Source organism: Azospirillum sp. CT11-132, assembly GCF_047302835.1.
Classification (GTDB): domain Bacteria; phylum Pseudomonadota; class Alphaproteobacteria; order Azospirillales; family Azospirillaceae; genus Azospirillum.
In genome coordinates, this window is the sequence record NZ_JBGLZA010000003.1 from 1,805,317 (window position 1) to 1,861,276 (window position 55,960).

At 68.5% G+C, this 55,960-nt stretch carries 50 protein-coding genes (1 of these 50 cut by a window edge); 21 read left to right on the forward strand and 29 right to left on the reverse strand.

The features are described from left to right. Both parA and ACCD06_RS14370 read left to right on the forward strand, forming a co-directional pair. Window positions 1-201, forward strand: partial view of a ParA family partition ATPase gene (parA, locus tag ACCD06_RS14365; RefSeq protein ID WP_109157047.1) — the 3' end only. The gene continues 444 nt to the left of window position 1, outside the view; the window shows 201 of its 645 coding nt (coding positions 445-645); its start codon lies off the left edge, out of view; the stop codon is at window positions 199-201. Window positions 202-554: 353 nt separating this feature from the next. Then, the gene (locus ACCD06_RS14370) at window positions 555-1,499 is read left to right on the forward strand and encodes an IS110 family transposase (protein WP_413339775.1); all 945 of its coding nucleotides are present in this window, start codon (window positions 555-557) and stop codon (window positions 1,497-1,499) included. 164 nt (window positions 1,500-1,663) lie between these two features. Here the strand turns inward: ACCD06_RS14370 and bfr (ACCD06_RS14375) are convergent, their stop codons facing one another. Then, entirely contained in the window at window positions 1,664-2,143 is a 480-nt protein-coding gene (gene bfr / locus ACCD06_RS14375; RefSeq protein WP_109157014.1) for a bacterioferritin, read from the reverse strand. Window positions 2,144-2,157: 14 nt separating this feature from the next. Beyond that, window positions 2,158-2,640: a bacterioferritin gene (gene bfr, locus ACCD06_RS14380; RefSeq protein WP_109150867.1), complete on the reverse strand. Its 483-nt coding sequence runs from the start codon at window positions 2,638-2,640 to the stop codon at window positions 2,158-2,160. 421 nt (window positions 2,641-3,061) lie between these two features. Here bfr (ACCD06_RS14380) and tyrS point away from each other — a divergent pair, with 421 nt between their 5' ends. Continuing rightward, window positions 3,062-4,345: a tyrosine--tRNA ligase gene (gene tyrS / locus ACCD06_RS14385; RefSeq protein ID WP_413341404.1), complete on the forward strand. Its 1,284-nt coding sequence runs from the start codon at window positions 3,062-3,064 to the stop codon at window positions 4,343-4,345. A 52-nt stretch (window positions 4,346-4,397) separates the two neighbouring features. Here tyrS and ACCD06_RS14390 read toward each other — a convergent pair whose 3' ends face one another. Next, the gene (locus ACCD06_RS14390; RefSeq protein ID WP_413341406.1) at window positions 4,398-5,708 is read right to left on the reverse strand and encodes a branched-chain amino acid ABC transporter permease; all 1,311 of its coding nucleotides are present in this window, start codon (window positions 5,706-5,708) and stop codon (window positions 4,398-4,400) included. A gap of 87 nt (window positions 5,709-5,795) precedes the next feature. Continuing rightward, on the reverse strand, window positions 5,796-6,815 hold the full coding sequence (locus tag ACCD06_RS14395) for an aspartate-semialdehyde dehydrogenase (protein WP_136704522.1): 1,020 nt from the start codon (window positions 6,813-6,815) through the stop codon (window positions 5,796-5,798). Window positions 6,816-7,042: 227 nt separating this feature from the next. Between ACCD06_RS14395 and ACCD06_RS14400 the strand changes: the two genes are divergently transcribed. After that, on the forward strand, window positions 7,043-8,653 hold the full coding sequence (locus ACCD06_RS14400) for an ABC transporter substrate-binding protein (RefSeq protein ID WP_413341408.1): 1,611 nt from the start codon (window positions 7,043-7,045) through the stop codon (window positions 8,651-8,653). A 39-nt stretch (window positions 8,654-8,692) separates the two neighbouring features. On the opposite strand, the gene ACCD06_RS14405 is transcribed toward ACCD06_RS14400, so the two are convergent. Further along, window positions 8,693-9,298, reverse strand: a complete 606-nt coding sequence (locus ACCD06_RS14405; RefSeq protein ID WP_413341410.1) for a cysteine hydrolase family protein — start codon at window positions 9,296-9,298, stop codon at window positions 8,693-8,695. An 85-nt stretch (window positions 9,299-9,383) separates the two neighbouring features. Between ACCD06_RS14405 and ACCD06_RS14410 the strand changes: the two genes are divergently transcribed. Beyond that, window positions 9,384-10,289 carry a LysR family transcriptional regulator gene (locus ACCD06_RS14410; RefSeq protein ID WP_413341412.1) on the forward strand — a complete coding sequence of 302 codons (906 nt, stop codon included), beginning with the start codon at window positions 9,384-9,386 and terminating at the stop codon, window positions 10,287-10,289. 24 nt (window positions 10,290-10,313) lie between these two features. On the opposite strand, the gene ACCD06_RS14415 is transcribed toward ACCD06_RS14410, so the two are convergent. The 4 genes from ACCD06_RS14415 to def all read right to left on the reverse strand — a co-directional run bounded on the left by ACCD06_RS14415 (window position 10,314) and on the right by def (window position 15,554). Beyond that, on the reverse strand, window positions 10,314-12,791 hold the full coding sequence (locus tag ACCD06_RS14415) for a PAS domain S-box protein (protein WP_413341414.1): 2,478 nt from the start codon (window positions 12,789-12,791) through the stop codon (window positions 10,314-10,316). 530 nt (window positions 12,792-13,321) lie between these two features. Further along, a complete protein-coding gene (truA, locus tag ACCD06_RS14420; RefSeq protein WP_109157006.1) occupies window positions 13,322-14,059 on the reverse strand; it encodes a tRNA pseudouridine(38-40) synthase TruA in 738 nt (245 codons plus the stop codon). Between the two features lie 5 nt (window positions 14,060-14,064). Further along, entirely contained in the window at window positions 14,065-15,009 is a 945-nt protein-coding gene (gene fmt, locus ACCD06_RS14425; protein ID WP_109157005.1) for a methionyl-tRNA formyltransferase, read from the reverse strand. Between the two features lie 32 nt (window positions 15,010-15,041). Continuing rightward, window positions 15,042-15,554, reverse strand: a complete 513-nt coding sequence (def, locus tag ACCD06_RS14430) for a peptide deformylase (protein WP_109157004.1) — start codon at window positions 15,552-15,554, stop codon at window positions 15,042-15,044. 149 nt (window positions 15,555-15,703) lie between these two features. Between def and cobS the strand changes: the two genes are divergently transcribed. The 3 genes from cobS to ACCD06_RS14445 are packed head-to-tail and all read left to right on the forward strand — an operon-like array spanning window position 15,704 to window position 17,722. Beyond that, window positions 15,704-16,504, forward strand: coding sequence for an adenosylcobinamide-GDP ribazoletransferase (gene cobS, locus ACCD06_RS14435; RefSeq protein WP_413341417.1), 801 nt, complete (start codon window positions 15,704-15,706; stop codon window positions 16,502-16,504). Beyond that, on the forward strand, window positions 16,501-17,145 hold the full coding sequence (locus tag ACCD06_RS14440; protein ID WP_109157002.1) for a histidine phosphatase family protein: 645 nt from the start codon (window positions 16,501-16,503) through the stop codon (window positions 17,143-17,145). Before cobS ends, ACCD06_RS14440 begins: the two co-directional genes overlap by 4 nt. Window positions 17,146-17,197: 52 nt before the next feature. Continuing rightward, entirely contained in the window at window positions 17,198-17,722 is a 525-nt protein-coding gene (locus ACCD06_RS14445; RefSeq protein WP_109157001.1) for a pyridoxamine 5'-phosphate oxidase family protein, read from the forward strand. A gap of 232 nt (window positions 17,723-17,954) precedes the next feature. Here ACCD06_RS14445 and ACCD06_RS14450 read toward each other — a convergent pair whose 3' ends face one another. From ACCD06_RS14450 to ACCD06_RS14475, 6 genes are all read right to left on the reverse strand, one after another. Beyond that, window positions 17,955-18,626 carry a ChrR family anti-sigma-E factor gene (locus ACCD06_RS14450; protein ID WP_247871500.1) on the reverse strand — a complete coding sequence of 224 codons (672 nt, stop codon included), beginning with the start codon at window positions 18,624-18,626 and terminating at the stop codon, window positions 17,955-17,957. A 10-nt stretch (window positions 18,627-18,636) separates the two neighbouring features. Further along, window positions 18,637-19,212 carry a sigma-70 family RNA polymerase sigma factor gene (locus ACCD06_RS14455; RefSeq protein WP_413341420.1) on the reverse strand — a complete coding sequence of 192 codons (576 nt, stop codon included), beginning with the start codon at window positions 19,210-19,212 and terminating at the stop codon, window positions 18,637-18,639. A gap of 250 nt (window positions 19,213-19,462) precedes the next feature. After that, window positions 19,463-21,451: a molybdopterin biosynthesis protein gene (locus ACCD06_RS14460; RefSeq protein ID WP_413341422.1), complete on the reverse strand. Its 1,989-nt coding sequence runs from the start codon at window positions 21,449-21,451 to the stop codon at window positions 19,463-19,465. Between the two features lie 40 nt (window positions 21,452-21,491). Beyond that, window positions 21,492-22,637, reverse strand: a complete 1,146-nt coding sequence (locus ACCD06_RS14465) for a molybdopterin-binding protein (RefSeq protein WP_413341424.1) — start codon at window positions 22,635-22,637, stop codon at window positions 21,492-21,494. Between the two features lie 59 nt (window positions 22,638-22,696). Further along, entirely contained in the window at window positions 22,697-23,587 is an 891-nt protein-coding gene (locus ACCD06_RS14470; protein ID WP_413341426.1) for a diguanylate cyclase domain-containing protein, read from the reverse strand. A gap of 35 nt (window positions 23,588-23,622) precedes the next feature. Further along, entirely contained in the window at window positions 23,623-27,510 is a 3,888-nt protein-coding gene (locus ACCD06_RS14475) for a response regulator (protein WP_413341428.1), read from the reverse strand. Window positions 27,511-27,784: 274 nt separating this feature from the next. On the opposite strand from ACCD06_RS14475, the gene ACCD06_RS14480 reads away from it, so the two are divergent. Next, complete coding sequence (locus tag ACCD06_RS14480) at window positions 27,785-29,179, forward strand: PQQ-dependent sugar dehydrogenase (RefSeq protein ID WP_413341430.1); 1,395 nt, start codon at window positions 27,785-27,787, stop codon at window positions 29,177-29,179. 35 nt (window positions 29,180-29,214) lie between these two features. Here ACCD06_RS14480 and ACCD06_RS14485 read toward each other — a convergent pair whose 3' ends face one another. From ACCD06_RS14485 to ACCD06_RS14500, 4 genes are all read right to left on the reverse strand, one after another. Next, entirely contained in the window at window positions 29,215-29,991 is a 777-nt protein-coding gene (locus ACCD06_RS14485; RefSeq protein ID WP_413341432.1) for an RNA methyltransferase, read from the reverse strand. A 175-nt stretch (window positions 29,992-30,166) separates the two neighbouring features. After that, window positions 30,167-31,288, reverse strand: a complete 1,122-nt coding sequence (gene lpxD / locus ACCD06_RS14490; protein WP_413341434.1) for a UDP-3-O-(3-hydroxymyristoyl)glucosamine N-acyltransferase — start codon at window positions 31,286-31,288, stop codon at window positions 30,167-30,169. 70 nt (window positions 31,289-31,358) lie between these two features. Beyond that, a complete protein-coding gene (locus ACCD06_RS14495) occupies window positions 31,359-31,823 on the reverse strand; it encodes a cupin domain-containing protein (RefSeq protein ID WP_109154454.1) in 465 nt (154 codons plus the stop codon). Window positions 31,824-31,946: 123 nt separating this feature from the next. Continuing rightward, entirely contained in the window at window positions 31,947-32,630 is a 684-nt protein-coding gene (locus tag ACCD06_RS14500; RefSeq protein WP_413341436.1) for an OmpA family protein, read from the reverse strand. A gap of 53 nt (window positions 32,631-32,683) precedes the next feature. Here ACCD06_RS14500 and ACCD06_RS14505 point away from each other — a divergent pair, with 53 nt between their 5' ends. The 3 genes from ACCD06_RS14505 (at window position 32,684) to ACCD06_RS14515 (ending at window position 34,897) form a co-directional block, all read left to right on the forward strand. Further along, on the forward strand, window positions 32,684-33,721 hold the full coding sequence (locus tag ACCD06_RS14505; RefSeq protein WP_109156991.1) for a DctP family TRAP transporter solute-binding subunit: 1,038 nt from the start codon (window positions 32,684-32,686) through the stop codon (window positions 33,719-33,721). Window positions 33,722-33,866: 145 nt separating this feature from the next. After that, on the forward strand, window positions 33,867-34,406 hold the full coding sequence (locus tag ACCD06_RS14510; RefSeq protein ID WP_413341438.1) for a hypothetical protein: 540 nt from the start codon (window positions 33,867-33,869) through the stop codon (window positions 34,404-34,406). Next, entirely contained in the window at window positions 34,403-34,897 is a 495-nt protein-coding gene (locus ACCD06_RS14515) for a hypothetical protein (RefSeq protein ID WP_413341440.1), read from the forward strand. The genes ACCD06_RS14510 and ACCD06_RS14515 overlap by 4 nt, the downstream gene beginning before the upstream one ends. Window positions 34,898-35,111: 214 nt before the next feature. On the opposite strand, the gene acs is transcribed toward ACCD06_RS14515, so the two are convergent. After that, window positions 35,112-37,052, reverse strand: coding sequence for an acetate--CoA ligase (gene acs / locus ACCD06_RS14520; protein ID WP_109156988.1), 1,941 nt, complete (start codon window positions 37,050-37,052; stop codon window positions 35,112-35,114). Window positions 37,053-37,442: 390 nt separating this feature from the next. Between acs and ACCD06_RS14525 the strand changes: the two genes are divergently transcribed. Then, window positions 37,443-37,667, forward strand: a complete 225-nt coding sequence (locus tag ACCD06_RS14525) for a hypothetical protein (protein WP_169055017.1) — start codon at window positions 37,443-37,445, stop codon at window positions 37,665-37,667. A 54-nt stretch (window positions 37,668-37,721) separates the two neighbouring features. On the opposite strand, the gene ACCD06_RS14530 is transcribed toward ACCD06_RS14525, so the two are convergent. From ACCD06_RS14530 to ACCD06_RS14545, 4 genes are all read right to left on the reverse strand, one after another. Continuing rightward, a complete protein-coding gene (locus tag ACCD06_RS14530) occupies window positions 37,722-38,141 on the reverse strand; it encodes an EVE domain-containing protein (RefSeq protein WP_085090178.1) in 420 nt (139 codons plus the stop codon). A gap of 17 nt (window positions 38,142-38,158) precedes the next feature. Further along, window positions 38,159-38,443, reverse strand: coding sequence for a YciI family protein (locus ACCD06_RS14535; RefSeq protein WP_109156986.1), 285 nt, complete (start codon window positions 38,441-38,443; stop codon window positions 38,159-38,161). Between the two features lie 80 nt (window positions 38,444-38,523). After that, entirely contained in the window at window positions 38,524-39,153 is a 630-nt protein-coding gene (locus tag ACCD06_RS14540; RefSeq protein ID WP_109156985.1) for a 3'-5' exonuclease, read from the reverse strand. A 22-nt stretch (window positions 39,154-39,175) separates the two neighbouring features. Further along, on the reverse strand, window positions 39,176-39,778 hold the full coding sequence (locus ACCD06_RS14545) for an NUDIX domain-containing protein (RefSeq protein ID WP_109154464.1): 603 nt from the start codon (window positions 39,776-39,778) through the stop codon (window positions 39,176-39,178). Window positions 39,779-40,038: 260 nt separating this feature from the next. Between ACCD06_RS14545 and ACCD06_RS14550 the strand changes: the two genes are divergently transcribed. The 4 genes from ACCD06_RS14550 to ACCD06_RS14565 all read left to right on the forward strand — a co-directional run bounded on the left by ACCD06_RS14550 (window position 40,039) and on the right by ACCD06_RS14565 (window position 45,046). Then, on the forward strand, window positions 40,039-41,079 hold the full coding sequence (locus ACCD06_RS14550; RefSeq protein WP_413341444.1) for a class I SAM-dependent methyltransferase: 1,041 nt from the start codon (window positions 40,039-40,041) through the stop codon (window positions 41,077-41,079). A gap of 347 nt (window positions 41,080-41,426) precedes the next feature. Beyond that, window positions 41,427-44,114 carry an aconitate hydratase AcnA gene (acnA, locus tag ACCD06_RS14555; protein WP_413341446.1) on the forward strand — a complete coding sequence of 896 codons (2,688 nt, stop codon included), beginning with the start codon at window positions 41,427-41,429 and terminating at the stop codon, window positions 44,112-44,114. A 240-nt stretch (window positions 44,115-44,354) separates the two neighbouring features. Beyond that, complete coding sequence (locus tag ACCD06_RS14560; protein WP_109156982.1) at window positions 44,355-44,567, forward strand: hypothetical protein; 213 nt, start codon at window positions 44,355-44,357, stop codon at window positions 44,565-44,567. Next, window positions 44,564-45,046, forward strand: a complete 483-nt coding sequence (locus ACCD06_RS14565) for a hypothetical protein (RefSeq protein ID WP_109156981.1) — start codon at window positions 44,564-44,566, stop codon at window positions 45,044-45,046. The genes ACCD06_RS14560 and ACCD06_RS14565 overlap by 4 nt, the downstream gene beginning before the upstream one ends. 18 nt (window positions 45,047-45,064) lie before the next feature. Here the strand turns inward: ACCD06_RS14565 and ACCD06_RS14570 are convergent, their stop codons facing one another. Then, window positions 45,065-48,217 (reverse strand): PAS domain-containing protein, encoded by a 3,153-nt coding sequence (locus ACCD06_RS14570; protein ID WP_413341448.1) that lies wholly within the window; start codon window positions 48,215-48,217, stop codon window positions 45,065-45,067. 363 nt (window positions 48,218-48,580) lie between these two features. Between ACCD06_RS14570 and ACCD06_RS14575 the strand changes: the two genes are divergently transcribed. Together ACCD06_RS14575 and ACCD06_RS14580 are read left to right on the forward strand one after the other, a co-directional pair. Continuing rightward, window positions 48,581-49,612: an amidoligase family protein gene (locus ACCD06_RS14575; protein WP_413341450.1), complete on the forward strand. Its 1,032-nt coding sequence runs from the start codon at window positions 48,581-48,583 to the stop codon at window positions 49,610-49,612. Between the two features lie 10 nt (window positions 49,613-49,622). Beyond that, window positions 49,623-50,366, forward strand: coding sequence for a gamma-glutamyl-gamma-aminobutyrate hydrolase family protein (locus ACCD06_RS14580; protein WP_413341452.1), 744 nt, complete (start codon window positions 49,623-49,625; stop codon window positions 50,364-50,366). A gap of 129 nt (window positions 50,367-50,495) precedes the next feature. Here ACCD06_RS14580 and ACCD06_RS14585 read toward each other — a convergent pair whose 3' ends face one another. Beyond that, entirely contained in the window at window positions 50,496-50,915 is a 420-nt protein-coding gene (locus tag ACCD06_RS14585; RefSeq protein ID WP_109493000.1) for a hypothetical protein, read from the reverse strand. 363 nt (window positions 50,916-51,278) lie between these two features. On the opposite strand from ACCD06_RS14585, the gene ACCD06_RS14590 reads away from it, so the two are divergent. After that, a complete protein-coding gene (locus tag ACCD06_RS14590) occupies window positions 51,279-52,925 on the forward strand; it encodes a phospholipase D-like domain-containing protein (RefSeq protein WP_413341454.1) in 1,647 nt (548 codons plus the stop codon). A gap of 36 nt (window positions 52,926-52,961) precedes the next feature. Here ACCD06_RS14590 and ACCD06_RS14595 read toward each other — a convergent pair whose 3' ends face one another. The 3 genes from ACCD06_RS14595 to ACCD06_RS14605 all read right to left on the reverse strand — a co-directional run bounded on the left by ACCD06_RS14595 (window position 52,962) and on the right by ACCD06_RS14605 (window position 55,107). After that, window positions 52,962-53,732 (reverse strand): OmpA family protein, encoded by a 771-nt coding sequence (locus ACCD06_RS14595; RefSeq protein ID WP_413341456.1) that lies wholly within the window; start codon window positions 53,730-53,732, stop codon window positions 52,962-52,964. Next, window positions 53,729-54,319, reverse strand: a complete 591-nt coding sequence (locus tag ACCD06_RS14600) for a DUF4398 domain-containing protein (protein ID WP_413341458.1) — start codon at window positions 54,317-54,319, stop codon at window positions 53,729-53,731. Before ACCD06_RS14600 ends, ACCD06_RS14595 begins: the two co-directional genes overlap by 4 nt. A gap of 137 nt (window positions 54,320-54,456) precedes the next feature. After that, on the reverse strand, window positions 54,457-55,107 hold the full coding sequence (locus tag ACCD06_RS14605; protein WP_109157045.1) for a DedA family protein: 651 nt from the start codon (window positions 55,105-55,107) through the stop codon (window positions 54,457-54,459). Window positions 55,108-55,241: 134 nt separating this feature from the next. On the opposite strand from ACCD06_RS14605, the gene ACCD06_RS14610 reads away from it, so the two are divergent. Beyond that, window positions 55,242-55,913, forward strand: a complete 672-nt coding sequence (locus ACCD06_RS14610) for an NnrU family protein (protein ID WP_413341460.1) — start codon at window positions 55,242-55,244, stop codon at window positions 55,911-55,913. Window positions 55,914-55,960: the final 47 nt, after the last annotated feature.

The window sequence follows — 55,960 nt, forward strand, 5'->3', positions numbered from 1 at the left end:
CGCATCGCCGACGAACTGATCGCCAAGGTGCATGACCTGGTCGCCCCGCCGGCGGTGGAGCTGGCGGCGGCGCAGGTCGGCAATCGCACCGCCTATGCCGGCACGCTGATGACCGGCCTGTCGGTGACGGAGGCCGCGCGCAAGACGCAAGCGGCTGCGGAGATGCAGGCGCTGGCGGAGGAGATTTTGGGGCGGGTTTGAGGGGGCGCGACTATTGAGGGGAGTTAGACCCCCACCTAACCTCCCCCGCTGGGCGGGGGAGGGACTGCCGCTACTCTCCCGCACAAGCACCAGTCTCCTCCCCCGCCCAGCGGGGGAGGATTAAGGTGGGGGTCTAACGTCGCAAAGCTTCGACGCCCCAAACCCCCTTGTGTCGTGGGAAAGTCCTAAATTGATGCCCAGACGGCCCGCCATTGGCGGGCCGTCTGGGCTGACCGACCCCGCAATCACCTTGGCGGACAGGCCGTGACTGAGCTCGGAGGCGGTCAGCCCTTCCTTGAAGTCCGAACGGTTGCTTGGGCTCGAGCCCGCACCACAAGGAAGGAACAGCAAGGATGTCCACCATCGAGATGGCCGCTGGTATTGACTGCGGCAAGCGCTTTTTGGATGTGGCGGTTTCCGCCACCGGTGACACGATCCAAGTCGCCAACACGCCTTCTGGGCATCAGGAACTGGCGGCGTGGTTGGCTCATCGAGGGATCACGGATGTCGGCATCGAGGCCAGCGGCGGCTACGAGCGGCCGGTCCGTGATGCGTTGCGCGCGGCGAGCTTGTCGGTGCGGGTGTTTGATCCGGCACGCGTGCGTTTTTATGCAAAAGCCATGGGGCGGCGGGCCAAGAACGATACCATCGACGCCGCCCTGATCGCGGCCTTCACCGCCTCCGGGGCTGCGTCGACCGCCACGCCGGTGGATCCGACCCGCGAGGAATTGGCCGGCTTGGTAAAGGCGCGTCGTCTGCTCGTCGACAAGCGAGGCGATCTGCGCCGCGCCTTGATCTCCGCTCCGGCAGCAGCCAAAGCGGCGCTGGAAGAGGCCATTGACGCTTTGACCGAGGCGCTGACCACGCTGGAAGCCGCGATCGAGCGCACGCTCGCCACCGTGCCGGTGATGGCTGAAACCGTGGCTGCGCTCCAGACTGCTCCCGGGGTCGGACCGGTGGTGGCGATCGGCCTCGCCGCTTTGCTCCCGGAACTGGGCCACACGACCGGTCGGAAGGTCGCCGCCCTGGTCGGCGTTGCGCCCTTCGATCATGACAGCGGGCAAGCGCATGGCCGCCGTCGTATCGGTGGCGGCCGCCCCGATGTTCGGCGAATCCTCTACATGGCCGCCGCCGTCGCAGCCCTCCATACCACCGGCGTGATCGCCGACCACTATGCCCAACTGACCAAGCGCGGAAAGCCGCCGAAGTTGGCTCTCGTCGCCTGCATGCACAAGCTGATCGTCCGCCTCAACGCTATGCTCGCAAAGGGACGGACCTGGGAGATCAAAACCGCCTGACGATGCCGGCGGTCGGCGCTCGCCGCCGACCCCATGCCAAACCCAATGAACCGGGTGCGCGGACGGGTCAAGGCCGCAGCCGCCCGAAGGGCGGGCGCGCGTCCGCGCGAGCCTTGACGCGGAGCACATCCGGTTCAAGCACGTTTCGTCATTAAGACGGTTGCTCAGTCCTTGAACTCGCCCATCGCCGACTGGATGTAGTTCGGCAGGCCGATGTCGTCGATCAGGCTCAGCTGGGTTTCCAGATAGTCGATGCGCTCTTCCGACTCCTCCAGCAGTTCGGACAGCTCGTCGCGCGACACGTAGTCGGCCTTTTGCTCGCACACGGCGATGGCGTTGGCGATGCGGTCGCGGGCCTCGCGCTCGGCGGCGAGGTCGCTGGCCAGGATTTCCGGCACGTCCTCGCCGATGCGCAGCTTGCCGAGGTCCTGGAGGTTGGGGATCGCCTCGATGAACAGGATGCGTTCGATGATCTCGTCCGCGCTTTTCATCACCTCGATGGAGGCGTGATACTCCCACTTGCCCAGAGCCTTGACGCCCCAGTTCTTCAGCATGCGGGCGTGCAGGAAATACTGGTTGATCTGCGTCAGCTGGTCCTTCAGGACGATCTGCAGCTGGGCGATGACGTCGCTGTTGCCCTTCATGGTCCGTCCCCCTCTCAGCTCGGGAAGCCGCCCATGGCCGACTGCAGGTAATTCTGCACGCCGAGCATGTCGATCAGGCCAAGCTGCTGCTCCAGCCAGTGGGCATGGTCTTCTTCCGTGTCGACCAGCAGTTCCAGCAGGATGCGGCGGGTGTCGTAATCCTTCACCTGCTCGCAATAGGCGATTGCCTCCTTCAGGGCGGCCACCACCTCATATTCGAGGTTCAGGTCGTTCCGCATCATTTCCGGAACGGTCTTGCCGATGTGAATCGGGTCGCGGCTGGCGACGTCGGGCGTGCCTTCCAGGAACAGGATGCGGCGGATCAGCTTGTCGGCATGCTCAAGCTCCTCTTCCCGCTCGTGCGAGATGCGCTCGGCGAGCGCCTTGAGGCCCATGTCCTCCATGCTGCGCGCGTGGGACAGATACTGGTCGGCCGCGCTCAGCTCGCCGGTGAGCAGCTTGTTCAAACGGTCCAGGACCCCTTGATCGCCTTGCATGGTGGGATGCTCCTGAATGGATAATTTGTCGCACCTTGTCACAGACGAAGGACTCGCACAATAAAAATATCCCGCCGAAACAAAGATGTAGTTGATAGTCACTATCAATTGACGCAGGGGCGAACTGCCTAAAATACAGACAAGGCGGCAGGTCTGTCTTGCGAATCAATGTCAATTGCGACTGACGAGGAAACTTGCGAATTCCCAGGCTTCATTTGTGGGATTTGACTTGCGGCAGCGCAGCGATGCTTGAGCCGGAGAACAGGCCGACAGCGGCACCGGTTCCCCCACAGCGATCCGGCGGCGATCCGGCCGCCGCATTGAGGCAGGGGCCGTTCCGTGGTAACAGACCGCGGGAATTCTCCGACCTCTCCCGGCCGGCGGGCCCGCCCTTCATTTCAACGACAGCCGGATTGCGGCCATGACGACGACCACCCCCTCGGCTCCCTCTTCGGAGTTCCTGCGCACCCTTCAGGAGCGCGGGTTCATCCACCAGTGCACCGACCTCGCCACGCTGGACGAGCGTGCGGCGAAGGGACCGATCGTCGCCTATATCGGCTTCGACTGCACCGCCGACAGCTTGCATGTCGGCAGCCTGCTGCCGATCATGATGCTGCGCTGGCTGCAGAAGACCGGCCACAAGCCGATCGTCCTGATGGGCGGCGGCACCACCAAGATCGGCGATCCGTCGGGCAAGGACGAGGCGCGCCAGTTGCTGACCGACGAGGTCATCGGCAACAACATGGCGGGCATCAAGCGCATCTTCGGCCGTTACCTGACCTTCGCCCCTGAAGGAACAATGGGTGGGCCGACCGACGCGGTGATGGCGAACAACGCCGACTGGCTGGACGAGCTGAAATACATCCCGCTCCTGCGCGACATCGGCCGGCATTTCACCATCAACCGGATGATGACCTTCGAATCGGTCAAGCTGCGACTGGAGCGTGAACAGCCGCTGACCTTCCTGGAATTCAACTACATGATCCTCCAGGCCTACGACTTCGTGGAGCTGAAGCGGCGCTACGGCTGCACGCTGCAGATGGGCGGGTCGGACCAGTGGGGCAACATCGTCAACGGCGTCGAACTCGGCCGCCGCACCGACGGGGCGGAGCTGTTCGGCCTGACCACGCCGCTTCTGACCACCTCCTCCGGCGCCAAGATGGGCAAGACGGCGGCGGGTGCGGTGTGGCTGACCGCCGACAAGCTCAGCAGCTATGATTTCTGGCAGTACTGGCGCAACACCGAGGATGCCGACGTCGGCCGCTTCCTGCGCCTCTACACCGAACTGCCGCTGGACGAGGTTGCCCGGCTGGAAAGCCTGCAGGGCGCCGAGATCAACGAGGCCAAGAAGATCCTCGCCAACGAGGTGACCAAGCTCGCCCATGGCGAGGAGGCCGCGCTGGAGGCCGCCGAGACCGCGCGTCGCGCCTTCGAGGAAGGGGCCGCGGCCGAGGGTCTGCCCAGCATCGAGGTCTCCCGTGCCGATCTGGAAGCCGGGCTGCCGGTGGTCGACCTGCTGGTGTCGGCGGGTCTGGCGGCATCGAAGGGCGAGGCCCGGCGCCTCATCAAGGGCGGCGGAGCCAAGCTGAACGACGGGCCGATCGCCGACGAGGCGGCGAAGGCGACGGCGGCGGACCTGAACGCCGACGGCGTGGTCAAGCTCAGCGCCGGCAAGAAGCGGCATGCGCTGGTGAAGGTGGGGTAAGGACGGTCACGGTGCCGGCCGGGGCCTTGAGCCGCCGGCCGCCACCTCCCGCCTAATCGCCCCTGCCCCGCGCCTGCCCCATCAATCCCTGCGGCCGGTAGATCAGGAACAGCGTCAGCAGCCCGAATGCCACGATGTCCTTGTAGGCGAGCGCGAAATAGGCCGACCAGAAGGTCTCCACCAGCCCCAGCAGGGCGCCGCCCAGCATCGCCCCCGGCACCGAGCCGATGCCGCCGACCACCGCCGCGGCCAGCGCCTTGAAGCCGATCAGATAGCCGGTGAAGAAGTTCACCCCGCCGTAATACAGCGCGATCACCGCCCCCGCAGCCGCGGCCAGGCCGCCGCCGATGGCGAAGGTCGCCGCAATCGTCCGGTTGACGTCCACCCCCACCAACTCCGCCGCCGCGATGTCATCGGTGCAGGCGCGATGCGCCCGGCCGAAGGCGGTGCGCTGCATGATTCCCCACAGCGCCGCATAAAGCCCGCCGGTCAGCACCAGGATCGCCAGCTGCGCCGTCAGCGCGGTGACGGTGAAGGCCCCGTCGCTCAACAGGTCGAAGCGCCCGGTCAGCACCGGCGCCGGCCACCAGTCACGCGCGCCGTGCAGCAGCCGCACCCCCTCCTGATAGGCGATGGACAGCCCCACCGCGACGATCAGCGGCGTGTGGCTGCGCACCCCGCGCAGGCGGCGGAAGACCAGCCGGTCCATCGTCCAGCCCTGCACCGCGGTGAAGCCCATCACCAGCACCAGCACGCCCAGCAGGGCCGGCGGCCATGTCGCCCAGCCGGCCATGCCCAGCCCGGCCGCCGCCATCGCCGTCAGCATGGCGCCGAGCATCGTCAGCTCCCCCATCGCCAGATTGATCTGGCCGAGGATGGCGTAGACCAGCGTGTAGCCCAGCGCCAGCAGCCCATAGACGCAGGCGACGGTGGCGGCGTTGATGATTTGCTGGACCAGGAACAGGACGGGCGTCCAGCGCGTCGGCTGCGCCCGCGGAACCTCCACCACCACGCCAACGGCATCGCGCGGCGGCCTGATGCGCAGCCATTGCTGCAGCATGGCGAATCGGATGCCGGTCAGCCAGCCGTTGCGGTCGGTGGCTACCGCGGCCAGGGTGCGCCGCCCCTCCTCCATCGAGGTGCCGGCGAAGCGGCAGGCGATCCAGTGCGCCTGCCCGCCGCTGCGGTAATCGACGCGCAGCACCCGCTTGTCCTCGGCGTATGAGCGGGTGGACAGGTCGGTGACGGGTCCATCGTCGAAGGCCGGGATCAGCTTCCGGCACAGTGCGTCCTGGTCGGCATCGACGCCGCACCCGGTGAGCAGAAGCAGGACGAGGCACAACAGCGGCAGGATGCGAGGCACGGAACCGCCCGGTCAGGTGGGATGGTTCAGCCTACCGACAATTTGGGAGGGTGGGAAGCATCCGCGGTTTGCCCCCCACCCGTCCCCTCACTCCACCATGTAATCACGCACCAGCAGCTCGGCGATCTGCACGGCGTTCAGCGCCGCGCCCTTGCGCAGGTTGTCGGCGACGCACCAGAAGGACAGGCCGTTCTCCACCGTGAAGTCGTCGCGGATGCGGCTGACGAAGACCGGATTGTCGCCGGCGACCTCGACCGGCGTGACATAACCGTCGCTGGTCTGTTGGTCGACCACCGACACGCCGGGGGCGGCGCGCAGGACGATGCGCGCCTCCTCGGCGCTGATCGGCTCCTCCGTCTCGATGTTGATCGACAGGGCATGGCCGATGAAGGTCGGCACGCGGACGCAGGTGGCGGCGACCTTGATCTTGGGATCGAGGATCTTCTTGGTCTCCACCATCATCTTCCACTCTTCCTTGGTGGAGCCATCCTCCATGAAGGCGTCGATCTGGGGGATGACGTTGAAGGCGATCTGCTTGGGGAAGACGCTCTTGGTAATGGGGTCGTTGACGAAGATGGCGCGGGTCTGGGTGAACAGCTCGTCCATCGCCTCCTTGCCGGCGCCCGACACCGACTGGTAGGTCGACACCACGACGCGGCGGATCTTGTAGCGGTCGTGCAGCGGCTTCAGCGCCACCGCCATCTGGATGGTGGAGCAGTTGGGGTTGGCGATGATGCCGCGCTTGCGATAGCCGACCAGCGCCTCCGGGTTCACCTCCGGCACCACCAGCGGCACGTCGGGGTCCATGCGGAAGTGCGAGGTGTTGTCGATCACCATGGCACCGGCGGCGGCGGCGCGCGGCACATGGACGGCCGACACCTTTGCGCCGGGCGAAGACAGCACTATGTCCACGCCATGGAAGTCGAACTTGTTGAGATCCTGGACCTTGAGGATGTCGTCCTCGCCATAGGACACCTCCTGGCCGATCGACTTTTCCGAGGCTAGAGCGATGACCTTGTCGGCCGGGAACTTCCGCTCGGCCAGCGTTTGCAGGATCTCGCGCCCGACATTGCCGGTGGCGCCGATGACCGCGACGGTATAGCCCATGACGGTGGTTTCCTTCTGCCGAATGTCCGCGAATACAAGAATGGTGCCGGGGGGCGATAGGAGCTAGGCGCTTTCCCCACGAATTGCAACCCGTCCCGGCTGGAAACGGCGGCACGGAATTGGGCGGAACGAAAACGGCCAATCTGCCGGATTGACATACCGGGGAAGGCAGCAGGAAGATTCACACTTCAACAGTGCCCGAACGGGCCTCCAGGGAGACTTCACGGATGACCAGCTTCAAGCGCGGCCTTATTGCCCAGACCGTTCTCGGCGCCGCCGCTCTCGCCCTCGTCAGCCTCGCCGGCCCGGCCATCGCCGCCACGCCCAAGGACTCGCTGGTGATGGCGTGGCAGTTCGACGACATCGTCAGCCTCGACCCCGGTGAGATCTTCGAGCTGTCGGGCGCGGAATACAGCGCCCAGGTCTATGACCGCCTGATCCATTTCGACGTCAACGACGTCAGCAAGATCGAGGGCGAGGTTGCCGAAAGCTGGACCGTGTCGCCGGACGGCAAGACCTTCACCTTCAAGATCCGCGACGGCATCAATTTCCATTCCGGCAACCCGCTGACCGCCAACGACGTGGCATGGTCCTTCGCCCGCGCGGTGAAGATGAACAAGGGTCCGGCCTTCATCCTGACCCAGTTCGGCCTGACGCCGGACAATGTCGACCAGATGGTGCGCGCCACCGATCCGAAGACGCTGGTCTTCACCACCGACAAGGCCTATGCCCCCACCTTCGTGCTCTACTGCCTGACCGCCGATGTCGCGTCGGTCATCGATTCCAAGCTGGTGAAGAGCAAGGAGAAGGACGGCGATTTCGGCGCCGGCTGGCTGAAGACCAACTCAGCCGGCTCCGGTCCCTTCATCCTGAAGCAGTGGAAGCCGAGCGAGCTGCTGACCTTCGACGCTAACACGAAATACTGGCGCGGCGCGCCGAAGCTGAAGCGCGTGCTGATCCGCCACATCGCGGAACCGGCGACCCAGCGCCTGCTGCTGGAGAAGGGCGACGTCGACGTCGCGCGCAACCTGAAGCCGGAGCAGTTCGAACCGCTGAAGTCCGGCGACGCCATCCGTCTGGTCCAGGCGCCGAAGGGCACGCTGTGGTATCTCAGCCTGAACCAGAAGGTCCCCGCCCTGGCCAAGCCCGAGGTGCGTGAGGCCTTCAAGTATCTGGTCGATTACGACGGCATGGCCGGCTCCATCATGAACGGCATCGGCGCCGTCCATCAGGCTTTCCTGCCCAAGGGCTTCCTGGGCGCCGTCAACGACAACCCCTACAAGTACGATCCGGCCAAGGCGAAGGAACTGCTGGCGAAGGCCGGCTATCCCGACGGCTTCACCGTCAGCATGGACGTGCGCAACACCAACCCGACCCAGGACATGGCCCAGGCGATCCAGGCCAGCGCCGCCAAGGCCGGCGTGAAGATCGAGATCATTCCCGGCGACGGCAAGCAGGTGCTGACCAAGTTCCGCGCCCGCAACCATGAACTGATGATCCAGCAGTGGGGCGCGGATTACCAGGATCCGAACTCCAACGCCGACACCTTCGCCTCCAACCCCGACAACAGCGACGACGCCAAGTCGAAGCCGCTGGCCTGGCGCAACGCCTGGGACATTCCGGAACTGACCAAGAAGACCGCCGCCGCGGTCGAGGAACGCGACAGCGCCAAGCGCGCCAAGATGTACGAGGAGCTTCAGCGCTCGGTCCTGGCCGACTCGCCCTTCGTCATCATGTTCCAGCAGACGGAGATGGTTGCGGAGCGCAAGAACGTCACCGGCCTCGTCTGGGGGCCGAGCTTCGACACCAACTACTACTGGAAGGCCGACAAGAAGTAAGAATGCGGCGGGGGCGCCGACCGCGCCCCCGTCTCTCGCTCACCCCCAGGCCCGCGCATCCTCAACCACGGTGGCGAGGCTGTCGGACAGGCCGGTCAACACCCCGCGCTGGATGTCGGCCGCCGGCACCACCCCGCCCTTGCCGTCCGGCAGGTCGCGGGTGGCGGTGGCCGACGCCACGACCGTCACCCGCCAGCCATGATCCACCGCCGACCGCGCGGTGCTGCTGACGCAGTTGTGGGTCATGAAGCCGGCGACGATCATCTCCGTCCGCCCGGTATCGCGCGCCACCGTCTGCAGGTCCGTCCCGGCGAAGGCATTGGCGAGTTTCTTGACGATCACCGGCTCGCCGTCGCGCGGGGCGACCGCCGGGACGATCTCCGCCATCGGCCCGGTCGGGTCGAACACCGGCGCGCCCGCCGCAGTGTGATGGACGATGTGGATCACCGGCACGCCGTTGGCGCGGGCAAGGGCCAGCAACTCCGCCGCCTGCTCCACCGCCGCATCGACGCCCGACAGCCGCAGGGCGCCGTCGGTGTATTCGCGCTGCAGATCGATCAGCACAAGCACGGCCTTGTCGAGCGGGCTGGGCGTGCTCGGCGCGCCGACGATCTGGCGCAGGGTCCGGGCGGGAAGGGTCGTCATCGGGAAATGCTCCGCAATCGTTGAGCGTTGATGGAGACCATGCTGCCCCGTTCACCGATGCGCAGCCATCCGCTATCCTTGCACGATGACTGTTCAAAAATTCACAGGCCCGCTCGATTGGGACGATTTGCGCGTCTTCCTGGAACTGGCCCGCGCCGGCAGCCTGTCGGCGGCGGCACGCGGTCTGCGGCTGAGCCACGCCACGGTCGGGCGCCGGCTGGCTGCGTTGGAAGCGACGCTCGGCCGCAGCCTGATGGAGCGCCGCCCCGACGGCTATGTCCTGACGACGGAGGGTGAGAGCGTCCGCGCCCTGGCCGAGGCGATGGACGAGCGGGCGCAGGCGATCCGCCGCCGCGAGGGCGACGACGGCGGCCTCAGCGGCACCGTCCGGCTGACGATGACCCAGGCGCTGGCCGACGTCTTCCTGATCCCCCGCCTGGGGCCGCTGCGTGCGGCAAACCCGGCGCTGAACCTGGAGATCATCGTCGACAACCGCACCCTCAGCCTCGCCCGGCGGGAGGCCGATCTGGCGATCCGGCTGGCCCGGCCGCAGCGCGGCGATCTGGTCGGGCGGCGGCTGGCGACGCTGGGCTATGGGCTCTACGCCGCACCGGACGCGCCCGACACGCTGATCGCCTATGACGAGTCGATGGCCGAACTGCCGGAGGCGCTGTGGCTGGACCGCCATGGCGGCGGCCGGCGCGTCGCCTTCCGCTCCAACAGCGTGCAGGGGCAGCTTGCAGCAGCAGTCGCCGGCTTCGGCACCGCCTTCCTGCCCTGCATGCTGGCGGAAGGCGTGCCGGGGCTGGAGCGCCGCCCGCTGTCCGGCCCACCATTAACCCGCGAGGCCTGGCTGCTGGTCCACCGCGACCGCCGCGAGGTGCCGCGGGTGCGGGCGGTGATCGAGCATCTGGTGACGGTGTTCACCGCGGAGAAAGAGCGGCTGGCGGGGCGCACCGGCTGTCAGCCGCAGCCACCGGGAGCCCCATGACCCCCATCGGTGCACAGACGGGCGTTACTCCACGACGGACAACATCTCCACGACGGCGTTCCGCAGATCGGTGGCCGCGACCGGCTTGTGGAGCAGCGCATGCCCGCCGGCCCGCACCTCGACCAGGCGTTCAGGCGCGGTATCGCCGGTGATGACCGTTGCGGGCACCGGCACATCCAGGCGTTCGCACACCGCCTTGATCGCATTCAGGCCGGTTTCGCCGCTCCGCAGCCGGTAATCGGCGAGGATGGCGTCCGGCCATTTGCCGCTCTCGACAAGCAGGACGGCATCCTGGATGGAACCGGCGGTCAGCACCCGATAGCCCCAGCTCTCCAGCATCGCCTGCAGTCCCTTCCGCACCAGAGGCTCGTCATCGATCACCAGGATCAGGCTGGGATGCCCATTCACTGGATGCCCATTCACAGGGTGCACATTGTTCGGCTTGCCGGAGCCGGACGAAGGCAGAGCCACCACCGGCACCTCGACGCGGAACATCGAGCCGCCCCCCGGCAACGAGCGGAGTTCGATCCGGTGACCGAGCAGCCGGGCGAGGCGTCGTACCACCGCCAATCCCAGCCCCAGGCCCTTGTTGCGGTCGCGCTCCGGATTGCCGACCTGGAAGAACTCCTCGAAGATCTCCTCATGCTTGTCGGGTTGGATGCCGATGCCGGTATCGATCACGTCGATATGCAGGTTGCCGCCCTGCCGCCGGCATCCGATCAGCACACCGCCACGTTCCGTATAGCGCAATGCGTTCTCGATGAGGTTGCGCAGGATGCGCTCCAGCAATGCCGGGTCGCTGCGGATGGTCGCACCGCTGGGGACAACCCGCAGGCGCAGCCCCTTGGCCGCGGCCTGGGGCTGGTATTCGGCGCCAAGCCGCTCCAGGAGCAGCCCGACCGGCATATCCACCGGCGTCGGCACGATCAGTCCGGCATCGAGCCTGGACACGTCGAGCAGGCTGTCGAGCAGCATCCGCAAGCCTCCCATCGCCTCGCCCAGCGGCTTCAGCAGGCGGGAGGCCGGATGTCCGTCGAGCCGCTCCGCCAACGCGCTCTGGAACAGCATCATGGCCTGGACCGGCTGGCGCAGATCATGGCTGGCGGCGGCGAGGAACTTCGACTTGGCGACATTGGCGCGGTCCGCTTCGGCCTTCGACGCGCGCAGGGCATCCTCGGCAGACTTGCGTTCGGTGATGTCGCGGATGATTCCGCTGAAATAGCGCCGCTTGCCGGAGGTCCATTCGGCGATGGCCAGTTCGATCGGGAATGTCGTGCCGTCCTTGCGCCGCCCCATCAGGTCGCGGCCGGTCCCATGGCCCCGCCACTCGGCCGTCGACAGGCAGGCAACGACGTCGACATCGCCCGCGGAGTGGCACGGTTCCGGCATCAGAATTCTGACGGTCCGCCCGATCGCTTCCTCCGCCTGATAGCCGAAGATGCCCTCCGCCGCCGGGTTGAACGACTGGATGATGCCGGCGTCGTCGACGACCACCATGGCGTCCGCCGCGGTCTGGACCATCGCGCGGTGTCGGGCCTCGCTCTCGGCCAAATCCGCTTCGCGCTGCTGGATCAGGCCCGCCGCATTCCGGATCGCTTTGACGACCGCGTCGATCTCCAGAACGCCTCCGGCGTCGGCAGGCGGCAGACGCCCTGCCGCCAATGCTTCCGCAGCCTCGGCCAGTTGCGCCACCGGGCGCATCAGGCGGCGCCCCAATCCAATGGCGGCGGCGATGCCGATCAGGAAGAGGACGAGCCCGCCACCGACGAACAGCAGCAGCGTCTCACGCGCAGGCGCCGCCAACAGCGATTCGGGAACGCTGGTGGCGACCACCCAGCCGGCCGTCGCGGAGCGGCTGTAGGACTGATAGGTGGACACCCCTTCCAGATTGATCGCGCGATGAATCCCCTCCGGCGCGTCGCGCATCCCGGCCCACATATCCGCCGGCAGCGACTGGCCGACGAATCGTTCGGCCTGATGCGAGCGGGCGATGACGGTTCCGTCCTCGTCGACCACCCCAGCCCGCCAGCCGCCGGGAAGGCGCTCGGGAGCGACGATCGTCTGGAGCCGCTCCTGGGTGATGGTCAGGCTCAACAGAAGGCGGACATCCCCGTCACGGATCACCGGCACCACGACGATCAGCAGCGGTGCACGCGTCACACCGCCCATGATCAGGCCGGACACCTGCGGCTTCCGCGTCGCGATCGCCCGCTGGTCGGCGACCAGGCCGGAGTTCGCGGGCAGGGGCGTTCCCCAGGGCACGCGGCTGTTGACGATCTGCTGGTTTGCCAGGTCGCGCAGGACCACGTTGGTGCCGAGGCGGTCCCTCACTGCGGCGGCGCTCCGGTGGAAGGTGGCAAAATCGCCCACCGCCAGACTTTCGGAGGTGGCAAGGACCTCGGCTGCGGCGACGAGCCGCGCCACCTCCCGGTCAATGTCCTCGGCCAGCAGGCGCGCCCTGTCACGGACCAGCCGCTCGGTTTCCCTGACTTGGGCCGTCACGTTCCGAACGAGCAGGAACCCCGAAAAAAGGACGAGGGGCACGGCCACGGCCGTAACCAGCAGGATGAGCCAGGTCCTCAGCCGCCGTGATCGCGGCGGCTGAGGATGGAGCCTACTTGATGGCGGCTGCATCATCCGATCCAGGTCGGCGATCGGACATCGGCGGGGCAAGCGCTTTGCTTGGCGCCACCCCCCAAATCCTTGAGCTTGCGAACTTCAGGTTTGGCAACCGAAAGCAGCAAGACACTGATCCGAGGGTTGCAAAATGACATTCTTGCAGATCTTCCTTCCACATCCGCCTGCAGATGCCGTCACCCCTGGCAAATCATACTCAATCCAAGCCCTCAATTTTCCGGAAAAGCAAAAGCTAATTCTCGGCTATTTTCAGCAAGGACGCCAAGAGGACGCACCTCAAAATCAAAGCGTTTTCAGAAGGATTTCATATATCAGTCCCTGCTCAGTGGGAACAATTTTGCTGCAAATCCTGCGATAGCTTTTTTCAGTATTTCTAGGTCGTAGTTACTATGTCTTTAGTAACGCGCCGCCATGAAATACAGCCCGTCCGGCGGGCAGGTCGGCCCGGCCTTGGCGCGGTCGCGGGCTTCCAGCGCGCGACGCACGTCGGCGGGGGTCCATTTGCCGGCACCGACCAGTTCCAGCGTGCCCACCATGTTGCGGACCTGATGGTGCAGGAAGGAGCGCGCGGCGGCATGGACGCGGATTTCCTCGCCCTGCCGCTCCACATCCAGGCGGTCGAGCGTCTTCACCGGCGACTTCGCCTGACACAGCGCGGCGCGGAAGCTGGTGAAATCATGCTGACCGACCAGCACTTGCGCCGCCGCGTGCATCGCCTCCGCATCCAGCGGGCGGGTGACGTGCCACGCCCGGCCGGCGTCGAGCGCCAGCGGCGCCCGGCGGTTGACGATGCGATAGATATAGGCGCGGCCGGTCGAGGTCAGCCGGGCGTGGAAGTCCTCAGCAACCGCCTCCACCTCCAGCACCGCAATGGGGGCCGGTTTCAGGTGGAAGTTCAGGGCGTCGCGCAGCTTCAGGCCGGTGAAGGGCTTCTCCAGGTCGAAATGGCAGACCTGTCCCAGCGCATGCACACCGGCGTCGGTGCGGCCGGAGCCATGGACGCGCACCACCTCGCCCGACAGGCGCTGCACCGCCTCCTCCAGGCTCTGCTGGACGGAGGGGCCGTTGTCCTGGCGTTGCCAGCCGACGAAGGGGCGGCCGTCATACTCGACAGTCAGTTTCCAGCGCTGCACGGCGGTCAGTCCGCAACAGCTTCGGCGGAGACCGGCTGCCCGACCGCCAGCGCGAAGCCGCGCAGGAAGGCGGCGCCATCCACCGGCGCCTTGCCCGGCCGCTGCACCTTGACCAGCCGCACCGCCCCGTCGGCGCAGGCGACCGTCAGCCGATCGTCCAGCAAGGTGCCGGGCGTGCCGGTGCCGGTCGCGGGTTCTGCCGCCAGCACCTTGATGCGCTCGCCATTCGCGGCATCGAACCAGCAGCCGGGCCACGGCGTCAGCGCCCGGACCTGCCGCTCGACATAAGCGGCGGACTTGGTCCAGTCGAGCCGGCCATCCTCGCGCGTCAACTTGGCGGCGTAGGTGACGCCCTCTTCCGGCTGCGGCACGGCGGCCAGCGTGCCCGCGGCGAGCCCCTTCAGCGCCGGGACGATCATGCGGGCGCCGAGCGCCGCCAGTTCGTCATGCAGGCTGCTGGCGGTGGTGGCGGGGGTGATCGCCACCGCCTCTTTCGACAACATGGCCCCGGTGTCGAGCCCGATGTCCATCTGCATGATGGTGATCCCGGTCTCGGCATCGCCGGCCAGGATGGAGCGCTGGATCGGCGCCGCCCCGCGCCAGCGCGGCAGCAGCGAGCCATGCACGTTGACGCAGCCCAGCCGCGGCGCGTCCAGGATCGGCTGCGGCAGGATCAGGCCATAGGCGGCGACCACCGCCGCATCGGCCTCAAGGGCCGCAAACTCCGCCTGGGCCTCGGCATTGCGCAGGCTCTTGGGCGTGCGGACGGGGATGCCGTGCTCCTCGGCGAAGCGGTGGACGGGTGACTTCTGCACCTGCTGGCCACGGCCGGCCGGGCGCGGCGGCTGGCTGTAGGCGCAGACGACCTGATGCCCCGCCTCGATCAGCGCGGCAAGGCTGGGCACGGCGAAATCCGGCGTGCCCATGAAGACGAGACGGAGCGGGGTCATCGGATCAAATCGCAGTTCTGTTTTTGGGCCGGTCAGGCCGTCGCCTTCTGCATCTTCTGGACCTTCTTCAGCAGAATGTTCCGCTTCAGCATCGACAGGTAATCGACGAACAGAACGCCGTTCAGATGGTCGATCTCATGCTGGATGCAGGTGGCGAGCATGCCGTCGGCCTCGATCTCCTGCTGCTGGTTCTTTTCGTCCAGATAGCGGACGCGGATGCGCTGGGGACGGGTGACCTCGGCATACTGCTCCGGCACCGACAGGCAGCCTTCCTCGCACACCGACTTCTCGTCGGACGACCAGACGATTTCCGGGTTGGCGAGGCGCATCGGGTTCGCCGGTTCGCCCTTCTCGTGGACGTCGACGACGATGACGCGGTCGAGCACGCCGACCTGCGGAGCGGCCAGACCGATGCCGTTGGCGTCGTACATGGTCTCAACCATGTCGTCCATCAGCTTGACGACGCGCGCATCCACTTCGGCGACGGGTTGCGCCTTGCGCTTCAGGATCGGATGCGGGGCGACGAGGATCGGAAGACGGGCCATGGGTGCTCGATGCTGGTAGGGGGAGTTCAAACGGACAAAGTAGGCGGACCGAGTGTTTTGGTCAAGGAACCGGACCTGTACGAACGGTGCGGAACCACCCGCCGAGCAGGGTTGCGCCGGACGCCGGTTGGGCGTAGTCGATGCCGATCATGCGTGACGCGACCACCGCCCCTCCCCCTCCGCCCAGTTGGACCCAGGACGCCGCCCTGGCGCTGGTGTTCCTGACCCGCCTGCCCTTCCCGCCCCTGGGTCCGCTCAACGGCCCGCTGGCCGAGGGCGCGCCGGCGCGGGCGATGGGGTGGTTTCCGCTGGTCGGCGCGCTGGTCGGGCTGGCCGGCGGAGCGGTGTTCGCCGCTGCCGCTGCGCTGCATCTGCCGCCGCTTGCCGGTGCGCTGCTGGCGCTGGCGGCGACGGTGCGGCTGACCGGCGGGCTGCACGAGGATGGTGCAGCCGACGTCGCCGACGGCTTCGGCGGCGGGCGCGACGTGGCGCGCAAGCTGGAGATCATGCGCGACAGCCGGGTCGGCAGCTATGGTGTGCTGGCGCTCATCTTCTCCATCGGCATCCGTGCGGCGGCGCTGGCCGCCCTGCCGGTGCCGGCGGCGGTAGCAGGGCTGGTGGCGGCCGGCGCCCTGTCGCGCTGCGGGCTGGCGGCGATGGCGCGCGTCCTGTCGCCGGCGCGGCGCGACGGGCTGGCGGCGGCACAGGGCCGGCCGGCGATGGCGACGGTGCTGCTGGCGCTCGCGTCCGGTATCGCGATTGCGGCGGCTGCCCTCGGCGGGCTGGCCTTGCCGGCATTGGCGGCCTCGCTTCTGGCGGTGATCGCGGTGGCGATGCTGGGCCGGCGGCAGATCGGCGGGCACACCGGCGACGTCTTCGGCGCCGCGCAGCAGGTGGCGGAGGCCGCGGTGCTGCTGACCCTGTCGGCGTTTATCGGAGCCGTTGCATGAGCGCGGTGAGCCTCACCCCCCTGACCGTCACCCGCTGGTGGCTGATCCGCCATGCGCCGGTCCACAACCCGCACAACGTGATCTGTGGGGCGAGCGACCGCGAGGCCGACACCGGCAACCGTGCCGCCGCGGCGTCCCTCGCGGCCAGCCTCCCCGCCGACGCCCTGTGGCTGACCAGCCCGCTGCGCCGCAGCCGCCAGACCGCCCAGGCGCTGTGGAGCCGCAACCCACGCCTCGCCGACACCGCCGTCGTCGAGCCGGCGCTGGCCGAGCAGGATTTCGGCGAGTGGGAGGGCATCAGCCACGACACTGCGGCCCTTCGCGACGCCGAGGCGGCGGCCCGCTTCTGGCGCAACCCGGCCCGCCACGCCCCACCCGGCGGCGAGAGCTTCGCCACGGTGATGGAGCGCACGGCGGCGGCATTGCGGCGGCTGACCGATCACCATGCCGGACGCGATTTGGTTGCGGTGATTCACGCCGGCAGCATCCGGGGCGCGCTGGCGCTGGCGCTGGATCTCACGCCGGAGGCGGCATTGCGGCTGCGGATCGACCCCTGGTCGCTGACCCGGATCGACCACTACCACGCCGGGACAGGATCCTGGTCTGTCGGGGGAGTGAATCAGCAGGTCGGAACTTTCTGACCGCGGCGGGCGTTCCCCAGTCTCCGTTGGGCTACCGAACGAGAGGCAGACCATGGTCCATAGCACCACCGCCGGCCACAATCCGGACCAGGGCGAAGTGAAGAAGCTCTGGGAAATGATGAAGGGCGTCCAGGTCGCGATGATGACGACGCTGGACGACAACGGCCGGATGAACTCCCGTCCGATGGCGACGCTGTCCCATGCGGGGTTCGAAGACGGAACCTTATGGTTCTTCACCCGCGCCCATTCCGAAAAGGTGGATGAGATCGACCGCCACTGGCGCGTCAATCTCGCCTACGCCAACCCCGACAAGCAGGATTACGTGTCCGTCTCCGGCGTCGCCGAAGTGGTGCGCGACCGTGACAAGATCCGATTCCTGTGGCGCGACATCATGAGCACCTGGTTCCCCAAGGGTCCGGACGACCCCGAGGTGGCGCTGCTGAAGGTGTCGGTCGATCAGGCCGAATACTGGGACAGCCCGTCGAGCACCATGGTCTACGCCTATGGCTATGTGAAGGCGAAGCTGACCGGCCAGTCGCCCAATCCCGGCGACAACGCGAAGATCGCGTTTCAATAAGGCGCGTGCGATGGGCGCTCCGGCGCCCATCAACCCTCAAATCTTATGATTTTCCAGAGGCTCTTATCAGCCGTGATCCCCGCGAAGGCGGGGATCCAGGCGGCTCCGCGTCCAGGCTTCGGCATCGGCTGGATTCCCACCTTCACGGGAATGACGGTCGAGAAGCGGTCACGATGAATCCGGTGCAAAGCGCTTCAAACTTCAGGCGCCTCTCAGCAGCAATCGCAAATTCTCAGAACTTCACGAACCGGTTGAACCACCGCCCCAACGGCCCCGTCAGCCTCAGCCCGCCGATGGTGGTGGCGAGGCACAGGCAGCCTTCCGGGTCCGACACCGGCCGGTGGACCAGCGACGGGTCGCCGATGGCGAGATCGCCGGGCAGAAACGCGCCGAACTCGTCGGAGAAGCCGCCCTCCAGCACCACGGTCAGCTCGATCCCGCCATGGGTGTGCTGCGGTACGCCGACCCCGCCCTTCATGCGGATCAGCCGTGTCGTCCCGTTCGGACCCGACAGCAAATCCATGCAGCGCATGCCCGGCTGAAGGAAACGCCAGCCACCCTCCCCGATCCGCCCGTCGCGGTCGAGCCGCCCGCGCAGATAGCTGCGCAACGGCTCCGGATAGCGCGACTTCTCAGGCGACGGCTTTACCGCCGGGCGGCAGGGCGCCGGCCGCTCGTGGTCCAGGCGGGCCATCAGCGCTTCCAGGCAGCCGTCGGACAGCGGTTCCGGCTCCAGATCGTCCAGCAGGGCGCCGCCGATCGCCTCCATCTCCGCCACCGCGTGGCGGCAAGCCGGGCAGAAGGCCATATGGGTGGCGACGGCCAGCGAGGCGCCTTCACAAAGGGCGCCGCCGGCATAGTCGATCAGCAGGGTGTCGCCGGGGTGGTGGCTCGGCCGGTTCATCGGAAATGCCTCATCCGACATCCTTCAGCGACCGGCGCAGGCGTTCCATCGCCAGACGCAGGCGCGATTTGACGGTGCCGAGCGGGATGCCGTTCTCCGCGGAAATGACGCTGTGCGGCTTGTCTTCGAAATAAGCCATGCGCAGAAGCTCGGCCTGTTCCGGCGGCAGGTCCTTCAGCGCGGCGCGCAGGCGCCCGCTGCTTTCCTTCGCCTCGATCCGGCGGTCGGCGGCCTCGTCGGGTTCGGGCACCAGGGCGGGATCGTCGGGGTCGATCTCCGGCCGCTGTTCGCGGCGCAACACATCGATTCGCTTGTTGCGGGCGATGGTGAACACCCAGGTGCCGGCCGAGGCGTGACTCGGATCGTAGGTTTCGGCACGACGCCAGACCAACAGCATGACCTCCTGAACAAGCTCTTCCGCCGCACCGGAATCGCATCCCAACCGGCGCAGATACGTCTTCAGCCGCGGCGCGAAGTGGCCGAACAGCACCCCGAACGCCTGTTTGTCCCGCTCGCGCCCGACGGCGACGAGCAGGGCTTCCAGGCTGGGGGCCGTGTCGGCCGCGGGGGTGTGCTGGTCCTGCATGGTCCCATTCAAGGGGAACATCGGCCGCCGCACAAGCCAGGGATGGCATCCATTCCCGGAATTCGCGGCAGCGCCCCCCTTTTTCAAGGCCGCTGCGTCAATCCTGCACTTTGCCCTGCACCCCACCGGCAGTCTCGCCGGGCTTTATGTCGCATCGTGACCTTCGGTACGCAACCGCCCGACCGTTGGATCACGAAAAAACCCGACCTGGGGCATTTTGTTCGGATTTGCCGGACGATCTGATCAGACTCTATCGCATGAACCCCATGGCGCGCAGGGCCTCCGCCACCTCCGGCGTCTCCAGCGCCTCGACGAAACGGCGGACGGCCGGGCGGTCGCGGCGGGCGGCGGGAATGACGAAGTCGTAATGCTCCTCCTGCAGCGGCAGGAAGCCCAGCCCATAGAGGTTCGCCGCGGTTTCGATGGCGACGCCCCAGTCGGCGCGGTTCTGCGCCACCGCGACGGCAACGGCATTGTGCGACTTGGCCTGCGTCCAGTAGCCGGTCGGCCGCGCCGGCCCCAGCAGCCGGTCGGTCAGGATGCGGGTGCCGCTGCCGGCATTGCGGTTGATCAGGATGCAGTCGGCCAGACCGGCGACCGCGGCCACCGCCTCCGCCGCCGTCCTGCCCTCGAACCGCGGGTCGCCGCGGCGGAAGACGATGCCCTGCATGCGGCGGTAGCCGGTGACGAGGTCCAGCCCCGGCGCCAGGAAGGGCGTGTTGTAGGCGCCGGTGGCCGGGTCCATCAGATGGACCGGGGCGATGTCGCACTCCCCCCGCCGCGCCGCCGCAAGCCCGCCCATCGAGCCGACATTCAGCGCCTTGACCGTCATTCCCTCGCCGATCAGCCGGCCGAGCACGGCGTTCAGCCCGATGCACTGGCTGCCGACCACGATCAGGTCGGCGGGAGCCAGCGAGCGGCCGAGCAGTTGGACCGACACCGGCGTGCCGGCCTCCACCGCCTCCGCCTGGGCGTCGATGGCCAGGAAGCCGTCGGCATGGCTGAAGGCGGTGACCGCGCCCGATCCCTTGGACAGCGGATAGGCGACCAGCTCGTCCTCGTTGGCGCCCCCACCGGCCCCATGGACCAGCGAGACCATGACATATTCCGTGCGCCCGCGTTCCGACCCCAGCCGCACCGGCAGGGTGGCCGGCACCTCTTCGGCAAGCGCCGGCGGCAGGCCGGCCATGGCGCGGATCACCGGCGCCACGAAGCTGTGGAAGGTGAACATGGCCGAGGTCGGGAAGCCCGGCAGGATCACCACCGGCTTGCCGCCGGTCACCGCGAGGCACAGCGGCTTGCCCGGCTTCAGCGCCACGCCATGGGCGACGATGCCGGGATCGGACAGCTGCGCGACGATGCGGTGGGAGCGGTCTCCCGCCCCCTTAGACGTGCCGCCCGACAGCAGCAGCGCGTCGCACTCCAGCCCCTGGGCGACCAGCCGTTCCAGCGCCGCGTCCTCGTCCGGGGCGATGCCCAGCGGCACCGGCTCGCCGCCCAGTTCGGAAACCGCGGCGGCCAGGATGGCGCCGTTGCTGTCATAGACCGCCCCGGTGCGGATCGGCTGGCCCGGCGCCACGATCTCGTCGCCGGTCGACAGGATGGCGACGCGCGGCCGGCGCACCACCGGCACCTCGGCCAGTCCGATGGCGGCCAGCACGCCGATCTCGCGCGAGGTGAGCGACTGGCCCCGGCGCAGCACCACCTCGCCCCGGCCGATGTCGGAGCCGGCGGCGGCGACGAAGGCGCCGGGGGTCGCCGGGCGGGTCAGCGTGACGAACAGGCCGTCGGGCCGCTCCACCGCCTCGGTCGTCTCCACCATCACCACGGCGTCGGCGCCCCGCGGCAGCATGCCGCCGGTGGCGATCACGGTGGCGGTGCCGGGCTCCACCGTCAGTTCGGGGGCATGGCCGGCCGCCAGCACCTCGTCGTTCAGGCGCAGGGCGACCGGACGATCCTCCGCCGCGCCCACCGTGTCGGCAGCGCGCACGGCGAAGCCGTCGACCACCGAGCGGTCGAAGCCGGGCACGTCCACCTCCGCCACCACGTCGGCGGACAGCACGCGGCCGAGAGCTGCGGACAGCGGCACCCGCTCCTCCCCCCGCGGCGACAGGTCGAGGTGGCGGTGGAAACGGGCACGCGCCTCCTCCCCGCTGACCACCTCCAGGAACTGGTCCTGGCGGGCGGCCTGGGCGACGAAACGGCGGATGTCCTCACGGCTGCGGTCGGAGCTGTGCACGCGGCAAACCCTTACGGAAGAAGATCAGGGCGGAAGAAGATCAGGCGAAACGATACATAATGACTGCAGCGCCGTCCGGCACGCCTTCGCTGTCCGCCCCGATCAGGACGAAGCCGTCGGCCCGCGCCGCCGCCGCCAGTCCCGGCCAGCCGGGCGAGGCCACCGGCTCCACCCTGCCGTCATCGTCCAGCCGCACCCGGTGCAGGTCGAAGCTGCCGATCTCCGACACCAGCTTGCGCGCAGTCACCGCCTCGACCGTCGCATGGGGCAGAACGGCCGGCAAGCCGGCGGCACGCCGCACCGCGCGTCCGGCCAGCAGCTCATAGGCCGCCAGCGCCGCCATCGGCTCGCCCGGCAGCAGCAGGACCGGGACGCCGCCCCCAAGCCCGCCGCCAAGCCCGAGCCCGGCGCTGCCGCCCGGCCGCATGGCAATGCCGTGCAGGTCGAGGCTGCCGGCCTGCGCCAGGGCGGATGGCGCCACGTCGTCGGGACCGGTGCCTGTGCGTCCGGCCGACAGGATCAGGTCGGCGCCCGGCCGGGCGAAGGCCTCGGCCAGGGCGTCGAGGTCGGCCGGCAGTTCCTCGACCGCCACAACCACACCGCCGTCGCGCCCGACCAGCGCCGCCAGCATCGCGCCGAGCTGCTCCGGGGCGCCGGCCTTGGGTCCGCCGGCAATCAGGATGCGCACTTGCGGCGCCGGCAGGACCGCCACCATTCCATGACCGGCCCCATGGCCGGCCCCATGACCGATGGCGGCGAGCAGGCCGAGATCGCCGGCACGCAGGCGCCGTCCGGCCGGCAGCAGCGGACTTCCGGCCACGGTCCAGGCGCCGCGCCGCTCCACCCCGCTGCCGGGCGCCACCGCGTCGATCGCCTCGATGAAGGGGCCGACGGCCTGCGCCGCCTCGAACGGGATCACCGCGTCGCAGCCCGGCGGCAGCGGATCGCCGGCGCTCACCGCCACTGCAGCCGTCAGCGGCACCGGGTTGTAGGAGCCGGCCCCCAGCGTGTCGGCCGCCGCCACGGCAAAGCCATCCACCGCCGCCCGGTCGGCCGGCGGCCAGTCGCCCGTCGCCGCGACCGCATCGGCCAGCCGCAGCCCGGCACACTCCGCCAGGGGCAGAGTCCTTGCAGGCGGCGGGGCAACCCGGGCATCGACCCAATCCCAGGCGTCCGTCAGCGGCACGCGGCGGGCGAAACCGCGACCGCGGACGTCATGGAAAGGCGATGAAGGAGGCGGGGCGGTCACAGCGCCGGCACCGTGCCGTCCTGCACGCGATTCCGGCCGGTGCGCTTGGCGCGGTAGAGCAGCTGGTCGGCCATCTCCGCCAGCTCTTCAGGGCTGCTCTCGGCGGACGGGATCACGGTGGCGACGCCCAGGCTGATGGTGACGAAGGGGGCGACCGGCGACTGCGCATGCGGGATGCGGCGCTCGGCGACGCCGGCCCGGAATCCCTCGGCCACGCGGGTGGCACCGGGGCCGTCCGTCTCCGGCAGCAGGCAGACGAACTCCTCCCCACCATAGCGGGCGACAAGGTCGCTCGGCCGCCTTGCCCGCTCCGCCAGCACCTCGGCCACGATGCGCAGACATTCGTCGCCGGCCTGATGGCCGTACTGATCGTTGTAGGCCTTGAAATGGTCGACATCGAGGATGACGAGCGACAGCGGCAGGTGCGACCGGGCGCAGCGCCGCCATTCGCGCGCCATCGCCTCGTCGAAGCGGCGGCGGTTGGCGATGCCGGTCAACCCGTCGAGGAAGGACAGGCTGCGCAGCAGGTCGGTCTGCCGTTTCAGCAGCAGGTGGTTGCGCACCCGCGCCTTCACGATGGGCGGGCTGATCGGCTTGGTGATGAAGTCGATGGCGCCAACCTCCAGCCCGCGCGTCTCGTCCTCCACCTCGCTCTTGGCGGAGATGAAGATGACGGGGATATCGTGGGTGGTGGGATCGTCCTTGATGCGGCGGCACACCTCGAACCCGTCCATCCCCGGCATCATGATGTCCAGCAGGACGAGGTCGGGCATCCGCGACTGGACCAGATCCAGCGCCTTTTCGCCGTCGGTGGCGAAATAGATGTCGTAATCATCCTTCAGGATGCGACTGAGCACATGGACGTTGGACGGGATGTCGTCAACCACCAGTATCTTAGGGCGGGGATCGGCCATGGGCGCGTTCAGACCGTCGGTAACGAAAGGCCGAGGTCGCGTGCGATCCGCTGCACAATCCCAAGTGCCTTGGTGAAGTCCAGAGCGTCGATGGCGGCGGACAGCCCCTTCATCGTCGAAGGCTCGACCCAGTCCGTCAGCAACGGCGCCAGCATAGCGAACTCTTCCGCCGCTGCGAAGTTGCTGTCCTGCAACAAAGTTGCGAATTGCGGGAGTTGCCCGGCCAGAAGCCGCCGGCTTTCCGCCGACCGGGCGGGCGTGGCCGGTTCTCCCGTCCCTCCGTCCGCCGCCTCTCCGCCGACGCCCTCCGCCGCGAGGCGGCGTGCGCTGTCCAGCACCAGCGCCAGTTCGGCGCGCAACACCGGCACCTCGGCCGCCACCGCCGCGGCGTCCCCGCGCTGGGCCGCGATCTGCACCGCATCGGCGGACTCCGACAGGCGGCGGGCACCGACGTTGCCGGCGACGCTCTTCAATTCATGCGCGATGGATTTCGCCGCCGACAGGTCGCCGCCCTCAAGCGCCCCGGCGATCCGTTCGACGACATCGCCATAGCTCCCGGCGAACTGGCCGATGAAGCGGCGGAACAGGCCGGCGTCGCCGTCCAGCCGGTTGAGCGCGTCGGCAAGGTCGATGCCCGGCAGCTCATCGGGCAGATTGGTCCCTTGGCCGGCCCCTTGTCCGGTCGGGCGGCCGGCCGGCGCGGGCGACGCGGCGGCGATGCCCGATGCGGAAGCGCCGGCAGCCGTCAGCATGGCTTCCCCCCGGGGCGGGATCGGCCCGGCACCGCAGGGCGTGGAGGGCCGGACCGCCACCAGCGGCGGGCCGATCCAGCGGGCCAGCGTGGCGAACAGCTGCGGCAGGTCGAGCGGCTTCGGCACATGGGCGTCCATTCCATTGTCGAGGCAGCGCTGCCGATCGGCCGGCAGGGCGCTCGCGGTCATGGCGATGATCGGCAGTTGCCGTCCGCCCGGCAGCGCACGAATCGCCGCCGTGGCCGCGAAGCCGTCCATGTCCGGCATCTGCACGTCCAGCAGCACGGCGTCGAAGGGCTGCTCCGCGCTCCGCACGGACTCCACCGCCTGCCGTCCGGTGCCGGCCGTGGTGACGCTCGCCCCGGCGCGTTCGAGGATCTCCCGCGCCACCTGCCGGCTGATGGCGTTGTCGTCGGCCAGCAGCAGGCGGCGGCCATGCAGCGCCCGGCTGGCATCCCAGACCGGCCCCCACAGGCCGCCGCCCGGCGATCCGGCACTCTGTTCCCCGGCAGGCGCCGGGACCGGGACCGGCAGGCGGAGACCGGCGTCGGACTGGCCACTTTGGGCATAGGCGACCGTGACGGCGTCGAGCAGGGTGGAGGCGGTGACCGGCTTCACCAGGAAACCGGAGATTCCGGCCTCCTCGAACCGGCTGCCCAGCCGCTCGCGGCCATAGCCGCTGATGACGATGATCATCGGCGTGCCGGACTCGGCGTCGGCGCGGATGCGGCGCGCCGCCTCGATGCCGTCCATCCCCGGCATCTTCCAGTCCATCAGCACCACGTCATAGGCATGGCCGGCGGCGGCGGCGCGCTCCAGTTCGGCGATGGCGGACTGCCCGTCGCAGCAGGCGCTGACGGTCCAGCCGAAGGCGGTGGCGATCTCGCCCAGCACTTCGCGCGCGGTGGGGTTGTCGTCGACCACCAGCACCGCCAGGTCGCGCGGCACCGGCCGCAACGGCAGGACGGGCCGTCCCGCCGCGCCGCGCTGGAGGCCGAATTCCGCCTGGAAGCGGAAGACGCTGCCCTTGCCGGGTTCGCTCTCCACATCCATGGCGCCGTTCATCAGCCGGACCAGCCGCGCGCAGATCGCCAGCCCCAGACCGGTGCCGCCGAAGCGCCGCGTGGTGGAGCTGTCGCCCTGGCTGAAGGCCTGGAACAGCCGCTCGCGCTGCTCCGGCGCGATGCCGATGCCGGTGTCGCGCACGGCGAAGTCCAGCACGGCGCGCGCGTCGCTCAGCGACCGCACCCGGACCGACACCACCACCTCGCCGGCCTCGGTAAACTTGATGGCGTTGCCGGTCAGGTTGATCAGGATTTGCTGAAGGCGCAGCGGATCGCCGATCAGATCCAGCGGCACGTCCGGCGCCACGGAGAACAGGACGTCGATGTCCTTCTCCTGCGCGGCCGACCCGACGATCACCGCCAGCGTCTGCAAGAGGTCGTCCAGGCGGAAATCGACCCGCTCAAGCTCCAGCTTGCCGGCCTCCACCTTGGAGAAGTCGAGGATGTCGTTCAGGATGCCCAGCAGCGATTGCGCCGAAACCCGCACCTTCTGCACATAGTCCGCCTGCCGGGCGGTCAGCTCCGTCTGCTGCAGCAGGTGGATCAGCCCGAGGATCGCGTTCATCGGCGTGCGGATCTCGTGGCTCATGTTGGCCAGGAACTCGCTCTTGGCGCGGCTCGCCGCCTCCGCCGCCAGACGGGCGCGCTGCATCGCCGCCTCCGCCCGCTTGCGCTCGGCGATCTCGTGGAAGACCACCACGGCACCTTCCACCTTGCCGTCGGCCAGCATGGGCGAGGCGGTGTATTCGACCAGGAACGGCGTGCCGGCCTTGGTCCAATAGGTGTCCTCCAGTCCGCGGCGGCTCTCCCCGCTCAGCAGCACCTCGGTCACCGGGCATTCCAGCGCCGGGAAATGGCTGCCGTCGGCGCGGCGGGAATGGATCAGCGCATGTAGATTGCCGCCCAGCAGCTCCTCGTTGGCATAGCCGGTCAGCGCGGAGGTGGCAGGATTGGCGAAGGTGATCAGCCCGTCGCGGTCGACGCCGCAGATGCTGTCGGACGCCGAATGCAGGATCAGGTTCAGCCGGCGGTTGGCGCTGGCGAAGGCCTCGTTGGCGGTCTCCAGCTCGCGCTTCTTGGCGTCCAGCTCGGCGTTGGTATCGGCCAGTTCCCGGCGGCCGGCGACCTCGCGCTCCAGGCTGCGCAGCGCGGCATAGGCCAGCCCGGCGCAGGCCAGCACCGCCAGCCCGACCAGGATGCTGCCGCGGACCGTCCGCTCCCGCCAGGGCGCCAGCTCCGTCCGCTCCGACAAGGCGACGAAGACGACCAACGGCAGGGTCGGCACCCGCTGGTAGGACAGGATGCGCCGGCCCGCCGGCCCGTCCACCTCGAAGACCTCGGTCGCGGCCTCCGCCGCGTGGCGCAGCACCGTCGGCCCTTCCGGCCCATCCAGCGGTTCGGTGGAGGGGAAACGCAGCACCGGCTTGCCGTCTGTGCGGTAGAGTGCGATCGCCGATCCGTGGCCGAGATCCAGCCCCTCGAACAGCATCCGATAGTAATCGATCTCGATGTTGGCGTGGATGACGCCCAGGAATCGGCCGTCCTGCAGGATGGACCGGCTGACGGTGAAGGACTGGGCACCGGTCAGGCGGCCGGTGATCCGCTCACCGACATGGAAATCGGCACCGTTCCGGTGGGCCTGGAAATAGGTGCGGTTGGACGCGTTGCCGGTCGGCGCCGGGAACTGGCGGCTGGACAGGATGTTGTCGCCGGTCGGGCCATGCACCCACAGCGCCGCGATCTCCGGCAGGTTCTCCACCATGTCGCGGATGGTGATCCAGGCCTCGCGGTTGGTGTCCAGGCCGGCCATGCCGTGGTGATGGATCAGATCCTGCGTACGGCCGATGGCGAGGTCGGCGGTTGCGACCGTTCGCCGCACATGCTCCTGCAGCAGGCGGGCGGTGGATTGGGCCTGCTCCCGGCTGTGGCGCAGGGTCTCTTCCCGGTCGGCCCAGACGACATAGCCCCAGAAGCCGGCGCCCATCAGCGCGATCAGGGCGAAGGCGGCGGCCAGCAGCAGGCGGGTCCGCGTGGGCGATAGCGTCAGAACCGCAGCGTCGATCCCGTGTCTGTCCATCATTGCCGAATCATCGCCGCCCGCCGGCCCTTCCGCCTAGATCGGTCGGAGTATGGTCTTGCGCCGGCTGCGACCGCAAGCAACTTGATGGGTGCAACGATGGCGTTGGCGACACCCGGCGCTTGCGGGGGACCCCTCCGGTACAGCCTCCCTTGCACCGCCTGCCTTTGCGTGCGGTCTGCGGCATCGTCCCCATAGTTACGTCCGACATTTGTCTCATCCCCCGTCCGATCCTTCGTTATCCGATCCTCCGTTTCGCCGTGAAAGCGCCCGTCCGATGGCCGACCGTCCTGCCCCGTCGCTCAAGCCTCTTCTGGTCGGCCTGCTCGCGCTGGCCGCCGGTTCCGCCCTCGCCCAGTCCATGCTGCCGGCCACCGCCCTGGCCCAGGCGGCGATGACCGGCCCGGTGCGCTCCGACCCGATGCAGACGGTCGGCGCCGAGGTGCATGTGCGGATCGAAACGCTGCCGAAGCCCTACGCAACCCCCGCCGTCGCCAACCAGGCGGTGCAGGTGCCGCGTCCCGAGGACCAGCCGCTGCGCGCCCCGCGCGGTTTCACCGTCACCCTGTTCCGCGACCATGTGGAGAATGCCCGCAACCTGCTGGTCCTGCCCAACGGCGACGTGCTGGTGGCGCAGCAGCGGCCGGGCAGCCTGACGCTGCTGCGCGATGCCGACGGCGACGGCCGGGCGGAGATGGCCCAGGTCTGGGCCGATGGCTTCGACCATCCCTTCGGCCTCGCCTTTCATGACGGTGCGGTGCTGGTCGGCGATCTTGCGGGGGTGTGGCGCCTGCCCTGGACCGCCGGGACCGTCCAGGCGGGGGAACGGCGGCGGCTGACGGCCGAGGGCGCCTTCGGCCGGCGCAGCGGCCACAACACGCGCTCCATCGCGGTGGCCCCCGACGGACGGCATTTCTATGTCGGCATCGGATCGGAATCGAACATCGGGGTGGAGGCGGAACCGCGCGCCACCATCCAGGAATTCCGCATGGACGGCAGCGGCCAGCGCACCTACGCCGCGGGCCTGCGCAACCCGGTCGGCCTCGCCTTCAAGCCCGGCACCGGCGACCTCTATGCCGTGGTGAACGAGCGCGACGGGCTGGGCGACCAGCTGGTGCCCGATTTCCTGACGATGGTGAAGCCGGGCGGCTTCTATGGCTGGCCCTATTCCTACATCGGCGACAACCCGCAGCCGGACCTCGCCGAACGGCGGCCCGATCTGGTGAAGGCGGCGCTGGTGCCGGGTCTGCTGTTCCAGGCGCATTCGGCGCCGATCGGGCTGGTCTTCGGCGATGCCACCCATTTCCCGGAGCGCTACCGCATGGGCGCCTTCGTCTCGCTGCACGGGTCCTGGAACCGGTCCCGCCCCACCGGCTATGCCGTCGCCTTCGTGCCCTTCGACACCGCGCCCTTCGACAAGAGCAAGCCGACCGGCACCTATGAGACCTTCGTCACCGGCTTCCGCGTGACCAGCCCCGCCGGCACCGCCACCGGAAGCGCCGCCGAGGGCGACGAGACACCGAAGGTCTGGGGCCGGCCGAGCGGTTTGGCGGTGACCGCCGACGGCGCCCTGCTGATCGCCGAGGACGCCTCCGGCACGGTCTGGCGCGTCGCCTACGCCGCGGCGGACAAGGAAACGGAGAAGGAGCCGGCGGCGGGCCCCAAGCGCTAACTGTTGGGCGCTGACCGCTCAGCAGCCCCCGTCCCTCAGCTCTCGTCTTTCCGCCGGCTGCCCTGGACCAGGGCGGCGACGACGCCGTGGAAGGTGCGCACTTCCTGCTCGGTCATCTCCATCCGCTCGAAGGCGTTGCGGAGCGTGCGGACCATCGAGGGGCGCTTCTCCTCGCTGGTGAAGAAGCCGGTGCGGTCCAGCGCCGCCTCCAGCCGTTCGAAGAAGTTCACCCGCTCCGCCATCGTCGCCGGGCGGGTCTGGCCGGTGTGCAGGAAGCGGTCGGGCGTGCGGTCGCCGGCCTGGAACCACTCGTAGCCGATCAGCAGCACCGCCTGCGCCAGATTGAGCGAGGAGAAGGCCGGGTTCAGCGGAACGGTCACCAGCGTCTGGGCGAAGGTCAGGTCGTCGTTGACCAGCCCGGTGCGCTCCGGCCCGAACATCACGCCGACCTTCTGCCCGGCGGCATAGCGTTCCCGCATCTCGCCCGCCGCGACGCGCGGGGTGACGAAACGCTGGATCATGTCGCGGGTGCGCACCGTGGTGGCGAAGACCGATTCCAGATCGGCGACCGCCTCGGCCGTCGTCTCGAAGATCTTCGCGTTGTCGATGACGAGATCGGCGCCAGAGGCCGCGGCACTGGCCTTCGGGTTCGGCCAGCCATCGCGCGGCTTGACGAGGCGGAGGTCGGTTAGCCCGCAATTCAGCATCGCGCGCGCGCAGGCGCCGATGTTCTCGCCGAGCTGCGGCTGCACCAGGATGACGGCCGGGCCGCCAAGGATGGACTCACGGGTGGGGTTCTGGCCGGAGGTCATGGGAACGATTGTGGTTCGAGTGGCAATCACTTGCCCCCACCCCGACCCTCCCCCGCTCTCGGCGGACCGAAGGTCCGTCCGATGCGGAGGAGGGGGACAGGAGCTTTGTCGGGGTTCGGCGGCAGTCCCCTCCCCCGCCCAGCGGGGGAGGGTTAGGGTGGGGGTCTAACTCCCCCTATTCCTGCTGCTCCGCCTCGACCTTCACCGGGCCGCCGTCGATGGCGGTCAGGCGCTTCTTCAGGTCGGAGACGTCGGCATACAGGCGCTTCAGGCGGGCGAGGCCCTTGTATTGTTCGAAGGCGCGGGCGCGCGGCACGGCCGGATAGCCCATCCACACCGACTTCGGCGGAATGTCCATGCCGACGCCGGAATTGGCGGCCACCACCGCGTCGCTGCCGATCTTCACATGGTCGGCGACGCCGACCTTGCCGGCCAGCACCACGCGGTCGCCGATCACCGTGCTGCCGGCGATGCCGACATGGCCGCACAGCATGCAGTTGGTGCCGACCTGGACGTTGTGGCCGATCTGGACGAGGTTGTCGATCTTGGTGCCGTTGCCGATGCGGGTGGCCGTCACCGTGCCGCGGTCGATGGTGGCGCCGGCGCCGATTTCGACATCGTCGCCGAGGATCACCGTGCCGATGGAGTTCACCCGGCGGATCAGCACGTTGGTGCCGACGACGCGGCCGGTGGTCTTGGCCGATTCGACGCTGCCCGGCTCCGGCGTGACGAAGCTGAAGCCGTCATTGCCGACCGCGGCATTGGGATGGATGATGCAGCGGGCGCCCATCTCCACCCGTTCGCCGATGCGGGCGCCGGGATGCAGCAGGCAGCCCTCGCCGATCACCGCGTCGGCGCCGACGGTGACGTGCGGCAGGATGATGACCCCGGCACCGATGCGGGCGCGCGGACCGACATAGGCGAAGGGGGCGATCGAGGCATCGGGCGCCACCACGGCGTCGGGCGCCACATAGGCCTGCGGCGACACGCCCGGTTCGGCATGGACCGGCTTTTCGAAGATGTCGAGCATCCCGGCCATGGCATAGCGCGGACGCTTCACCACGATGCGGCCCTTGATCGTGTCCGGAACCTCGACCCCTTCGGCGACCACGGCGGCGACCGCCTTGCTGCCGGGCAGCAGGGCCATCAGGTCCTTGTCCATCGCCAGCGCCAGATCCTCCGGCCCCTCCGCTTCCGACGGGTGGACGGCGCGGCGGATGGTGAGGGAGCCGTCGCCTTCGACCACGGCGCCCAGCGCTGCGGCGATCTCGGTGAGGGTACGGGGAGCCTGGGTCATGGAACGCACCGGTGTCAGGGTCTTGCACGGGGGCGGACCCTAACACGGGCGTCCGGCGGATGGCGAGGTGTCAGAACGCGGCCCCGGCCTGCGCATCGGTGGTCCGACCGCCCTTGGCGCCGGGCCGCAGCCAGCCTTTCACCCGCTCCTTCACCCGACGCATCAGCGGCTGGCGCGCCTGCACCGCATAGTATTTGCGCACCGTCTCCAGGATTTCCCAGGTGCCGGTGAAGCCCATCGGCAGCACCAGCGCGTCGCCGGCCTTGTATTCCCGCGGGACCCCGCCCTCCGGCGTGATGATGACCCGGCCCGACAGCAGGACGCAGAACTCGTGGTACGGCCAGTCCTTCATGGCGACGAGGCCCGGCGTGCACTGCCACACCCCCGACCGGAAGCGGCTATAGTCGCCTTCGAAGATGTTGCGGTGAATCTCCAGCGGCTGGCCGGACAGGATGGCGCCGAAGACCGCCGGCTTGCCGACCTCGTCGTCGGCGATGCGGCGGCTGTCGATGGGGATGGGGGTGTGGTCGGGCATCGGCTCTCCCGGTTGGAGGGTGGAGGGTCGGTGCGCACAGGGCCACGGCCCGTCGGCGCCCCTGCGCAACACCTCACACCGCCAAAGGTTCCTTCAGGTGCGAAAAAACGGGGGTAAGAAAAATCAGCCGCCCAGATTGACGATCTCCACCCGCCGGTTGGCCGCCGCTTTCGGCTGATCGGGCAGCAGCAGTTCCCGCGCGCCCATGCCCGATGCCTCCAGCCGGTCGCGGCGGATGTGGTGCTTGGACACCAGATATTCGACCACCGCCGCCGCCCGCTTCTTGGACAGGGCAAGGTTCGCCGCGTCGCTGCCGACGGCGTCGGTGTGGCCGACGATGCGGAAGCGGGTGTTGCCGGCCGCCGCCATCACCGTTGCCACCTTGTCGAGGATCGCCCGTGATTCCGGCCGGATGACGGCGGAGTTGAAATCGAACTCCACCCGGAAGGCGGCGCGCAGTTCCGGCGCCGGCATCGCCGCCGGCCCGGGCAGAGGCGGCACCGTCACCGGCGCCGGCCGCCCGGTCGGAGGTGAAGCCGGGGGAGTGGCCGGCGGCGGGGCGGCGGGACGCTGCATCGCCACCGGCGGGCAATTGGGGCCGGTGGTGCCGAGCAGCGCCGCCTGAATCTCGCACTCGCTGGGATTCGGCCCCATCGGCATCGCCGGGTTCGGCAACCCCTGGGCGACCGCCCCGACCGGCAGGACCAGCCAGACGCAAGCTCCGAACAGCAGGCCGAGCCGCATGGCCGCATTGTTCGGACCGCGGACGGTCGTGTCAAATTGCTCGTGGAACAGTCCTGCGTGCATCTGTACGATCCCGGTCCGTATCTTTCGTATAGGGCGCTTGGGAGGAAACAAGCATGAAATCGCTGAAGGCTCTGCTCGCCGGCATCGCGCTGGCCGCGCTGACGGTTCCGGCCTTGGTTGCCGGTGCGGCGAACGCTGCCGACTACAAGGCGGAGTACAAGCTTTCCACCGTTCTGGGCAAGCCCTTCCCCTGGGGTGTCGGCGGCGACCGCTGGGCCGAACTGGTCAAGGAGAAGACCGGCGGCCGCATCAACATCAAGATGTATCCCGGCACTTCGCTGGTGAACGGCGACCAGACCAAGGAATTCACCGCGCTCCGCCAGGGCACCATCGACATGGCGGTCGGCTCCACCATCAACTGGTCGCCGCAGGTGAAGGAGCTGAACCTCTTCTCCCTGCCCTTCCTGATGCCGGACCACAAGGCGCTGGACGCCCTGACCCAGGGCGAGGTGGGCAAGACGCTGTTCGACCTGCTCGCCACCAAGGACGTGGTGCCGCTGGCCTGGGGCGAGAACGGCTTCCGCGAGATCTCCAACTCCAAGCACCCGATCCGCAAGCCGGCCGACCTGAAGGGGATGAAGATCCGCGTCGTCGGCTCTCCGCTCTATCTCGACACCTTCACCGCGCTGGGCGCCAACCCGACTCAGATGAGCTGGGCCGACGCGCAGCCGGCGCTGTCCACCGGCGCCGTCGATGGGCAGGAGAACCCGCTGGCCATCTTCGTCGCCGCCAAGCTCGCCACGCTGGGGCAGAAGAACCTGACCCTGTGGGGCTATGTCGCCGACCCGCTGATCTTCGTCGTCAACAAGGACGTCTGGGCCAGCTGGTCGAAGGAAGACCAGGAGGCGGTGCGCGCCGCCGCCGTGCAGGCCGCGGCGGAAGAGGTGGCACTCTCCCGCAAGGGCATCACCGCCGAGGACGACAGCCTGCTGAAGGAGATCACCGCCCAGGGCGTCGAGGTGGTGCGCCTGACGCCGGAGGAGCAGAAGGCCTTCCAGACCGCCACCCAGCCGGTCTTCGACAAATGGACCAAGCAGATCGGCCCCGATCTGGTGAAGGCAGCTCAATCCGCCATCGCCGCGCGGAAGTGATCCTCACCTTCGCTGGTGTACGGAATGACGGCGCCCTTCGGGGCGCCGTTTTTCGTGGCCGCGAAGCACTTGCTTGTGATGCGTGTCCGCACGGATTGCGCTACAACTCACTCAACTTGCCGGAAGGTTTGCGGAGCGGGCGCCTATGACGTCGGAGATGCTGCTGGCGCTGTTCTGCATCGGCGCCACTCTGTTGTTCCTGGGCATCCGCCATGCCTTGATCCTGCGGGCCGACCGGCAGATCCGCCGCTGCGGCGCCACCCTGGCCGCCGAACGCGATTCCCTGGAAGGCCAGGCCAACGAGCTTGAAGCCATGCAGGCAGAGATCGGGGCGATGAAGGCGAAGCTGGTCGAGCTGTCGACCGAAAAACTGATCCTCAACCGCCGCGGCGGCAAGCGCGCCGCCACCGAGCGCCGCTTCATCCACGAGATCGGCCGGCCGGAAGCGGGACGCAACCGCTTCGTCTTCCGCCTGGCGATGGCGCCCGGCTTCACCGCACGCCCCGATGCCAAGGCGGTGGTCCATCCCGCCATCTGGCGCTTCGAGAACGAGGCGCAGGTCTGGGCCGGCGATTTCGCCGCCGCCCAGATGCTGACCCGCAACATCTTCCATGACGGGGTGGGCGTGACCGTTTCCAGCGAGGGTGTGGACGAAGAGGCTGCGGCCGGAGCTGTCGCGCCATGACCATCGTCTGGCTGCTGGGGGCGGTCACCAGTCTTGGCGTCGGCATGCTGGGGGAACGGATCCTCGGCATCCGCGCCCGCCGCCAATCGGAGAAACTTGCCGCCCTGAAGGAACGGCTGGACGTCTACGCCAATTACGCCAAGCTCGCCGCCGTCCGCCGGGTGGAGGCGGAGGAAACGCTGGCCGGCCTGCGCCGCGAGGTGGCGGAGGTCGAGGGCGAGATCCTGTCCCTGCAGTCCGCCGTGACCGACGATGCCGCCCTGGCGCCGATGGAGTTCCACTGCGTCGACCGCGTCGCCCGCTCCGGCGGTCCGCTGTGGTATGTCGCGGTGGAAGCGCTCGACGCCACCGCCCCTTGGACGGGCGTGCGAACCTATGCCGTCGCCGCCGAGAGCGCGGAGGACGCACGGAAACGGATCGCCGAACGCCATCCCTCCCCCACCTCCTTCGCCATCTCCCCCGCCGCCCCGCTGTTGCTGCCGGAGGGCTGAGGGGGTTCGCGGTTTGGGGAGTCGTCGGCTGGCGATTGCCCCCTCCCCAACCCTCCCCCGCTAACGCGGGAGAGGGAGTTAAGTGCGAGAGCGGCGGAGTTCCCTCTCCCACCGAAGGTGGGGGAGGGTTAGTGACGGGGCAAAAAGCCAACAACTCCAATAGAAAAAGGGGCGCCCCACCAGAGCGCCCCCCTTCCCATCAACCTACCGCCGATCAACCGTTGTTCATGCGGTTGTCGATCAGGTCGGTCACGACACCCGGATCGGCGAGCGTCGAGGTGTCACCCAGGCTGTCATGCTCGTTCGCGGCGATCTTGCGCAGGATGCGGCGCATGATCTTGCCGGAGCGGGTCTTCGGCAGGCCAGGGGCCCACTGGATCAGGTCGGGCGAGGCGATCGGGCCGATCTCCTTGCGGACCCAGGCGACCAGTTCCTTGCGCAGCTCTTCCGTCGGGGTCTCGCCGGCGTTCAGGGTGACGTAGGCGTAGATGCCCTGGCCCTTCAGGTCGTGCGGATAGCCGACGACCGCGGCCTCGGCGACCTTCGGGTGGGCGACCAGGGCGCTTTCGACCTCGGCGGTGCCCATGCGGTGGCCGGAGACGTTGATGACGTCGTCGACGCGGCCAGTGATCCAGTAATAGCCGTCGGCGTCGCGGCGGCAGCCGTCACCGGTGAAGTACTTGCCCGGGAAGGTCGAGAAGTAGGTCTGGACGAAGCGCTCGTGGTCGCCGTAGACCGTGCGCATCATGCCCGGCCAGGCATCGGCGATGCAGAGGTTGCCCTCGGTCTCGCCTTCCAGGATCTGGCCTTCGTTGTCGACGACGACCGGCTGGACGCCGAAGAACGGCTTGGTCGCCGAACCCGGCTTCTGGCCGATGGCGCCGACCAGCGGGGTGATCAGGATGCCGCCGGTCTCCGTCTGCCACCAGGTGTCGACGATCGGGCAGCGGGCATCGCCGACCACATTGTAATACCACAGCCACGCTTCCGGATTGATCGGCTCGCCGACCGAACCCAGGACGCGGAGCGAGGCGCGCGAGGTCTTCTTCACCGGGCCTTCGCCTTCGCGCATCAGCGAGCGGATGGCGGTCGGCGCGGTGTAGAAGATGTTGACCTTGTGCTTGTCGATGACCTGCCAGAAGCGCGAGACGTCCGGATAGGTCGGCACGCCTTCGAACATCAGCGTGGTCGCGCCGTTGGCGAGCGGGCCATAGACGATGTAGCTGTGGCCGGTGACCCAACCCACGTCGGCCGTGCACCAGTAAACCTCGCCGTCCTTATAGTCGAAGACATACTGGTGGGTCATCGACGCATAGACGAGATAGCCGCCGGTGGTGTGGAGCACGCCCTTCGGCTTGCCGGTCGACCCGGAGGTGTAGAGGATGAACAGCGGATCCTCGGCGCTCATCTCCTCCGGCGGGCAGTCGGCGGAGACGCTGTCCATCTCCTCGTGGTACCAGAGGTCGCGGCCCTCGGTCCAGGCGACGTCGCCGCCGGTGTGCTTGACGACCAGCACATGCTTGACCATCGGCGCGCCGGCCACCGCCTTGTCGGCGTTGGCCTTCAGCGGCACCTTGCGGCCGCCGCGCAGGCCCTCGTCGGAGGTGATGACGAAGTGGCTATCGCAGTCGACGATGCGGTCCTTCAGGCTGTCGGGCGAGAAGCCGCCGAAGACGATGGAGTGGATGGCGCCGATGCGGGTGCAGGCCAGCATCGCATAGGCGGCCTCCGGGATCATCGGCAGGTAGATGGTGACGCGGTCGCCCTTCTTGACGCCGTTCTTCTTCAGAACGTTGGCGAGGCGCGAGACCTTCTCGTGCAGCTCCTTATAGGTGATGGCCTTGGAAACGCCGGGGTCATCGCCTTCGAACAGGATCGCGGTCTGGTCGCCGCGGGTCGCCAGATGACGGTCGATGCAGTTGGCGGAAACGTTCAGCGTGCCGTCGTGGAACCAGCGGATGTGGACGTCGTCGTTGAAGTTGACATCCTTCACCTTGCTGTAGGGCTTGATCCAGTCGAGCCGCTTGCCCTGCTCGCCCCAGAATGCCTCGGGGTCCTTGACCGACTGCTCGTACATGCGGGCATAGGCTTCCGCATTCACGTGGGCGGTCGCCGCGATCTCGGGCTTCACCGGAAAGAAGCTGTTGTCGGTCATGAGTGCGATTCCCCCGTGGTGCTTCCGAATTGGCCGGAAGATGTTGCAGGGCGGCGGGCCGCCGCCCGGAATTGAGCGGCATTATCCACACAAGTTGCGGGACGAACAAGCAAATCGGCCCCCGCAGGCCCCCCGACCAAAGGAGGATTGTGTCGCTGATTTTGCAGCGCGAGACTGTTTCTTCCTCAAGCATACCAAGGCACGCAGGTTTCGGCGCCGTTCGGGTCCGAAACATGGGCGACCGCGTGCCGCGACCATCCGCCGCGCCGCGGTGCAGCATGCGCCGTGTCGGCCCTGTAACGAACAGTCCCTTGCTTAACCCGACCTTAACCGACTGACAGCTATAGAGTTGCTGCATCACGGTAACGATCATCGGCGGCAAGGATCGCAATGGCCAGCACCACCAACGCGGACGATCTTCCCGAAGCGGGCGACACCGCCGGCCGCCTGACCGGTCTGGCCGACCGCACCAGCCTGACGGCCATCGACGCCACGCTGCGCGCCCTGGGCGCGCCCCTCACCGCCACCTCAGCCGCCGGCATGGCCGACATCGCCCGGCGCATGCTGCAGGCGACCAACGACTTCCGCGCGGCGATGCAGGACGCGGCGGAGTAGGTCTTTTTAAGTACGTGACGGGTGGGGGCAAGTATTACCTCACCCCATCCCCCCTCAAGCCGGCACTCCGACCCCCGCCAGATCGCACACGCGGGCCCATTCCTCCTCGCTGACCGGGCAGACCGACAGGCGGGACTGGCGGACCAGGGCCATCGACTGCAGCAACGGGTCGGCCTTGATCTGCTTCAACGTGACGGGCGTCTTCACCGGCATCACCGGGGCGACGTCGACCATGCCGAAGCGGCCGGACTCGTCGCTGGGGTCCGGGTAATAGGTGCGGACGATCTCGACGATGCCGACGATCTCCAGCCCTTCGTTGGAGTGATAGAAGAAGGCGCGGTCGCCCACCTCCATCGCCTTCAGATTGTTGGACGCCTGGTAATTGCGCACCCCGTCCCAATGGGTCCGGCCATCGGCGACCATGCGGTCCCAGGAATATTTGAACGGCTCGGATTTCACCAGCCAGTAGGCCATCGCCGGCGCTCTCCCGCTCAGGCCTTGGGGTAGACGCGGCGCCAGGGCCGGATCGTCACGCTGTCGAACAGGCCGGCCTTGGCATAGGGGTCGCTGGCGGCGAAGGCTTGCGCGGCGGCGGCATCGGCGCACTCGACGATCAGCAGGCTGCCGACCATGCCGCTCTGGTCGTCCGACAGCAGCGGGCCGGCGACGAAGATGCGGTCGGCGTTGGCCTCCAGATAGGCCAGATGCTCGGCACGGTTGGCGGCGCGGATATCGGCGGCACCCGCCTTGTCGACGCAATGGAACATGAACAGCATGCGGCTCGCTCCTTCATACGGTGGAGCGGGAGCCTAGCGCAGGGAACGGCAGCGGGAAAGCGCCGGCTGATGCCGACCGTTCACACCACCACGCGCGGACGCCGGGGCGGCGCCTTGCCGCCTTTGCAGGGGGAATAGCCGCCGGGGGCGATGCGGCCCGGATTGATCCCCGTGCGGGAAATCTCACCGAAGCCGCGCAGCCCCATCTCCGCCGCGGCAGCCAGCGCGATGCGACCGCAGGCCTCGGCGTCGCTGCCGGCATGGTGGTGGTCCAGCGCGATCCCCAGGAAGTCGGCCAGATGGTTCAGCCGGTGCGCCGTCAGCGTCGGCCAGGCACGCCGCGCCATCACGACGGTGCAGAGATAGTCGCAGGCCGGCCAGTCCAGACCATAGTCGGTCAGGGTGTGGCGCAGCACGCTGATGTCGAAGGCGGCATTGTGGGCCAGGATCAGCCGGCCCTGCACCCGTTCGCGCAAGGTCGCCCACACCTCCGGGAATTCCGGGGCGTCAGCGACGTCCTCCTCCCGGATGCCGTGGATGGCGCTGTTGAAGGAGTTGAAGCGCATCTCGCGCGGGCGGATCAGATGCTCCTCCGTCCTGGTCACACGGCCGTCCTCGATCCAGGCGACGCCGATGGAGCAGGCGCTGGTGCGGGTCTCGTTGGCGGTTTCGAAATCGATGGCGACGGCGTGGCCGGAAATGACGGTCATTGAGATCCGATAAGCAAGCAGGTCACAGGCGCAGAATGCTTGCGAGATCCTCGGGCAGCCCGTCTTCCGCCGCCAGGACCCGCAGTTTCAGCAGGCTGGCGACCGCCATGGCGTCGGTGATGGCGCCGTCCAGCACCATGTCGATCACCTCGGCGAAAGGCAGGCGGCGCACCGCCAGAACCTCGGTCTCGTCGGGAGCGGACTCGCCCTGCTCCAGGCCCCAGGCGACGAAAGTATAAGCCACCTCGTCGGTGATGCAGTTGGACAGGTGCAGCTTCATCAACGGCATCCAGCGCCGCGCCGTCAGGCCGGTCTCCTCGCGCAGTTCGCGCGCCGCGGATTCCTGCGGCTCCAACCCCTTGCGCCCGCCGCCCTCGGGGATTTCCCAGCTGTATTGCTTCAACGGGAAGCGGTACTGGCCGACCAGCGTCACCGTCCCGTCGTCGTGGATCGGCACGACGCCGGTGGCGATGCTGCGGGGATGGACGACGCCGTAGATTCCCGGGGCGCCCTTCGGGGTCAGAACCTTGTGTTCGACCACCTCCATCCAGGCGTTTTCGTATTTCGTCGTGCTGGTCAGCACGGTCCAGGGATTGCCGGTGGACTCACCGGATTCGATCGGCACGCGAAGCCCCCTCCGTCGGTTGCGGCCGGAGTATAGTGAGACAGCCCCTCTGCCGCAATGCCCGCACACAGCAGGCCTACAGACAAAAACCGGTAAAATTTTCCAACAATTGAGGAAAACGAAGTCGAAATCGTTAAATAATGGTTTCTTGACAGACAAATGCGTCGCACCTACTTCTAAATCACAGCGTCGAATGCCTATGTCACACCCCACAAGGGTTGGATTGATGTTCCGCCCAACGACCTGGAAAGGGCAGATGCGTGGTTCCGCAGATCAGTCCGCAGGATTTGGAGCGGTGGCGTAACCCCGACTGGCGCATCCGTTTGGCCGCCTGGTGGGAGGGTTATGACCTATCCCGGCTGCCCCGCGTTTCGCACCGGGCTGACCTGTGTAACTTGGCGGAGCGGCGCCATCCCGGACCAGTGGAGGCGGTCGGCAGCGCCACCCTGCCTGCGGCATCGTCCGGCCCGGCGGCGGCCGACGGCAATCCGGAGCTGGACCGGCTGGCGCTGATGCAGCTCGACCGTCACGGCGAACCCGTCTGGTCGCCAGCGCGCAGCGAGGGGGCGCAGCTTCTGTGGGGCCAGGACATGACCGGGCCGGAAGAGGCGGCGTGGATGGTCGACTCCGTCCGCTCCTTCGGGCTCAACCCTGCCAAGAGCGTGCTGGACCTGTCGGCCGGCCTCGGCGGCACCGCCCGCGCGCTGGTTGAGAGTTGCGACACCTGGGTTACCGGGCTGGAGCCGTCGCCGCTGCTGGCGAAGCTGGCGATGGACCGGTCGAAGGCTCTGGGCCTGTCGAAGAAGGCGCCGGTCGCCCAGTACGACCCGGAGCATTTCAACCAGGCCGGCAGCTTCGACCTCGTGATGGCCGACCGCATCGTCCACCGGCTGCGCGACAAGGAGCTGTTCCTGGACCGCGTCGGCGACTGCGTGAAGCCCAAGGGCGGCATCGCCCTGTTCGATTACGTGATCGACGGCACTCCCGGTTCCTGGGACGCCTGGAACAGCTGGCGGGAGGAGGAGCCGATGGAGGTCTATCCCTGGACCGCCACCCGCATGGCCGACGAGCTGACCCAGCGCAACCTCGACCTCCGCATTTCGGAGGACCTGACCCAGCTGCACCGCCGCCACATCATCGACCGGGTGCGGACGCTGGCCGACACGCTGGCGAACGCCGTACCCCCGCCGGCACCGGTGCTGGCGGCGCTGAAGCGGGAGCTTGCGCTGTGGTGGGCTCGGCTGCGCGTGCTGGGCAGCGGCCTGCGCTTCGTCCGCTATGTGGCGATGAAGCCGGCGTGATGCGCTCAATGTTCATATGAGTAAAGAACGAGTCCGCAGAGACGTCATAGGATGATGGATGGGGACAGCCCCGTCGCCGCCCGTCAGGGAGCTGACGGCATGGCATCCGTCAACCACGCCCATGCTGGCGCTTTCTTGGAGTCATGCGTTTGATCTGCCGGGGCTTCACCCTACATCTTGCCTGCATGATGTAGGGGCGCCCGCGCGGCTGCCCCAGTCTTTCGGACGATCTTTAGGGTCATTTGACCGATCGTCCTTTGGACCGTCATCACCTGGACCGTAACCGAAGCGCTCTCCCAAGCGCCGACCAAGGCGCACGCCCGACCCAAACGCCAAGGAGGCTTCCCGTGACCACCTTCACCGGTCAGGATTCGCTCAAGACCCGTCGCTCCCTCACCGCCGGCGGCAAGAGCTACGACTATTTCAGCCTGAAGGCCGCCGAACAGGCGGGTCTCGGCGATCTGTCGCGGCTGCCGTTCTCCATGAAGGTGCTGCTGGAAAACCTGCTGCGGTTCGAGGACGGGCGCACCGTCTCCGTCGACGACGTGAAGGCGGTCGCCCAGTGGCTGGTCGACAAGCGGTCCGATCGTGAAATCGCCTATCGCCCGGCGCGCGTGCTGATGCAGGACTTCACCGGCGTGCCGGCGGTCTGCGATCTGGCGGCGATGCGCGAGGCGATGGCGTCGCTGGGCGGCGACCCGACGAGGATCAACCCGCTGGTGCCGGTCGACCTCGTCATCGACCATTCGGTGATGGTCGACTATTTCGGCGGCAACGACGCCTTCCAGAAGAACGTCGACCTGGAGTTCGAGCGCAACCTGGAACGCTACGCCTTCCTGCGCTGGGGCCAGAAGGCCTTCGACAATTTCCGCGTCGTGCCGCCGGGCACCGGCATCTGCCATCAGGTCAACACCGAATACCTGGCGCAGGTGGTGTGGGCCGACAACGACCCGTCGGGCAAGCCGGTCGCCTATCCCGACACGCTGGTCGGTACCGACAGCCACACCACCATGGTCAACGGCCTGTCCGTGCTGGGCTGGGGCGTCGGCGGCATCGAGGCGGAGGCCGCGATGCTGGGCCAGCCGATCTCCATGCTGATTCCGGAGGTCGTCGGCTTCAAGCTGACCGGCCGGATGAAGGAGGGGATGACCGCCACCGACCTCGTGCTGACCGTCACCCAGATGCTGCGCAAGAAGGGCGTGGTCGGCAAGTTCGTGGAGTTCTTCGGTCCGGGGCTGGACAGCATGACGCTGCCCGACCGCGCCACCATCGGCAACATGGCGCCGGAATATGGCGCCACCTGCGGCATCTTCCCGATCGACGCCGAGACCATCCGCTACCTGACCTTCACCGGCCGCGATCCCGACCGCGTGGCGCTGGTCGAGGCTTATGCCAAGGCCCAGGGCATGTGGCGTGAGCCGGGCAGCCCCGACCCGGTCTTCACCGAGGTGCTGGAACTGGACATGGCCACGGTGGAGCCGTCGCTGGCCGGGCCGAAGCGCCCGCAGGACCGCGTCGCCCTGTCGGGCATCGCCCAGGGCTTCGCCAAGGACATGACCGAGGCCTACAAGGCCGACGATCCCAAGAAGGCGGTTCCGGTGAAGGGCACCGACTACAGCCTGGAACAGGGCGCCGTCGTCATCGCCGCCATCACGTCGTGCACCAACACCTCCAACCCGGCGGTGCTGGTCGCAGCCGGCCTGCTGGCCAAGAAGGCGGTGGAAAAGGGGCTGAAGCAGAAGCCTTGGGTGAAGACCTCGCTGGCGCCGGGATCGCAGGTGGTCACCGACTATCTCGCCAAGGCCGGGCTGCAGCCCTATCTGGACCGCATCGGCTTCAACATCGTCGGTTATGGCTGCACCACCTGCATCGGCAATTCCGGCCCGCTGCCGGAGCCGATCGCCGCGGCGGTGGAGGAAGGCAACCTCGTGGTCGGCGCCGTGTTGTCGGGCAACCGCAACTTCGAGGGCCGCGTCAACCCGCACACCCGCGCCAACTATCTGGCCTCGCCGCCGCTGTGCGTCGCCTATGCGCTGGCCGGCAACCTGAACATCGACCTGACCAAGGACCCCATCGGTGAGGGCACCGACGGCCCGGTCTATCTGAAGGACATCTGGCCGAGCAACCGCGAGGTGCAGGACGCCATCGACGCCTCGCTGACCGCCGAGATGTTCCGCAGCCGCTATTCCGACGTCTTCAAGGGCCCGGAACAGTGGCAGGCCATCGCCACGGCGGAGGGCCAGACCTACCAGTGGCAGGAAGGCTCCACCTATGTGAAGCTGCCGCCCTTCTTCAGCGGCCTGACCAAGACGCCGGACCCGGTGTCGGACGTGCGCGGCGCGCGGGCGCTGGCGGTGCTGGGCGATTCGATCACCACCGACCACATCTCCCCCGCCGGCTCGATCAAGAAGACCAGCCCGGCCGGCGAGTATCTGCTGAGCTATCAGGTCCGTCCGCAGGACTTCAACAGCTACGGCGCCCGCCGCGGCAACCATGAAGTCATGATGCGCGGCACCTTCGCCAACATCCGCATCCGCAACGAACTGATCCCCGGCGTCGAAGGCGGCGAGACCAAGCACTACCCGTCGGGCGAGCGGCTGCCGATCTACACCGCCGCCATGCGCTACGCCGACGAGGGCGTGCCGCTGGTGGTGGTCGCCGGCAAGGAATACGGCACGGGGTCGAGCCGCGACTGGGCGGCGAAGGGCACCCGCCTGTTGGGCATCCGCGCGGTGATCGCCGAGAGCTTCGAGCGCATCCACCGCTCCAACCTCGTCGGGATGGGCATTCTTCCCCTGCAGTTCAAGGACGGCGTCACCCGCGCCGACCTGAAGCTGGACGGGTCGGAGACCTTCGACATCGCCGGCATCGAACAGGACCTGCGCCCGCGCAAGGACGTCACCCTGACCCTGACCCGCGCCAGCGGCACTGTGGAGACCTACCCGCTGCTGCTGCGCATCGATACGCTGGACGAGGTGGAGTATTACAGGAATGGCGGCGTTCTGAACTTCGTGCTGCGGAATCTGGCGAAGTGATCGTGCATGCGCGGCATTTGCCATTTTATTCGTGAGCGAATGTCACGCGGGCCGGAGTCTTGGTTGGGCGGCGCCTGTTCTCTTCTTCCTTGACGGGTGCCGCCTTGCCAAACTAGAAAATGTGAAGAGCGATCGGGAATTCCCGGTCGCTTCGCATTTCGGCCGAACGGCCATCACCAACCCGGCCCTGGATGCGGTTCCGACCTGCATCTGGGCGGTCAAACATGGGTTGATCGCACTATGCCCAACCTGCAGGACGTCATGGACAACCCGCAACTGCTCGCGGAATCCATTGAACGGATGATGAAGTATCGCGAGACCCGCGGCGAGGTGTGCCTGAACCACGGCATCCGGACGAGCGAAGAGCTTGACGCGCTGGTCAGCAAGGCCCCCAAGGACGACGATGTGGACGTGAACGCCTATCGGCGGCTGCTGGGGATTCCCACCGAATGATCGATGGCGATCCAGCGTTACCGGAGTTCTCCTTTTCCAACGATGTCTGGTCCAGGATCTTCTCCGAGTATGTAAGCTTCCTATGGAAGGCCTGCGGCGTTTTCGGTCTTTCGCAAAAGCACATCGAATACAGCGACCGTGAACTGGCGCTCGCCGTGAAGGAAGCGGAAATCGATATCCGTGCGATGCTTGCCCGGCGCTCCAAGTCTCGCGGCGTCAGTCACGGCAAGATCGCCGGAGTCCTCGCTTTCCGGCTGAGCCGCTTCAAGATCGTCCACTTCAAGGAAGAGGCCTGGGACAACAGCCACTTCCACCTCATTCAGGAATTGGCTGCGACGCTGCTGGTCCGCAAGCTGTTCGTGCAGCGCCATGTCCCGGAAGCGAACATCCTCGAACTGAGCTATCAGCTGTCGCGCCGCCACGCCAATCAGGAGACCGCCGGGCTGTTCTTCGACGCCTTCGTGGCGGAGGCCGGCTGACCAACCTCCGCCCTACCCTCACGCCGCCCCGGCGCTCGCCATCATGCGGCGCAGGTCGTTGGGGAAGACCGGCTTGTGCAGGATGCGGAAACCGCGGCGCTCGGCCTCCTCCTGCCGTTCGGTGCTGGTGTCGCCGGTCAAGATGATGCCGGGGATCGTCTGGCCCAGCATGGTCTGAACGGCACTCACCGCCTCCGGACCGGTGCGCCCTTGCTGGAGCTGGTAGTCGGCCAGCACGATCTGCGGGCAGCGGCCGTCGGCGCGCAGCCGTTCCAGCGCCTGATCGCCCGACTTGGCGGTCAGCACGTCATAGCCCCAACCCTCCAGGATCGCCTTGAGGCCGAGCAGGATGATCGCCTCGTCGTCGATCACCAGCACCATGCCCTTGGCCCCAGTGGCCCCGTTGGCGGCCGGGGCGGCTATCGTCGCCGCTCCCGCCTTCGCGGCCCCGCCGCCGCTCCGCCCGCCGCCGAAGGCGTTGGCGATGGCGCTGATCGCCTGCCCGCGGTCGTTGGCAGCGGCGTTGGCCGCGGCATCGTTGGCGACGGAGTGGCGCGCCAGCGTCGCCGCGGCGACGGCGGTGCCACCGGCCGGACGCGGCATGCTCCGGGAATTGCTCTTGGGAGTGCCAAGGATCACCCGCGGCAGCTCGACCGCGAAGGCCGAGCCCCGGCCCTCCCACGAGCGCACCGTCACCGGATGGCCGAGCAGGCGCGACAGGCGCTTGACGATCGCCAGCCCAAGGCCGAGGCCGCGTTCGCTACGCTCGCCCAACTGGGTGAACTCCTCGAAAATGTCCTCCAGCCGGTCTGCGGGGATGCCGCTGCCGGTGTCCCACACCTCCACCCGCATGCCGGACGGGGTGCGGCGGCAGCCCAGCAGCACCTTGCCCTTGGTGGTGTAGCGCAGCGCGTTCTCGACCAGATTGCGCAGGATGCGTTCCAGATGGGCCGGATCGGTGCGGACCCAGGCGCGGGTCGGCACGGCGCGCAGTTCCAGCCCCTTCTGGGCGGCGCGCGGTCCGTATTCGGCGACCAGCCGGCCGAGCAGTTGGTTCAGCCGCACCTCGACCGGGGTGGCGACGATCTTGCCGGATTCCAGCCGCGACATGTCCAGCAGACCATCCAGCAGGGTCTTCAGCGTGTCCAGCCCCTGGCGGATGTTGTCGAGGATCGGCAGGGCCGGATTGCCCTGCAGCCGGTCGCTCAGCGCCGCGGTGAAGAGGTAGAGCGACTGCACCGGCTGGCGCAGGTCGTGGCTGGCGGCGGCGAGGAACTTCGACTTGCCCTCGTTGGCCTGATCCGCCTCCTCCCGCGCACGGCGCAGTTCGGCCTCGGCCTTCTTGCGGTCGGTGACCTCGACGGCGGCGCAGGTGACGCCCTCCACACGGCCGGAGGGGTCGCGCAGCGGATCGACGGTCAGGTCGAAGAAGCGGTCCTCGCCCTTGCAGCGGATGCGCACCTCTTCCCGAGCGCCAACACCGCTCTCCATGACGCGGCGCTTCAGCGCCATGATGCCGTCGGCATCCTCGCCATGGTCGGTCAGGTCGGTGTCGGTGCGGCCGATCAGCGCGTCGGGAGCGACGCCGAGCCACTCCGAATGCGCCCAGGTGTAGCGCAAATCCTGGTCCTGGTTGAACACCACCACGCCGGAATTGCGCAGGCCGGTGCGCACCCGCTCCTCGGCCACGCGCAGCGCCTCCTCGGTGCGCTTGCGCTCGGTGATGTCGATGCCCGTCGCGATCAGGTGGGTGACATGGCCGTCGGCGTCGACCATCGGGGTCAGGTTGACGTCCACCACCATCTCGCGCTGGGCCATCTCCCGCGATGCCGACTCCCGCCCCAGCGCCAGCCGCAGCCCGGCGTCGAAGCGGGAGGAGCGGCCGCCCGCCCCCAGCGCCAGCGCCTGCCGCAGCCGCTCGCGTCCGGCCTCGTCGAAGGACAGCCAGCAGATCTCGTCGAAGGGACGGCCGACGATGCGCGCGGCCGGCAGCCCGGCGGCATCGGCCGCGACGCGGTTGACCTGGGCCACCGCCCCGTCCGGCGTCAGCACGCCGACGAAAGCCGGCAGCGCGTCCAGCACGGCGCGGATGTGGCTCTCCGACTGGCGCAGCGCGGCTTCCCGCGCCTCCAGCCGGTCGGCCATCGTGTCGAAGGCGTGGCCGAGCTGGCCGATCTCCGACGAACGGTCGGACAGCTTGACGCGGGTGGTGGTCTTGCCCTCGCTCCAGTCGCGGGCGGCCGAGACCAGTGCGTCGACCGGACGGCGGATGAACAGGGTGCCGCCGATCCAGGCGGCGGCGGCGGCGACCAGGAAGCCGGACAGGGTCATCAGCAGTCCGTCGCGGGTGGCGCGGTCCACCACCCCCATGGCGGCACCGCGGTCGACGCCGACGCTGATGAACAGGTCGCGGATGCCGGCGGACGGCGGGGAGTAGGCGAGGATGCGCGACACGCCGTCCAGCCCGGGCAGCATGGCCACACCGGCCTCCCTGTCCGACAGCAGCGACAGATAGCCGTCCGGCAGCCGTTCGCCGGCGCGGCCCTGGGTGCCCGGCAGCTTCACCAGGATTGTGCCGGACCGGTCGGCGACGGTCAGGGTGGTGTTCTCCGGCATCGGGCGGGCGGCGAACATGGCGGCCAGCCGCGACACGTCGAGCGACAGGGCGACCACCCCGGCCCGCCGGCCTTCGGAATCGGCATAGGGAGCCGCGACCGGCAATTCCCCGCCGGTGTCGCCGGAATGGGTGATCGTCCATTCGCCGACGGAAAAGCGCCCCTGGGCCATCGCCCGGCGGAAATGCGGCTGGGCCGCCAGCGAGGCGCCGATGCGCGACGGATCGGCGCTGCACAGGATGCGGCCTTCGCCGTCGGTGACCGACAGGGTGCGGTAATCGGCGGAGCGGACGGCCAGCCGTTCCAGATAGGGCTGGCAGTTCTCGATCTCGCCCCGGCGCAGGAAGCGCGTCTCGGTGATTGCGGTGACCATCAGACGGGCGCTGTCGATGATGCGGAAATGCTCGCTTTCCACCTGACGCAGCAGCCGCTCGGCCTGAAGCGTGACATCGGCTTCGCGCTCCGCCCGCTGTTCGAGCACGCTGTAGATCTGGATCCCGATCGCCGGAAGCACCGCAAGCAGGACCAGGATGAAGAGGCGTGCCAGAAGGGTCATGGCGTAGACGAGGCTCCTCCGCGAAGCCGACCGGATGGAACACCAGATGCGCCACCGTGCCGCGTGTCTATCGCTAACGCACTTATGGTTAAGCGCCGGTTAATTTAGAGAACTGCAGCACAGCATAAACGGAAGGACATGAACGAAAGCCGGCAGATTTTCTCTAAAGTGCCGGTAATCGAGCGACATTAATATCTAAACTCCAAACATACCACCATCGGACGGCTATCGTCGAAAGGGGTATGCCCGCGTTTCTGCCCTGATTTCTCACCTGCGCGATGATCCGCAACTTCCCCCGCCCCGAATCTGCGCCAAGGTTCCGGTCAGGGAACAGCGTGCGGAATGCGCTGTTGAAGGCTTGCAATGACCACACCCTTCCTCCTCCCCCCGCTCCGCACCACTCCCCAGGGCACGCCGCGCCGTGTGGGGGTGGAACTTGAATTCGCCGACCTGGACGCGCCGTCGGCCGCAGCCTGCGTGCACCGGCTGTTCGGCGGGACGGTCGCCGTCGAGAACCCGCACCGATGTCTGGTGACGGGCACCCGGCTCGGCGACTTCACGGTGGAGCTGGACATGCGCTCCGCCCACAGCGGCAAGGGGGGAGCGGCGGTGCTCGACCCGTTGCGTCCGCTGTGGGGCAACATCGGCAGCTTGGTGATGCCCTTCGAGATCGCCGCGCCGCCGGTGACGGTGGAGCAGATGCCGGAGCTGGAGGAGATGGTCGCCCGCCTGCGCGCGCTGGGCGCCGCCGGGACGGAGGCCAGCCCGCTCTTCGCCTTCGGCCTGCATTTCAATCCGGAGGTGGCGCGGACCGACGCCGACTACCTGCTGGACACCTTGAAGGCCTTCCTGCTGCTGGCCCCCTGGCTGCGCCGGGAGATCCGCGTCGACGTCACCCGGCGGCTGTCAGGCTTCATCGCCGCCTTCCCGACGCCGTACGCCGCCAAGGTGGTCGATCCGGCATACCGTCCCGATCTCGGCGGGCTGATCGACGATTATCTGGCCGACAACCCGACCCGCAACCGCGAGCTGGACCTGTTCCCGCTGTTCGCCCATCTCGACCGCGACCGGCTGGCCGCAGCGATGCAGGATCCGCATATCCGCCCGCGCCCGACCTTCCATTACCGGCTGCCCAACGCGCGGCTCAGCGACCCCGGCTGGTCGCTCGCCGCCGACTGGAACCGCTGGGTGACGGTGGAGCGGTTGGCCGCTGAGCGCGCCCTGCTGGACGGTCTCGGCACCGACTACCGGCGGGCGACCGAGGCGCAGCAGCTGGACGGCTGGGCCGAGCGCATCGACGCCCTGCTCGCCGCCAATCCGGCCCTGCGCAATTCGACTCTGGGCAGCGGCGGCCAGAACGGCGCCCTGGACGACTCCGCCCGTCAGGCGGGCTGAGGGGATCGCCATGGCATCCATCGTCGGCAGATCCCGGCCGCTGGTCGGCATCACCGCCTCGATCCATGGCAGCCGCATCGCCGCCATGGCCAACCGGCTGGCCCTGTGGCGGGCCGGTGCCTCGTCGGTCCGCATCACGGCCGACTCACCCTTTCCCATCGACCGGCTGGACGCGCTGGTGGTCGGCGGCGGCGACGACATCGACGCCTCGCTCTACGGCGAATCCGCCCGCCCGCAAATCCGCATCGATCCCGAACGCGACCGGCTGGAGATGCGGGCGCTGGACTGCGCGGCGAAGATCGCGCTGCCGGTACTGGGCATCTGCCGCGGTTCGCAGATGATCAACGTCCACCGCGGCGGCTCACTCCACATCGACATCCACGAGGTGTATGAGGAGGCGCCGCACATGCGCACCGTGCTGCCGCGCAAGCGTATCTGGATCGAGCCGGACAGCCGGCTCTACCGCATCCTCGGCATCGCCGAATGCCGGGTGAACGCCCTGCACCACCAGTCGGTGGACCGTGTCGGCGACGGGATGCGCGTCGTCGCCCGCGAACGGGCCGGCGTCGTCCAGGGCATCGAGGCACCGGACGAGCCCTTCCTCATCGGCGTGCAATGGCATCCGGAATATCTGGTCGCCGACAACCGCCAGCAGGCGCTGTTCCGCCGTCTGGTCGCCACCGCCGCCGGCACCGCTCCGCTGGACGAATTCGTCGAGGTTCCGCCCCGCCATTCGGTCCGCGCATCCGGCTGATAGCGGGCGGCTGACGGCGCACTTGCGTCGCATCACCCTTCACGGGCCTTCAACGACGACCAAAACGACGCGGGCGCCGCCGGAGGGATGGCTCCGGGGCGCCCGCGGTGACTGCCGCGATGCGGAAGGTTACTGGCTGCCGCCCTGGTCCGGGCCGCAGTTCGGGGTGCCCGGCGGGCAGTGGGTGCCGGTGGCGGTCTGGTTGTCGCGCGGAATGTTGCTGCCGGTGTTGTTGCCCATGCCCGACGGCGCGGTGGTCACGCCCGGCATCGACGAACCCGAGCCGTTGCTGTAGGTGCCCGACGAACCGGACGTGCCAGGCATGTCCACACCGCCGGTCGAGGAACCGGCCGACGGCGAGGTGGTTGCGCCCGGCGGGGTGCGGACGACGCCGTCCGGCCCGGTGTAGCCGCTGCTGGTGCTCGGGGCGGTGTCGTAGGCGCCGCTGCTCTTGACGGCGCCGGGGCTCTCTGACTGAGCCGTCTGGGCCATGGCCGGTGCGGCCATCAGGAGAACCGCAGAAACGGCGCCGATCATCAGGTTACGCATCCTCGAACTCCTTCATGGTGGCAACGCCTCGCATTTGGGCGTCTTTCAAAACGGGGCGACTGCCGCGCCTTTAGCCGCCTCGCGACTTCCGGCCCAGGCCTCGCGTCTTTCATCGGTTTAGAACAGGGCAGCACTGACTTGGTTGCGGTCTTCGTCTCTTCTTTTTTGGGAAGCCGGTGACAAAAAGCGTACCGAAGCGGTCTCCTTCGGCGAGATACGGACGCCCCGCCTTCGAAACGGGAACATCGGGGCCCCACCGTGGTTCAAGCCGCGAGGCGGACGGTCCCGGGCGTTCCTTCCGATGCGCGTCTTCGCACCGGATGCCGCCCGCAATGCCGCCGCCCACACTGTCGACGTGCCCCGATGAAGCTCAATTCCTCAGCCCTATCCGCCGACACCTCCGAACCTGCGTCTTTCCAGCCCGAACCGCCGCAGCCGGCAACCGGCCCGGTGCTCCGCCCCGGCCTCACCTGCTGGCGGACCGAGCGGGCCGGGCGCGTGGCGGTGCTGGTCGACGGCGCCGACTATTTTGTCGCCGCCCGCGCCGCGATGGAGCGGGCGCGGCAGTCGATCCTGCTGGTCGGCTGGGACATCGACCCGCGCATGCGCCTCGATCCCGACAGCTGGGAGACGCTGGGCCGCTTCCTCGGCCGGCTGATGCGGTCGCGTCCCGGCCTTCATGTGCGGGCGCTGAAATGGGACATGCCCTTTCCCATCGCGCTGGACCACCCGCACGAACCGCTGGAACGGCTGGACCGCAACACCGGCTACCGGCTGACCGCCCGGCTGGACGGCGAGTTGCCGGTCGGCGCCGCCCAGCACCAGAAGCTGCTGGTGGTCGACGATGCGCTGGCCTTCTGCGGCGGGATCGACTTCTCCTTCGACCGCTGGGACACGTCGGAGCATCGCGACGACGACCCGCGCCGCCGCTGTCCGAACGGCGAACCCTATGGCCCGCGCCACGACGTGATGATGATGGTCGACGGCGATGCCGCCCGCGCGCTCGGCGAACTGGCGCGGGAGCGCTGGCGCAACGCCACCGGCGAGGCGCTGGAGCCCTGCCCTCCCCCCGATGTAAAGTCTTCCGATCATGATCCCTGGCCGGACTGCCCCCTGCCCGACTGCGCCCACCCGGTCTTGACCGACGCGCAGGTCGGCGTGTCGCGCACCGTGCCGGCAACCGACGGCCATCCGGCGATCCGCGAGAGCGAGGCGTTGACCTTTGCCGCCATCGCCGCGGCGGAGCGGACGATCTATCTGGAAAACCAGTATTTCGCCTCCGCCCGCGTCGCCGAGGCGCTGGCCCGCCGTCTGGCCGAACCCGACGGGCCGGAGGTGGTGCTGGTGGTGTCGATGGAAAGCCCGAGCTGGTTCGACCGCATGGCGATGGACACGCCGCGCGCGGTCGCGCTGCGCTGCCTGCGCGAGGCCGACCGCTTCGGCCGGCTGCGCGCCCTGACCCCGGTGACGGAGCAGGGTCGGCCGGTGATCGTCCATTCCAAGGTGGTGGCGGTCGACGGCCGGCTGCTGCGCATCGGGTCGTCCAACCTGAACAACCGGTCGATGGGCTACGACACCGAATGCGACCTGACCATCGAAGCGCCGCAGGAGGACGGACCGGAACGGGACCGGGCGAAGGCCGCGATCGAGGGTGTGCGCAACCGCCTGCTGGCCGAGCATCTGGGCATCGGGCAGGATCGGCTGGAGGTGGAGATTGCGAAGACCGGCAGTATGGTCGGCGCCATCGACCGGCTGCGCCGGCCGTCCGGGCGGCGGCTGGCGGATTTGCCGGCCAGCGATCCCAGCCTGACCGAACAGGCCTTCGCCGCCCTGCGCATCGCCGACCCGGACGATCCGGAGGAGGCATGGGCGCCGTGGAAGCGCCTGCCCTCGCCGCCGCGCTCCGCCCTGCGCGCCGGCGCCGCGGCCTTGCTGACGGTCGGTCTGGCCACCGGAGCCTGGGGCGTCTTCCGGTCCATGCAGGAAAAAAAACACCCCGCGCGCGACTGACGCCGGCGCGGGGGGCTGGATGGGAGTGGCTGACGCTTACCGCGTCTCCGCCACCCTGCCGTCGTCGGAGATGACGATCTCGACGCGGCGGTTCTGCTGGCGGCCGGCGTCGTTGCTGTTGCTGGCGACCGGCTGCGCCTCGCCCATCCCCTGGGTGACGATGCGCGACGGCGAGACGCCGCGGGCGGTCAGCGCGTCGCGAACGGCGTTGGCGCGGGCCTCCGACAGGCGCAGGTTGGTGGCGTCGCTGCCGGTGTTGTCGGTGTGGCCCTCGATCCGGATGGTGCGGCCGGGCTGCGCCTGCAGGAAGCGGGCAAGCCGGTCGACCCGGTCATAGGCGCCGGGGGTCAGCTCCGCCCGGCCGGTGGCGAACAGGATGTCGCCCAGCGTCATGACCAGCCCGCGCTCGGTCCGCTGCGCCTGCAGGTCGCGCAGCTGCTGCTCAAGCTCCGTGTTGCGGGCCTGGAGGCGGTAGGTGTCGGCGTTGGCGACCACGGTCTGGGCGCCCTTCACCCCGGCCGTCTCCTGGGCGATCTGCACCCGGCGGCTGGCGATGTAGGCCTGATGGTCGACCTCGGCGGCGTCGGCGCCCTGGTCGCGCAGCGCCTCGGCCCGGCGCAGCACCTGCTCGGCGTCGCGCAGCTGCAGCGGAGCGTTGCCGGCGACCTGCGGATTGGCGGCGGCGAGGCTGTAGTCCTGGCGCGCCTGGGTCAGGGCGGCGCTGTCGGTCGGCTGGGTGGCACAACCGGCGAGCCCGAGGCCCAGCCCGGCCAGCACGAGGATGGTGCGGGGAGCGAACGCGGTCATTGACGCACCTCCGGATAGCTGTAGCCCCAGCTGTTGCCGCCGCTCGTCCCGCCAATGGTGCCGAGGGAGCCGGCCGGCGCGGGCGGAACGGCCGGCGGAACGGCATTCGGAACGGTGGCCGGAGCCCCGTAGCTGGAGCCGCTCAGGTTGGAGTCGCCGTAACCGGACGTGCCATAGCTCGACCCGCTGTAGACCGGCGCCGCGTTCGGCGCGGCAGCCGATTGCGGGGCGTTGGGAATCGCGGACTTGCGGACCGCGGTGGCGGCCTGCTGCGTCACCGCGCGCTGCGAGGTCACCGTCGCCAGCTCGGCATCGACGCGGGCCTCCTCGGCCAGACGGCGGGCACGGGTGCGTTCGTCGGCCCGCATCGCCTTGTCGGCGGCGGCCAGCTTGTCACGGGCGCTCTGCAGCGCGACGGGAGCGTATTGCAGGGCGTTGGCGCGCTCGGCCTCCTGCACCGCCTGGGAAGCGGCGCCGAGCTGGGCGGTGGGCGGCGGCACGTCGGAGGCGCAGGCGGCCATGCCCAGCGCCGCCGACAGCACGGCGGCGGCTCGCCACCGGATCGGGTTCGCGGATTTGCGGGTCATCGGATCGGTTCCTTTCGGATCGGGCTTCACGCCGGAAACCGTGGTCTGGCCGGAAGGCTATGTCCTTCTGGTCCATGTCCTTTCGGGGATGTCTCGCGCCTCAAACGCGCAAGGCGGGGTGAAGGTTCCGCAGGAACTCAGCCGCCGCCGCGCGAAACGCCGCTCTGCGCCGCCCGGCGCTCCTCCCGACGATTCTCGCGGCGATGGCGGACCAGCCGCAGCACATAGGTCCCCAGCAGGACGATGAACAACACCAGCGTCGCCGGCACCATCCAGTCGGCAATCCAGGGGAAGCCCACCCGCACCAGATAGCCGGTGGCGGCCAGCACCAGCGACCACAGCGCCGCACCGGCGGCGGCATAGAGCAGGAACACCCCCATCGGCAGCCCGCAGGCCCCGGCGGGAACGGAGATCAGCGTGCGCAGCCCCGGCAGCGGCTGGCACAGCAGCACGGCGAGGCCGCCGCGCCGGGCGAACCATTCGGTGGCGCGGTGGACCTGCTCCGGCTTCACAGTCAGCCAATGGCCATGGCGGCGCAGGAAGGCCTCGAACCGCTCGCGCCCCATCCAGTGCGCCGGCAGGTACCACACCAGTTCCCCGACGGCCGAGCCGAGACCGGCGGCCAGCGCCACCAGCAGCAGGTTGAACTCCCCCGTCGCGGCACCCATGCCGGCCAGCGGGATCACCGTCTCCGCCGGCACCGGCGGCAGCACGCGGGCCAGGATCAGCATCAGGAAGATGCCGAGATAGCCGAACTGCTGCACGATCTGGATGATCCACTCGGTCATGGTGTCCACAAGGGTCGGGGGATGAGCCGGTTTTCCACCTGTGAACCGCGCGAGCCTTGCGGGCGTTCCCCATTTCCCGTCTTCTTGACTCCAATCAAGGCGTGAGTCGTTCGTCCAGGTTTAGTGTCTCCATCATGACCGCATCCCTCACCCTCGCCGCCGCCCTGCTGTTCCTCAGCCATGCCCTGCCGTCCTGGCCGGGGGTGCGGCCCGCCCTGATCGCCCGGCTCGGCCGCGGCGGCTTCGCGACGATCCATTCCGTCGGCTCACTGGTGACGCTGGCCCTGTTCGTGCTGGCCTACCGTGCCGCCGACGGCGGGGAGGTGGTGTTCACCCCCTTCGACTGGGCGGCTCCGCTGGTCGCCATGGTGATGCCGATCGTCTTCCTGCTTCTGGTCGCCCGCGTCACCACCCGCTTCGGCAGCCAGAGCGAGCCCAATCCGCCGCGCGGCGTCTACCGCCTGACCCGCGCGCCGGGCAGCCTGGCGCTGCTGCTGTGGGCGCTGGCCCATCTGAACGCCACCGGCGACGGGCGCCGCGTGCTGCTGTTCGGCACCATGGCGGCCATCGCCCTGTTCGCGCTGGTGAAGAACGAGGTCGTGCTGCGCCGCAGCCCCGGCGGCCGCGCCTTCCGGGCGGAGACCTCGCTGCTGCCGCTGGCGGGGCCGCAGGGCTGGCGCGGGGCGTTGCGCGGACTGGCGGAGATGGGACCGGCGCGGCTGGCCGGCGGGCTTGCCGCATATGGGGGCATGCTGATGCTGCACCCCCTGCTCTTCGGGGTGGATCCACTCTACTGGATAGGTTGAGCGGGATGGCGGACCGGCGCATCTGTTGAGGACGGGACAGGAGTACC

Coding starts and splice junctions, on each gene's coding strand:
- ACCD06_RS14370 (WP_413339775.1), top strand. CDS start 555: ATGTCCACCATCGAGATGGCCGCTGGTATTGACTGCGGCAAGCGCTTT.
- bfr (WP_109157014.1), bottom strand. CDS start 2,143: ATGAAGGGCAACAGCGACGTCATCGCCCAGCTGCAGATCGTCCTGAAG.
- bfr (WP_109150867.1), bottom strand. CDS start 2,640: ATGCAAGGCGATCAAGGGGTCCTGGACCGTTTGAACAAGCTGCTCACC.
- tyrS (WP_413341404.1), top strand. CDS start 3,062: ATGACGACGACCACCCCCTCGGCTCCCTCTTCGGAGTTCCTGCGCACC.
- ACCD06_RS14395 (WP_136704522.1), bottom strand. CDS start 6,815: ATGGGCTATACCGTCGCGGTCATCGGCGCCACCGGCAATGTCGGGCGC.
- ACCD06_RS14400 (WP_413341408.1), top strand. CDS start 7,043: ATGACCAGCTTCAAGCGCGGCCTTATTGCCCAGACCGTTCTCGGCGCC.
- ACCD06_RS14405 (WP_413341410.1), bottom strand. CDS start 9,298: ATGACGACCCTTCCCGCCCGGACCCTGCGCCAGATCGTCGGCGCGCCG.
- ACCD06_RS14410 (WP_413341412.1), top strand. CDS start 9,384: ATGACTGTTCAAAAATTCACAGGCCCGCTCGATTGGGACGATTTGCGC.
- fmt (WP_109157005.1), bottom strand. CDS start 15,009: ATGACCCCGCTCCGTCTCGTCTTCATGGGCACGCCGGATTTCGCCGTG.
- def (WP_109157004.1), bottom strand. CDS start 15,554: ATGGCCCGTCTTCCGATCCTCGTCGCCCCGCATCCGATCCTGAAGCGC.
- cobS (WP_413341417.1), top strand. CDS start 15,704: ATGCGTGACGCGACCACCGCCCCTCCCCCTCCGCCCAGTTGGACCCAG.
- ACCD06_RS14440 (WP_109157002.1), top strand. CDS start 16,501: ATGAGCGCGGTGAGCCTCACCCCCCTGACCGTCACCCGCTGGTGGCTG.
- ACCD06_RS14445 (WP_109157001.1), top strand. CDS start 17,198: ATGGTCCATAGCACCACCGCCGGCCACAATCCGGACCAGGGCGAAGTG.
- ACCD06_RS14450 (WP_247871500.1), bottom strand. CDS start 18,626: ATGAACCGGCCGAGCCACCACCCCGGCGACACCCTGCTGATCGACTAT.
- ACCD06_RS14455 (WP_413341420.1), bottom strand. CDS start 19,212: ATGCAGGACCAGCACACCCCCGCGGCCGACACGGCCCCCAGCCTGGAA.
- ACCD06_RS14475 (WP_413341428.1), bottom strand. CDS start 27,510: ATGATGGACAGACACGGGATCGACGCTGCGGTTCTGACGCTATCGCCC.
- ACCD06_RS14480 (WP_413341430.1), top strand. CDS start 27,785: ATGGCCGACCGTCCTGCCCCGTCGCTCAAGCCTCTTCTGGTCGGCCTG.
- ACCD06_RS14485 (WP_413341432.1), bottom strand. CDS start 29,991: ATGACCTCCGGCCAGAACCCCACCCGTGAGTCCATCCTTGGCGGCCCG.
- lpxD (WP_413341434.1), bottom strand. CDS start 31,288: ATGACCCAGGCTCCCCGTACCCTCACCGAGATCGCCGCAGCGCTGGGC.
- ACCD06_RS14495 (WP_109154454.1), bottom strand. CDS start 31,823: ATGCCCGACCACACCCCCATCCCCATCGACAGCCGCCGCATCGCCGAC.
- ACCD06_RS14500 (WP_413341436.1), bottom strand. CDS start 32,630: ATGCACGCAGGACTGTTCCACGAGCAATTTGACACGACCGTCCGCGGT.
- ACCD06_RS14505 (WP_109156991.1), top strand. CDS start 32,684: ATGAAATCGCTGAAGGCTCTGCTCGCCGGCATCGCGCTGGCCGCGCTG.
- ACCD06_RS14510 (WP_413341438.1), top strand. CDS start 33,867: ATGACGTCGGAGATGCTGCTGGCGCTGTTCTGCATCGGCGCCACTCTG.
- ACCD06_RS14515 (WP_413341440.1), top strand. CDS start 34,403: ATGACCATCGTCTGGCTGCTGGGGGCGGTCACCAGTCTTGGCGTCGGC.
- acs (WP_109156988.1), bottom strand. CDS start 37,052: ATGACCGACAACAGCTTCTTTCCGGTGAAGCCCGAGATCGCGGCGACC.
- ACCD06_RS14525 (WP_169055017.1), top strand. CDS start 37,443: ATGGCCAGCACCACCAACGCGGACGATCTTCCCGAAGCGGGCGACACC.
- ACCD06_RS14530 (WP_085090178.1), bottom strand. CDS start 38,141: ATGGCCTACTGGCTGGTGAAATCCGAGCCGTTCAAATATTCCTGGGAC.
- ACCD06_RS14535 (WP_109156986.1), bottom strand. CDS start 38,443: ATGCTGTTCATGTTCCATTGCGTCGACAAGGCGGGTGCCGCCGATATC.
- ACCD06_RS14540 (WP_109156985.1), bottom strand. CDS start 39,153: ATGACCGTCATTTCCGGCCACGCCGTCGCCATCGATTTCGAAACCGCC.
- ACCD06_RS14560 (WP_109156982.1), top strand. CDS start 44,355: ATGCCCAACCTGCAGGACGTCATGGACAACCCGCAACTGCTCGCGGAA.
- ACCD06_RS14565 (WP_109156981.1), top strand. CDS start 44,564: ATGATCGATGGCGATCCAGCGTTACCGGAGTTCTCCTTTTCCAACGAT.
- ACCD06_RS14570 (WP_413341448.1), bottom strand. CDS start 48,217: ATGACCCTTCTGGCACGCCTCTTCATCCTGGTCCTGCTTGCGGTGCTT.
- ACCD06_RS14575 (WP_413341450.1), top strand. CDS start 48,581: ATGACCACACCCTTCCTCCTCCCCCCGCTCCGCACCACTCCCCAGGGC.
- ACCD06_RS14580 (WP_413341452.1), top strand. CDS start 49,623: ATGGCATCCATCGTCGGCAGATCCCGGCCGCTGGTCGGCATCACCGCC.
- ACCD06_RS14585 (WP_109493000.1), bottom strand. CDS start 50,915: ATGCGTAACCTGATGATCGGCGCCGTTTCTGCGGTTCTCCTGATGGCC.
- ACCD06_RS14590 (WP_413341454.1), top strand. CDS start 51,279: ATGAAGCTCAATTCCTCAGCCCTATCCGCCGACACCTCCGAACCTGCG.
- ACCD06_RS14595 (WP_413341456.1), bottom strand. CDS start 53,732: ATGACCGCGTTCGCTCCCCGCACCATCCTCGTGCTGGCCGGGCTGGGC.
- ACCD06_RS14600 (WP_413341458.1), bottom strand. CDS start 54,319: ATGACCCGCAAATCCGCGAACCCGATCCGGTGGCGAGCCGCCGCCGTG.
- ACCD06_RS14605 (WP_109157045.1), bottom strand. CDS start 55,107: ATGACCGAGTGGATCATCCAGATCGTGCAGCAGTTCGGCTATCTCGGC.
- ACCD06_RS14610 (WP_413341460.1), top strand. CDS start 55,242: ATGACCGCATCCCTCACCCTCGCCGCCGCCCTGCTGTTCCTCAGCCAT.